Source organism: Metallosphaera yellowstonensis MK1 (genome assembly GCF_000243315.1).
In the GTDB taxonomy this organism is placed as follows: domain Archaea; phylum Thermoproteota; class Thermoprotei_A; order Sulfolobales; family Sulfolobaceae; genus Metallosphaera; species Metallosphaera yellowstonensis.
In genome coordinates this window covers 473,152-528,262 of the sequence record NZ_JH597768.1, presented here as the reverse complement: position 1 = coordinate 528,262, position 55,111 = coordinate 473,152, and the positions used below count along the sequence as shown (strand labels likewise).

Sequence of the window (55,111 nt, the reverse complement as noted above, 5' to 3'; positions counted from 1 at the left end):
GTGATGCAGGCTAGAGGAGAGCTCTTTGGTGACAGAATAGTCATCCTTGACTACAGGGAAGGAAGGAGGATCTACGAGGAGGGATTTTACGGGAAACCCTTGGGAGTATCTAAGCCCAAGTCCACAGAGGAGATCAAGACTCCATTAGAGCTCTCCTTGATTGAGGGGTTGTATCTACTACGTAAGGGCAAAATAGCGGTGAGATATAAGGGAAATGACGTGGACGAGAGAGAACTAGAGGACTACGCCGTGAAGCGAATCCCTCGCTTCAGGGATCTATACAGGGTGTACGAGGACTTGAAGAGGAGAGGCTTTGTGGTCAGGTCTGGAATAAAGTTCGGTGCAGACTTCGCGGTGTATACCTTGGGCCCCGGGGTAGAACACGCCCCTTTCGTCGTTTCAGTGGTGAACGCTGATGAGGAGATGAACGCTACTGAATTGATGAGTTATGGGAGGGTCTCCCACAGTACTAGGAAAAAACTTATTCTTGCTATTATAAACTCGTCAAGTAATGAGATCAAGTACATAATGTTTAAATGGGTGAAGATGTGAAATTAAATATGTAATCCAAGGATCGGAGGTTTGCTGACTTTGAGGGAAGACTTCGGTCAAAGGAGAGGATTCGGCAGAGAAAGGGAAGAGAGGGCGCATGTGGGGGATGGGGAACCTAAGCCCCTTCCGCTTGGGAATAAATGTAACTACCTCTGTCCGTACTTCAGGTGCAACAAGAGGGCGTTAATGATACAGACGAAATACATGAAGGGAAATCCACAGAAGGTTGGGTTCTGCAGATGGGTAGGTGACACGTGTATAACTGGAGAGTGTCAATACGCCTATTGTGAGAAGAGAGCCCTACTCCCAGGTAACAAGTGCGCTTTCGCCATAAACAGGAATAACGGTTCTGAAGACGTTGAGAAGGAGCTCAGACAAGAGGATCTATATGAGGATGATAAGGTAAAGGAGATCATCTCCAAGAAGTTCGGAAAGAGGGATCTAGACCTCATTTAGTCCATCTAGGATACAGGTCATGTTGTATTTCCAAGGCATCTAATGTTTTTCCTACCACGAAACTTATAATGTCGTCGATGGTCTTCGGTTTGGTATAGAAACCTGGGGACGCTGGAAGAATTATGGCTCCGGCAGTGGCAACTTTCAATGCGTTTCTTAGTTCAATCACACCCAATGGAGTCTCACGTATGACCAGGACGACCCTTTTCCTCAATCTGAGGTGATTTATCACGGCCCTGGTAACCAAGTTAGACGCTATACCTGACGCCACTTCAGCCAAAGTCCTTATACTGCACGGAACCACTGCAATTCCTAAGCTTCCCGCCAGAGTGCTCGAGCTGGATGCAGGGGCGTCTATCTCATCTTCCATGTAAACTCTTTCTACCAATCCTTCCAAGAGTTTACGGAGATCCTCCCCCAATTCCTCTGCTGACACCTTGATTGCTGCTTCTGTGAGTATGACTTCAGGATGATATCCCAGATCTAATAGTGCCTTCACCGTCCTCAGACCGTATACGGTCCCGCTAGCTCCGGTTATCCCTACAACGACTTTGCCTTTCCTTTGGTCTGCTCCTGTTTCTTTAGCCACTCTCTCATCCATGTGGAGTAGCACCTATTACTACAGAAGGTCCACGGCCTATTATTACAACAGGTCTTGATTACGATTGGCTTGGTCCTTATGATGGTTCCACATACATCACATCTCAGGGCCTTGCTTCCCGTCTGAAGTTCTAAGGGCATTGATACCCTGTGGTCTTGGAGCAAATTAACTATTTCCCATGGTTGGATTATATAATCTAGTTTATAAGCCACTAATATTACGATGTAACTATGGAGATCAGACAGGTAGATGAAGTAAAAATCACGAAGTATATCCTGAAGGCGACATTTGAAGATTGGATGGACATAGCAGAAAACGACGTGGTGATTGTGGGAGCCGGTCCCTCAGGGCTGAGCGCTGCGTATTACCTTGCTAAGAAGGGGCTAAAGACTACAGTCTTTGAGAGGAGGTTAAGTTTCGGCGGAGGCATAGGAGGAGGGGCCATGCTCTTCCATAAAATAGTGATAGAGAGTCCCGCAGACCAAGTACTCAGGGAGATGAACATAAGGCTACAGCGAGTAGAGGAGGGAGTTTACATTGTGGACAGCTCAGAATTCATGGCTAAACTAGCGTCGTCCGCCATAGACGCGGGCGCAAAAATAGTCCACGGTGTAACTGTAGACGACGTCATCTTCCGTGAGAACCCACTGAGGGTGACCGGGGTGGCAGTAGAGTGGACAGCTACACAGATGGCCAGCCTTCACGTAGATCCCCTCTTCATCCACGCCAAGGCGGTAGTGGACGCTACTGGGCACGACGCTGAAGTAATCTCCGTGGCAGCCAGGAAGATACCGGAACTAGGAATAGCGATACCCGGGGAGAAATCTGCCTATAGCGAGGTAGCCGAGAAGCTCACTGTTGACAATACGGGAGAGGTGGCCCCTGGACTCTACGCCGCCGGGATGGCCGTAACTGAGGTGAAGGGGTTACCGAGGATGGGGCCCATATTTGGGGCCATGGTTCTGTCAGGCAAGAAGGTGGCTGAGGACATAGCCTCGACCCTCCTGATGAAAGCCCGTAACACTTAAAACTACTGCGTGGTAGTTACTGGAGATGTCTCAGACTCACCAGATAAAGGTCTCAGATAAAGCTCAGGCGATAATTGAGAGACAGATTGATAATAACGTGACTGGCAGGAAAGAGATAACTTTGAAGATATTTCACATAGGTAGCCCTACTCCCTCTAGGGAGGAACTCAAGAAGGCTCTGGCATCCTATTTAGGTCAGAAGGAGGATCTCCTGGTCATCAGGAAAATAACTACCGGGTACGGGGCTGGAATAAGTCAGGCTAGAATTCACGTCTATACTGACCCTAAAAACTTGGAGAAATATGAACCTAAGCATCTCCTCGTGAGAGGAACGAAGCAGAACAAGGGAGGTGAATCCAATGGCTAAAGGGGAAGAAAAGGCATCTGCTAGGTTATATTACGAGATTGTGGATGGAAAGGTGAGGCTGAAAAATAAGAAGTGTCCAAGGTGCGGTAGTGTCATGGCCCATCACATGAAACCTAAAGAGAGGTGGACGTGTGGTAAGTGTAATTACACAGAGTTCGTTGTAGGTAAATCGAGGTCATGATTGTTTTAGGCATAGAATCTACAGCCCACACCTTTGGTGTGGGAGTGGTAAGAGATACTCCCCCATTTGTTCTGTCCAACGTTAGGGACACTTATGTTCCCGCCTCAGGGGGCATGAAGCCGGGGGACGCGGCCAGACACCATGCCACGGTAGCTCCCAAGATCGTCAGGGAGGCCTTGGAGAAAGCCGACGTGGGCATGAGAGACGTGGACGCAGTTGCAGTGGCATTAGGTCCAGGTATGGGACCGGCGTTGAGGGTGGGTGCAGTGATCTCTAGAGCGTTGGCAATCAAGTATAACAAGAGATTGGTTCCAGTGAATCACGGTGTGGGACATATAGAGATAGGTTACCTAACCACGGGAGCGACGGATCCTCTCATCCTTTACCTCTCTGGGGGGAACACCATCATAACTACGGCATACAGGGGTAGGTTCAGGATCTTCGGTGAGACCTTGGATATTGCACTAGGGAACCTCATGGACACGTTCGTGAGGGAAGCCGGTTTAGCTCCTCCATACGTCGTCAAGGGAAGACACGCCATAGACATCTGTGCTGAAAAATCAGAGAACTTAGTGGAACTGCCGTATGTAGTTAAGGGCGAGGATATGTCCTATTCAGGTCTGTTGACCGCAGCTCTGAGGGCCCTTCGCAGGTATCCCTTGGAGGATGTATGTTATAGCCTGAGAGAGATTGCCTTCGACATGCTTCTGGAGGCCTCAGAGAGGGCCCTGGCCTTGACTGAGAAGAAGGAGTTGATGGTGGTAGGTGGAGTCGCCGCCAGCGTCAGTTTAAGGGAAAAATTAGAGAGGCTGTCAAGGGACTGGAACGTCAGTCTCCTTATCGTTCCACAGGAATACTCTGGGGACAACGGGGCCATGATAGCGTACGCTGGAATGCTGGCGGCGAAACACGGAAAGTACATCGATGTTGAGGCGTCCAAGGTTAGACCCAGATGGCGCATAGATGAGGTGGAACTGCCCTGGAGAAGCTAGTCCTTCTTAAACGTGGGGCGGAATCGTTAATTTACCTGGGGGAGTTCCTGGGTATCAAGTCCGTCTTCAAGGTTAGGGTAAGCAAGGGTTATAGAAACCCCAAGCTGGATGCCCAAATCAACGCGTCCAGAACAATAAGTGAAGCCAAATTAATGTATTCGGCCCTCAAGGCCGGTGTAAATACGCCAGCCCTACTCATGGTATCTCCTGAGACTTTCACGATCGTGATGGAGTATATAGAAGGAACAATGCTGAAAGATGCAAGCCATAGAACTACCCTCTTTAGGGACGCTGGGGTGATTGCAGGGAGGCTTCACCTCAACGGCATCATTCACGGTGACTTAACTACCAATAATATCATAGTGAAAGATGGCGAGCTGTTCCTCATAGATTTCGGACTGGCTAAGAGGTCGGTGGACGTTGAGGATATGGCCACAGACGTCCACGTGTTCCTCAGGTCTATAGAGAGTGTACATCCAGACGTCAAGGATAAAGCGTTCTCTGAATTCATGGAGGGTTACGACTCTGTCACCCGTAGAGGGCAAGATATACTAAAGAAGGTAAATGAGATAAGGATGAGAGGTAGATATGTCGAGGAGAGGAGAACTAAAGGTAGTCACGGGTAACTCTCATAAGTTTCAGGAGTTCCAGGTCATTGCTGGAGATAAATTAAAGCTCAGCATGATCAACTATCCTAAACTCGAGATTCAGGCAGACTCTTTGGAGGAGATAGTGAGATTCTCAGCGGTCTCCCTCTACTCCGTCTTCAGGGAACCGATGATATTGGAGGACAGCGGGCTCTTCATAGAAGCTCTCCACGATTTTCCTGGTCCTTACACCAATTACGTTAAGAGAACACTGGACTGCGAGGGGGTGCTAAAGCTCATGGAAGGAGTGAAGGACAGGAAAGCCACCTTTAGATCGGTAATAGCTTACGTGGACGATGGAGAGATGAGGCTCTTTAAGGGAGAAGTTGAGGGATCGATCTCCTTGAGCAGGAGGGGTAACGCGGGGTTCGGCTTCGACCCAATATTCATCCCCGCGGGAAGTTCCAGAACTTTCGCTGAGATGAGCGTGGAGGAGAAGAGCCGGATTTCCCACAGGGCCATGGCCATGAAGAGGTTTTTAGACTTCTACCTGACCTCCCTCCAGCCCTGAGGGGACCCCTGAGTTCTCGAGGGCATACAGCCCTTATGCTACTAGACCGCGTTCGACGATGAGCGTTAGGTTTACTCACCGCTGAGGGACGCGTTCATGGTCTCCTTAAGGATACTTAGAGCCCGTTTAAACGTCTGGTCACTTATAGGCCTTAGTCTCCTCTATGCTCTCCAGGTTGAGTCCCCTGTATCTTCTCTCGTAATAGTCCTCTAGATAACTCAAGACCTCCTTTGAGAGTGAGAGTTCTGAGGCTCTGACGAAGTTCAGGAGCTCGCTCTTGGACGTTATGTTTGGTGTGACAGTTGAGACGTTATTGAAACTGAGAACGTAGGCAATGGCCAGTTGGTTCAATTTAATTCCGAGGGAATCTGCGTACTTCTTCAGATCTAACGTTGCCTCATAGGCCCTTTTGATCCACCCGAAATCCTTGAAGTGACGATGTAGTCTGGGATCCTCCACAAGAGGCCATTTATCTTCGTTAAGGACGTCAGAAGCGTGGGGAACCCTTATCACGTGTCCCAAGTCTCTCTGAATGAGTTTCTTTCCAGGGTACTCTTCTATCAAGTTGAAGATGTGCTCCAGTACTTCATAACCCATTTGGATGGCCCTCATTCCCTCTTCCTCCCAACCTAGGGTAGGACCTAAGGCAACGCCGACGGATCTGGCAATACCATCAGATTTCAGGGACTTCATGAACTCCAGTAAGCCCTCGTTAGAGATGTCCTTCATCTTCGGGTTGTGGATCATGAGCACGTCAACGTAGTCTGTGTTGAGTCTCTTTAACGACTGGTTAACTGCAAACCTGAGGTAGTCTAGATCGAACCTATGTTTAGGTCTCTTGGAGTCTGTGTAGAAATCGTATCCGACCTTAGTGAGGATGACTACGTCCCCTCTCTTGGGGGTGACGACTCTTCCGAGAATCTCTTCAGACCTTCCGTTTCCGTACATGTCTGCCGTATCGAAGAAGTTGACGCCCACATCCAACGCGGTCCTTATTATCTCTTCAGCCCTCTCTGGATTTCCCCACCAGTCCGTAACGATGCTCCACGTCCCTACCCCGATTTCTGAAACCCTTATGCCGGTATGACCTAAGTCCCTTAATCTCATGTCATACTACCAGTTATATAATAATTATTTATCATTTATAAGGGGAGGTTTTACTCGATGTTAATCCGGATGACGGAGAGGCAGTTCGACCAGATACTCACTAGGCTAAAATCATTCGTTTATGAATATAATTCAAGGATCACTAGATACGACGTTTATCTGAAACCCTTTCACATAGTTTACAAGAAAGGGAAGAAATATATTTATATTGGTAAATATTGGTACAAACTGGAGAAAATGAATGGTAAGCTCAAGTGGATATATCTTGGGAAGGAGAAACCCATTCCGGAACTCCCTGATCCGCCGAGAGTGCCCGAAATAACGATAATAAAGGAGGATTCAGAATACGTCTTCGACGATTCTTTACTAAAGCAGCTCAAATGAAAGGGACTGCTTTAGTCTGTCCAGCGGAACTCTTAGCTTCAGCCCGTTAATCATTCTTATCACGTCCTCGGTGTCCAATTTGATTAGCTCCGCTGCTCCCATCGCCACTACGGGATTGAACGGGGATCCCATAAAGATGCTGACCGCACCTGTCCTGGCCCTATTGATGGCTAGCCTATAGAGTGATGTTAAAGCTGTGTACATGTTGGTGAAGTCGATGCTCTTGGAGTAGACAGTTCGCCTCAACACGTTAATCACGTCCTCCTGGCTTCTACTGTTCGCCATATCCCTTATGTCGTCCTCACTTACGTTACACCTCACGTCCATTGAGATCTTCTGTCTGGCGGCGAGACTTAAGGAATAATAGTCTTTGTAGCCACATAGGATGTTGTTGGCAGCAGCCTTCCAATCCCCCTTTAACCCCTCAACGATGTTCGAGAGGAAATGAATATAATAATACTCAAGGAGCGAATTCAACTGCGATAGGTCCTTTGGGGATTTAGATGAGGCGAACGATAATGCATCTCCGTAAATGGTTCCCTTGAGCATAGATTGAAGTTCCTCCATGGACGCTGGCATCTGGTCTATGTGACTACGTAAAGTTGTCAGAAGGTTCACATCTCCCTGTAGTTTGTTCCACACGATAGACGTGAGATATGTTAGCTCGTCTAAGGTTACCCTATAGACGTATGCAGACACGATGTCCTTAGCCAACTTCACGGATACTGAGAGGTCGCGCAATTGTTCCAGGAGGCTTAAGGCCCTCTTCTTCAACATGAGCTCCGCAACGGTTATGCTATCTGGTACCTCACTGACGAACCCCCTCTCCTTCAATACGCTCATAAATTCCTTCCAATCCTTTGAAGATAGAAGCTCATTAACTAGTCCCCTGGATAACGTCTTGGCTTTAAAGAGCCTAGATACCGAGGAGATATAGGCAGCGGCAGAGCTCACTTATAAGCACCTTCAAGGGCCCTAAGGACCTCAGCTGCCGCTAAATCCAGATTGCTCTCAGCCTTCCTTCTTATTTGCGAGATTTCATTCTCTCTCTCCTCATTGAATTTCTTTCTAATGGAGTCTATGAGGGCCTGCTTCTCGCTGTTAATTGTCTTCTCCGACTCCGCAATCACTGATTCGGCAACGAGCTTTAACTGTTCTGAGATGGCCTGGGCTCTGAGGATGAGCCTCTTGGCGTCGTCGGAGGTAGCATGCTTAGCTTTCTTTACGTTGTCCTCGAACTCTACAATCAACCGAGAGACCACACTTAGCTGTGCTTCGCTCATTATAATTCGATCAATAGTGTGACTAACTCCCTTTTATTGATTTCCTACCGCTAACTATATACCCTGTGTGTGTGACCCCAATAGTTCTGGGTCTAGTCGCGTTTTCCTTAACTTGAAACTCCCTCATTATGATTTCAACTGCCTTGACATCCACAAAATTATTTTGGATCATTGTTAGAAATACCCTTTCCAGTTGGTTAGTGGTAGGGATGAAGACCTCCAGGGTACCTGATGGTCTCAGCGAACTCCAAGCGTGTTGGACTACTAACCAAGGGTCTGGCATATCGAGAAATACAGCGTCAACGTCCTTTTCCTCTATTCCCTGCCTCACGTCTCCCAGCTTAAAGGTGACCCTATCCTCCAGACCCAGGAGCCTAGCGTTCTTCCTTGCCCTGTTTTGCATGTCCTCCCTCACGTCATAAGTCACCACTCTTCCTTCATTACCAACGAAGTTAGCCAAGGATATGGTGAGGAACCCAGAACCAGTTCCAGCTTCAACCACAGTGCTACCTGGTTTTATACCGGACACGTATATCATGTAACCTATGTCTTTAGGGTAGAGGACCTGAGAGGGCCTGTGAAGACCTTCATAAATGTAATCCAACGTAGGGTAAAGGAGGTGGGCCTTTCCCCTCTGTATCGCTAGAGATTCCCCATATTCCTTACCAATAATATCTTCATGTAATAGCGATCCCTTATCAGTGTCCAGTCTCTTCCCTCTCTCCAACTTGACCAGGTACACTCTCCTGGGATCTATCCACACCACAACTAAGTCTCCTTCCGCCAAGGGCACGGTTCATGATGATATAGTCCCATAAAAAATCTTGTCTTATCAGTATTGGTGTCTCAATTCATCAATCCTTAATACCAGCCCTCATCACTACTCTTTTATCCAGAGCTCCTTCCTGATAAAGTCTCCTATGGCAGCTCTTATGACTTCACTCCTGGTTTCATACCTCCCCGTATTCACAAGTTCATCCATGGCTTCTAGATATTGCTCTGGAAGTTTCACGGTTATTATCTTCATGTTAACCTCGAAAGAGATACTACTCTGACCTAAACTTTTAAGGATTTGTGCTAAGGTTTGCTAGCTTGTTCCCATAAATGATCGAAGTACACCACCGCTATATCCACAAGGTACCTGTGGTTGGATATTATCCCCGTCAACCTATCGTTGGACTTTATGATCAACAGAACAGAAGAAGAGGTCACTATTCCACTACCGAACATATTGTCCAAATGCCTCTGCTCTATTCCTCCCTCCTCGACTCGTATATCTCTCTGAGCTATCAGCTTCACTTCAGCTACGTAGGATTTAGCTTTTATTAGTTGAATTAATTCTTGATCCATCAGTTCCTTAAACGAGATTGCCACCAGGTACTTTTTACTGGGCTCGCCTAGGAGATTGACGATGGTTCTCTTGAGGTCGTGCTGGGGGATCATCATCACGGTGTAAGCTGCTGTTGAGCCCATGAGCGAGGATAGAGGCTCTATGAATTCCTTTTCAAACTGATCTACCTTGAACTCCAACATCTTCTTTATGTTGGACCACAAGTCCCTGAGAGATACGGCCTCGTAGACAACTGGCTTCTTCCCTAACTTTCTTATCCAACCTCTCTCCTCCAGCTTATTGAGTATGGAGTATATCTTCGTATATGAAATGTTGAGCTCGTCTGACAACTTTCTGGCGTTGCTCTGGCCGTTCAACAACAGTGCCGAATAAACCTTGAGTTCTGCCCTCGATATACCTAAGACTGAGGCAAACTTGCTGACCCTCGCTAACAACTCGTCTAGGATGTCCTGACTCATTAAATATTATTAATCTCTTCACCTCATTAAAGCGTAGATGGTGATCAAATGGGAGGAGCCTCCAAGAAACCCATAAGTAATGTAGAGAAAAGGATGAAGAAGGAAGCGGAAGCTCAGCAGAAGAAAGAGAAGAAGAAGGTCAGTAAGACTGGGAACGAAGTCATCTCTAAGAACATCGTCATCAGTGACGAGATGGTGAAGAGAGTTCAGGAAGAGATTAAAAAGGAGAAGATCATCACCCCTTACAACCTAGCCACTAAGGCCAGCATAACCCTGAGCGTAGCGAAAAGGATACTTAAGGACCTCAACCAACAGGGAGTAATAAAGGAAGTCTATAGGAATAGAAGGACTGCTATTTACGTTGCGTCGTGACCTCTTACCACCTGACCGTTACTACCCCTCACTTTTTTGACGCTCTTACAGAGTCCCGTAATTATTGACTCTAAACCGTTGGCCTTTGCCATGAGGTTATCGTGAGGAGATGCGATCATCGAACTCTCCACGAGGACTATGGTGTCCTCTTCCTCTGCCTCCTTATAGACCATTGAATCCGGAGTCGTGATGAAAGTAGGAGAGTAGCCCACTATTTCGCCCTCTTCGTTCTCAATCACCTCTCCGTTAACCAGGTAGGACATTTCGTTCTCTATCGTTCTCGCTACCGCTATGTGCTTTATCGCCTCCTGTCTTTTATTCAGGGCCTTCATGGTTCCTATCACCGCCTGAGATCCTCCAAAGTAAAGTAACCTACTGATCTCTGGGGACATTAAGTCGTCCTCAGCTATGAGCCCATATTTTCTGTCCAGCACCACGTGGATAGGTTCCTTGCCGTTGGATATACCCAGCCTTACATCTTTCTCAGAGGACGTAATCTTCCTGTACTTGCCTATTATCTCGCCGTCAGGAGATATCACCAATGTTGTCAGGAATATTTTAGGCCCTGCCTGTTCCAAGAGTGGGCCAACTATGAGATGGACTTCTCCCTCCATGGCTAACTTTATGGCTATCTCGGTTGTGTTACCGGGGATCTTCTCGGCCAGATTCTTCACTACGCTTCTCATCTTCTTTTCATTGTTGTAGATCTCGAAGCCGTTTCCTACAGGGAAGAGAGACGGCAACACCACGAGTTTAGCTCCTCGATCCTTGGCTGTCTTAATGAGCTTTTTCGCTTTCTCGACGTTGTGCTTCCTGGCCATCTCCTTTAGTTTCAGATGCGTGAGCGAAATCAACATTATAATTTCACCTTATGTATTGTATTTCGTCGTACAATTGCTTTAATACTTGTCTATAATCTTCTTTATTCTCTTCAATAAGATCCATTCGTTCCAATAGGTATCTTGTCCTCTGTTCAGATACGAAGTTAGAGTACTTGCTGTTCAGAAATTCGTACACATGAGTCCCGAGCTTAGAGGGTATGAGTCTTTTAACTCGGCTTGTTTCGAACACGTATCCCCTCTTTAATATCGTAGATATAATGAAAGCGTAAGTGCTAGGTCTGCCTATACGCTTATTCTTCATTTCAGAGATTAGATCGCCTTCCGTGTAGAGAGTGACGTCGCTCTTCATAAAAGAGCCTATAACTGTGGCTTCAACCTCAATGGGGAGAGCGTCACGTGAATTCTTAGAAATGGAATCCATGGTTCCTCTGAATGGAATGTAGAGCTTCTCCATGGGGACGTCTACGGGTTCAGAGAGTCTGACCTTTATCACGTTCTCCAGTTGTGGGGTCTCCAGCGTGAGCTCCTTGTCACCCCTCTTAGCCTTGAGTGATAGTACTTCGACCTCGACGATGAGCGGAACAACCTGGCTCGATATGAACCTCCTGAAGATCATGTCGTAAAGTCTGTAATGATTAAACGTCAATTTCCTGGGTAGCTCCAGCTCGCCCTCCTCTATCATGGCTCTCAATTGCTCCACATCCAGAGGCTTGGTCGGCCTTATGGCCTCGTGGGCTCCACCCTCTCCCCAGCTCCTGGGTTTAAATATAGTCTTATACTTCTCGCCCAGGAGGTTCCTTAGATAGGATTCGGCCACACCAATACCTGTGGAGGATATCCTTATACTATCAGTCCTGTGATAAGTTATGAGACCCATCTCGAACAGATCTTGGGCTATCCTCATGGCCTCAGGAGCGGACACCGAGAAGAACGAGGAGGCATCGGACAGGAACGTGTCTGTAGTATACGCAGGGAATGGACCCAACGTATCTTCCTTCTTTTGGATCGAGGTGATAACCACATTGATCTTTACGTTCTTCCTAACTCCCTCCTGCTTGGGTAGGAGTACGGTGAACTTATCCAGGAGTCTGGCCACGTAAACTGTTCTTTTAGTTCTTAGGTAATCCTGGTACCTCGAAATTATCCACCCTAGGACCGGTGTCTGTACCCTCCCTGCACTGAGGTTTCTGTTCTCTCCACAACTGTTCTCCTTAAGCACGTTCTGACAATACTCTTTCCAAAACTCGCTTTGCAATTTCTTAGAGAGCTTGAAACCTATCCACCTGTCCTCTATCCTCCTCACGATCTGTGACTGCAACATACTAACCGAAAACCTCCTTGGAGAATTGAGGGACTCCATTATGGCCTTTCTGGTAACCTCGTGGAACTCGGCTCGGTATATATTGGAATTGAATGGACGTAGACTGAAGAACAGGTCCCAAGCTATCTTTTCTCCTTCAACGTCTGGATCAGTACCTATGAGCACTTCGTCTGCCTCCATGACCAGTCTCCTCAGAGCGTCTATGGTGGTAACCTTATCCCTGATCTTAGGGGAGGAACAGATGGGGCATGTATTTCCCTCCCCGTATTCCGTGAACTGGTGACCCTTGTCGCATCTCTTAATGGTGTTATAGAAGGGAATTGCCTCAACTCCCCCGTCAGTCCTCACCTCGACTCCAAATATTCCTATATCCTTTGTGGTGAGATCGTAGATATGCCCTCCACTAGCCGTTACCATGAGTATCTTATCTCCAATCACCGTCTCGTAGACCCTGAGACCGTCGAAGTCCCTCGTGCTGGGTCTTGAGAAGAAACTGGAGATAGTCTTGGCCTTGTTTGGCGACTCCACTATGAATAGAGTGGTTTTGATTTTACCTAGTGGGGGAGAAACGATCGATCTCTTCCTTTCAGTTATTTCTTCCCTCTCCTCGTTTATCTTCCTCATGAGATCATCGACCCTGGTTTCACCTATCCTCCACTGAACTAAATCCAATGGATGCCATCTTATTTCGTCCAAGACCAAACTCAGTTTCTTCTTTAACTGCTCAAAGAGGGTCTCGTCGTCAACAATAACTATTGAGAGACCTGTAGTCAGTCGACTCCCATATAGCCTGGAAGTCCTCCCGCTGGCCTGAACGTAAGTCAGATAATCGGGTATAGATATAGTGCCATCGGAAATTGATAGATCCCCAAGTTGGGCTATCTTATTTAGAATGCTTATATCCTGAAGGTATTTGTTTACTATCTCATAGGCCTTAATGAAATATTGGTCACTGATCGTGCCTTCCCTGATGGATTTAGCTAACATCACTAACGCTGCTGGACTCGTCCTCCTCAACCTGGCTCTCACTATCCTCAAAACCCTGGATACCTCCTGATCCTTAAGTACCAGTGAGAGGAGGGTGAGGACTCTCAACATGGCCAGGGGATGCATCACCTCCCCGAGCCTGAACCTAAATTTTGGAATTCCAGCGAAGATGGCGTATCTCACTCTCCAAGGTATATCTATCCCCCTCACGAGGAGTCCGTAGTGAGTAGCCACACCTACCAAGACGTCTATTTGACCCGACTCGAACTCCTCCAGTTTCCTACTATTGCTAGACGTTATCGCAGAGGCCTTCATCCACTTGTTGAGCTCCGAAGCCAATTCCTGAGCGTATTGTGTCCCTTTGTCCACAGGCACAAAGACTAGTCCTCCTGGGCCTAACCTTTTCACTAGTTCAACGGATGGAGTGAAGGTATCCTTAGAAATTAGGTAGGAATCAACTACGTTTCTGAGATAAATCAGAGTGCTACCTGGCCTGAAACCCATGAGGGATGTGAAGACCGGATTACTCCTGGTTATTGTGGCAGAAGAAAATATGGCAACTCTGTCCTTCAACGAGTTCTCCCTGATTTTTTTGATCTCATCGAAAACCGAGGTATCTCCTTCCCTCGCGCTCTTAAGTAACTCCTTCGTCCTATCGATGTCTTGAGGAGAAAACCCCATGAGTTTAAGAATGGTGACGGAGCTTTTACCAGACTTGAGGACGGCGTCTACGTCGTCTACGAACAGGTAGTTGTATTCCAGCCTAGATAATTCGTCGATGTGGTCTATGACATATCTCGACGTAGAAACAAATATGTCAAAGTCTCCGGATGAGAGAGTCTTGTCCATCTCGTCCCTTTTGGACTGGTTCATCCCACTGAGGTAGTAGGACAGCAAAGGCGGTCTCTCCATATTCTTACTCATTTCTTGAATCTTCTGGACAACCTGACCCACAAGTGTTTTCGTCGGAAAGATCATGAGCGATTTCTTGGAGATTGACGAGAAATACAGCGACATTATTATTCCGAATGTGGTCTTTCCTAGGCCCGGTGGGGCTATGATGGCGAAGCTCTCTCCCCTGAGGGCTCTGACTATCCAAGACCTTTGAGGCCCCATGGGCTCAGAACCCACGGCCGTCCTAAAGATATCACTCACGGCCTTGAATTCGGCCAAGAGTCTTTCAACACTCGAGAGATGTTTCAGTGTCCCCCTCTCTTTGAGACTTCGAACCAGCTCCTCTAATCCATTAACCCTTACGTCTTCAGGGAGGCATCTCTCGCACGCGAGACCTGACATTAACCTCAATGATGAAATGTTAGAACCACAATTCGGACATAAGCTCATGTAAATTACTGGAGGTACTCCTTCATTACCCATTATTTCCCTCTTGTCAAAAAGGCTTATTTAAAAGGATAGGTAAGATTCAATCATGTCGTCAAGCGTGAAACTCAGAGTACTAGAGGCCAAACAGAAGGACGTTGGCAGAAAGATAGCTAGAATGACCGAACATACCATGAGGAGGTTGGGCATAGAGACTGGGGATTACATAGAGGTCACAGGTCCTAACGGAAATGCACTGCTTCAGGCCATGCCAGCTTACGATATGAGTGACGGTGAGATCAGAGTTGACGGCTACGTAAGAAAATCCATAGGGGTCTCAATAGGAGATGAGGTGGCTGTAAAGAAGGCTAAGGTAGATCCAGCCGTAAAGGTAACCTTAGCACCGACTCAGCCTATTAGATTTGATCAGACGTTTGTGGACTACGTCAAGGAATATCTAATGTACAAACCCCTCAACAAAGGCGAGACCATTCCCATCCCTATCTATACAGGTACCATAGATCTAGTAGTCTCGAACACTCAACCGTCGAGTTACGTCTTCGTCACTGGAAACACTGAGATCACAATCAAGGAGGAGCCCATCAGGGAGTCTCAGGTCTTTCCGAGAGTTACCTGGGAGGACATAGGAGATCTGGACGAAGTGAAAGAAAAGCTCAGAGAGATGATAGAGTTGCCCATGAAGCACCCAGAGCTCTTCCAGCACTTAGGTATTGAACCACCTAAAGGGGTTCTGCTCTATGGACCTCCTGGAGTGGGCAAGACACTACTAGCTAGGGCACTCGCCAACGAAATCGGTGCGTACTTCGTTACGATCAACGGACCTGAAATCATGAGTAAGTTCTACGGCGAGAGTGAGCAGAGGCTGAGGGAGATATTCGATGATGCAGACAAAAACGCTCCCTCCATCATATTCATTGACGAGATAGATGCGATCGCTCCCAAAAGGGAGGAAGTAACTGGAGAAGTGGAGAAGAGGGTGGTCTCGCAACTCCTCACTCTAATGGACGGCATAAAGGGTAGAGGAAGAATAGTGGTAATAGGAGCAACCAACAGACCCGATGCGGTAGATCCAGCACTGAGAAGACCTGGGAGATTCGATAGGGAGATAGAGATAAGGCCTCCCGACACTAAGGCCAGGAAGGAGATTCTCCAAGTCCACACCAGAAACATGCCAGTAGCTGAAGACGTTAACCTTGATGTCATTGCTGAGATGACCAACGGATATACTGGTGCCGACATAGCCGCGTTGGCCAAGGAAGCTGCGATGCACGCCCTAAGGAGGTTCATTAACACCGGTGACAGAAAGAAGTTACTGGAGCAGGAGAAACTTTCTCCAGAGGTCCTTAAGGAACTTAAGGTGACCATGGAGGATTTCATGAACGCAATGAAGTTCGTTCAGCCCACGTTACTGAGGGAGGTTTACGTTGAGGTTCCCAGAGTCAGGTGGAGTGAGATAGGTGGGCTCGACAACGTTAAGCAGCAGCTCAGGGAGGCTGTAGAGTGGCCCATGAGGTTCCCAGAACTCTTCGCCAAATCTGGAATAAGGCCACCGAAGGGAGTTCTACTCTTCGGTCCCCCAGGCACTGGCAAGACCATGCTGGCTAAGGCAGTGGCGACAGAGAGCGGGGCAAACTTCATAGCTGTCAGGGGACCTGAGGTTCTCTCTAAGTGGGTCGGAGAGAGTGAGAAGGCCATAAGGGAGATATTCAAGAGGGCGAGGCAGACTGCCCCCACAGTGATCTTCTTTGATGAGATAGACTCCATAGCCCCCATGAGGGGGATGGCCCACGACAGCGGAGTGACTGAGAGGATGGTAAATCAGCTTCTCTCAGAGATGGATGGTATAGTTCCACTGAGCAAAGTGGTTGTTATAGCTGCTACCAACAGGCCTGACATACTGGATCCTGCGCTGTTGAGACCAGGGAGATTTGATAGACTCATTTACGTACCGCCTCCAGATAAGAAGGCCAGATTAGAGATTCTTAAAGTGCATACGGCATCTGTTCCTCTATCTTCAGACGTTAATTTGGAAGTGCTTGCAGAGAAGACGGAGGGTTATACCGGTGCTGACTTAGAGGCTCTGGTCAGGGAGGCCACAATGATAGCCCTAAGGGACGTTTATGCAAAGTGTGGCACTGAGGCCAACAACAAGTGTTCTGGCCTGAAGGTCGACGCACAGACTGAATGCTATAACAGAACTGTGAGGGAATGCGTTGAAGGAAACATGCCTAAGGTGACAATGAGTTACTTCGAGGAGGCCATGAAGGTCGTCACGCCCAGTCTCACCAAGGTTCAAATAGATAGGTACGAGAGGATGGCCAAGGAACTGAAAAGGAGTGCCCTAGGATGAAGAGGTACAAGATACTTCTATTGGTAGCAGATGGATTGGGAGACCGACCTATACGATTCCTGAACGGAAGGACACCCCTAGAGGCTGCAGACAAGCCCAACCTCAATTCAATTCTTCGTTCGTCTTTAGCCGGATTAATGGATCCCATAGAACCCGGTATAGTACCAGGTAGCGACACGTCTCATTTGGCAATTTTTGGCCTGAATCCTAGGGTGTACTATAAGGGGAGGGGCAGCTTCGAGGCACTGGGTGCCGGTGCTGAGTTGAGAGAAGGAGACATAGCATTTAGAGGAAACTTTGCCACAATAGATGAGAACTTTGTGGTCATAGACAGGAGAGCTGGGAGGAGGCTCGACGAGGCCGAGCAATTAGTGGCCCTATTAAATAGAGAGATCCAGGAAGTTGATGGAGTGAGGGTGAGGTTCTACAGAGGGACGGAACACAGAGTCTCTGTTGTATTGTCTGGTGAGAAACTCAGCGACAAGGTCAGCGATACTGACCCCCACGAAGTTCACAAGAAGATATTGAGGGCAGAGGCTAGGGAGTATACAGAGGAGGCCAAGAGGACAGCAGAAGTAGTCAATAAGCTGACTGACCGAATAATAAGCGTACTCTCAGCTTCACATATTAACAAGGAGCGGATTGAGAGGGGCTTGCCTCCAGCCAACATAGTTCTCCTGAGAGGGGCATCTACACATACTGAACTTCCCAAGCTTAAGGACTACACCAGTTTACGTGGAGCTGCAGTGTCGGCTACGGCCTTGATAAAGGGAGTCTGTAGGTCACTGGGTATGCATGTGGTAACTCCTCCTAGGGCTACGGGGGGAGTGGACACTGACTACCTCTCCAAGGCCGCTCACACAGTCAAGCTCCTTAAAGAGGATTATGATTTGGTGTTTCTTCACATAAAGGCCACCGATGCTGCATCCCATGACGGAAACGCTCCAGAGAAGGTTAAGGCGATAGAGATGATAGACAAGGTCGTTGGGAGAATATTAGATGGAGTTGGCTCCGAGATAGTAATTCTCTTCACTGGAGACCACGCGACTCCTGTTGAGGTAAAGGAACACACTGGAGATCCTGTTCCAGTGATGTTATACACGCCTGATAGTATAGTGCCCGACTATCTCTCAGACTTTAATGAAAGAGAAGCCAGGAAGGGTAGCCTAAAGATAGTAGGTTTAAATATAATGCATCTTCTATTAAACTATTCTAACAGGGCATCTAAGTACGGTGCCTAGAGCTGATGAGGCTCGAAAGGTCTGAATGGTGAAGAGCTCGCGCAGGTCTGACACAACGAGAGTGGCTCTACCTCAGGGTGGGAAGGAGGTCAGCAAAGCTTTACGAGAAACTTGGACAAGATGTCTTGCACTCTCCACCTGCTTCCCTCCCAGTTCTCTAGTCCCACGGCTCCAGCTTTCGGTTGTCCGTATACTACTAAATCATCATTGTGCCCAAAGAGTATGGCTGGAATGACGAACATGTCGTCCTCACCTTCAACGAAAACGGAAACTGGAGACCTTCCTTGCAGTACATCTCTTATGACCATCATTGAACTGAGCCTTAGGAGCCCTGGTTCATTCCTTACCTTAAGGTTATACCTACTCTCATTCATGACTACGCTTCTTCTTGTTTTACCATCAATGACGGAAAGGAATGGAACCACTCCCCCCTCTAACAGGGAACGAGTTACCACGTCGCCCACCGTAATAACCCTAGAGAAACCCCTAGCGTAGTCAATAAGTTTATGTACATCCTTAAACAGTATCCCGTAAGGTCTAGAGAGTTCTTTCCTAACGTTCTCGCTAGGGACAAAACATATGTCTACTTTATGTTTATTGCGTACCTCCAAGGTTTCTTTGCACCCATGGCTTCATAGAGCTCTGATGTTTCATTGAGTAGGATTACCATCCCCTCCCATTCGTCAGTGAAGGAATTCCCGCCACAGACTGGGCAGGTCACTTGTTCTCTGTTAACTAGAGCCTTACAGTTCTTACAAGCCTTAAATATTTTAGCCGAAATGGCCTATCACCCTCTCTTCTCTATCTTACCTAGACCTGGTTGTTTCATCGTAAGGCCTATTCGGGGCAATCTGTTCGAGGCCGCTGTGGATATGGTCATTATCCTAGCCCTAACGAAGTCTCCCTTCTGAAAGACCTTCTTTGATCTCTCGCCCACTAAAGTCCCCCTTATCTGATCGAACCTATAGTTGTCATCCCCTATCTGTGACACGTGCACTAGACCGTCCATGGGACCCATATTAACGTAAACGCCGTAATTATCCACCTGTGTTATGTCCCCCTCTATGACCTCTTGAATGATTGGGGAGAACGTCAAAAGCTCAAACTCGACCTCGTGGTAAGTCGCACCGTCCCCGAAGACTATCATTCCTTCCTCACTCACCTTAGCCTTAGTGACCGTGAGAACCAAGCCCAGATCCTTGAATAATCTCTCCTGATACTCATTCTTCAGTATATCTAACGCGATGACGTCCAAGGGCCCTCCAAATTGATCTGGGGGAATCCTGACCACCCCCCTAGCTCTGACGAGCTTAAACATGATGAGTCGAACCTAAATAGTATATACTGATTTTATAATTTTACCCCATCTACTCATGAAAATTATTCCTATGCTGTTTTTTAATGCGAGTTTCTTCAGAGCTATGTCATTGGTAAATATGACGAGCCCGAGTTCCACCGCCGTCCGCAGGAGGGCCTCGTCGGGAGGGAGTTCCTGGAAGAGGTCCACAGTCTCCCACCATCCTCCGTAGGTTCGTAGGTATTCCCTAGCTAATCTGATCCTTGAGAGCATCTTGGTGGACCTGGCGTATTTTCCTTCCAGTGTAGATAATTCATTTAGCACCACTGTGTGAATGTAAAACCTTGGCTTAAAATCCAGGAACTCCAGCACCTTACTAAAGGGATCAACCCCGTCATAAACGTAGAGGAGGATATTGGTGTCCACCAACACTCCTAGACGTCTATTTGACCCCATCCCACTAATCTCCATCTACCACCTATCTGTCTACTGATGACCAGCCTAGCTTTCTTGTCCCATACTGCCAGGGGTCTCTTTAACTCCATTTCTATCTCGTCGGACTTAGCCCTAGTCACAACTCCTAGGCTGGTCGCAGAACCTAGAGTGATAAGCAGAGTCTCCTTAGGCCTGATTGGATCAACCTTTATCATCTCCTTGCTTCCCACAACCCTTTCCAATAAATTATAGGTACTGGTTATTTTCCACAATACTGGAACCTCGACCTTCGCGTCAGTTACTACATTTCCTATCAAGTTATCGGCCTTGGTCAGGGAGGGATCTAAATAGGTGCCCATAGCTACAAGACCACCAGGTTTAGCCTCATTGAACTCAGTTTGGCCGAACCGCAATGAAGAGATCCTGGTATATAGAGGTTGATAAGAGACCTTTCCCTTCTCCTCTACACGCATGCCCGGAAGGATTTTGATCTCCTGACCTACCTTAAAAACTCCCTGAACTATACTGCCTCCAACTACCCCTCCCCTAAGTTCTGAAAGAGGAGTTCCTGGTTTATTCACATCAAAACTTCTTATTACCAACATAAAAGGATCGAGATTAGGATCCCTCTTGGGAGTTGGTATGTGGTGTTCCAATGACTCTATCAGTGCGTCGATATTTATCTTATGAAGGGCACTAACTGGGACTACATCTGCACCTTCGGCCCAAGTCCCTTTCAAGAAGGCCTCTATCTGAGAATATTGAGACATTGCTTCCTCCCTAGTTACGACGTCAACCTTGTTTTGAACAACAACGACGTTCTTTATCCCTGCTATGCCCAAAGCCACAAAGTGCTCCCTCGTCTGGGGTTGAGGGAAAGGTTCATTTGCTGCTACAACCAATATGGCGCCGTCCAGGATGGCTGTACCAGATAACATGGTCGCCATCAATACCTCGTGGCCAGGTGCATCTAGGAATGACACTCTCCTCAAAAACTCTGGCTCCTCGTCGCTCCCGCAAGAGTTACACGAGGGCTCGTTAACGTAAGCCTCGGGTTTCCTGCACGATTTACATAACCCAAAGTTAGCCTCGGCGTATCCCAGCCGTATTGTCATGCCCCTCTTGAGCTCTTCTGAGTGTCTCGACGTCCACACTCCAGTGAGGGCCTGAACCAGAGTCGTCTTCCCGTGATCTACGTGTCCGACTACACCTATATTGACCTCTGGTTGAGTTACTGGCCAGGGCAAAAAATCACCTTACCACGATACAATTTATTTGGACCAACTCCGTACTAACTACGTTTCCCCTCACTATTTTCCTTCTCTTTTCACCGTCCTCCCTTGGAACGAACCCTGGAGGGGAGGAGAGGAGTAATTTACGTTTAGCTGCACCTTGAACGTCAGGCCTCATTGAAAACCCAGTGTTATCGGAGCCACCAGTTATTTTGAGTTTCAGAGGGACATTCCTCACGACCAGATCGAATGTGTCACCGATCTTGTAGCCCATGATGTTGAGTTTACCTTGATCCACTGCTATTTGGAAGGCCTTGGTCCTATACGCTAAGGCCTCCACTTCTTCGCCTCCCAATTTCTCCGCGACGTGCTTACCCACGTGTACTTCCCCCTCAGGTACATCCTGAGATTCCTCGATCACACAATGAATTTTAACCTTGACTCGCTTGTCTCCCTCCTGTTTTGTGATTTCGATAGTGAGGAACTTGTCGGCCCCCAATCTCTCCTTGGTCTTCTGGTTGATGCGACACAAGGGGAGGACTCTATTATCCTTCTCCTCAGTATCCTGTTGAATGCTGTCTACAGCCTTAACCTTTACCTTCAAAGGTTCTGCGTTCTTGGTACCTGGGTCTGATATGACTAATTTATAGTCTGGCAAGTACCTATCCCCTTTCACAATCGTATAATGACACGAGTATATAAACTCAGGGTTGTGGTATAGAATATGAAAACAGGTGTTCTTCTCGTTCTACATGGTAGTAGGGTTAATGAATGGAAGGACGTGGCGATAAAGTATAAGGACCTCTTGAAGCGACATTTTGAGCTAGTGGAATACGGTTTCATAGAGTTCAATCAACCTAGCCTGAAGGAGGCGACAGACCTACTTATCACCCAAGGAGCTGAGGAAATAGTAGCAGTGCCGTTACTATTTGCTGCTGGGGCACATTTCTATAGGGACATACCCAGATTGATAGGGATAGATGAGAGAGGTGAGATAGTAATGAACGGGAAAAAAGTGAAGGTCAGGATAGCGAAACCAATAGGGGTAGACGAAAGGGTCGCTGAGATTCTCAAAGAAAGGGTGTTTGAAGAGATGGATGGTCCTGAACCCCTAGAGGACAACAGGGAAGAGGCAAAAATCAAGCATGATAGTTAATTAAAATAATAACAACAATAAATATACTTATAGAAGACTAAGTGCTGGCACTGACGAGGAGCTCAGCCTTAGCCGGGTCATAGACCCAATCCTTAGGTAACCTGTTCACCTTCCTATAATAGCTAGCTACTCTCCTTATTTTAGATTCTATTTCCTCTAACCCTTTCTTCGCCGTCTTATCGCCTGGATACTCCGTTAAGTGCCTCCTCACATTAACTGCCCTCCTTATCAAGTTGAACAGATCTTCTGGAATGGGCGACGCCAGTCCTCTCTCCTGTAGAAACTTTGAGACCTTCTTCCCTATGATCTGTTTAGCCAGAGGAACTCCGTATTGATCCCTGAGCACTATGCCTATCATGGAGGGCGTGTAACCCTTCTTAGCAAGTTCCTCTATAAGCATCTCTACCTCTTCCTTAGTGAACCTAACCCATTTGGGCGAACCAGCCCTAGCTGGCCTGGTTGAATGGGAACTACCCTTAGCTCTCCTCTTGTTCACTTCAGCTCACTCTTTACTAGCTCTTATTTCCTGTTCTCTCCTTTTTTAAGTTCTTCCCTAGCAAGCCTGGTTCCGTTAACCATGGAGACCATTTTTTCGAAGGCTATTTTCCTAGGTTGAAGTTTAAGACCACAATCCGGATTGACCCATACCTTCTCTGGAGGGAAGTACCTTAGGATGGTCATCAGGTCCTTCTGAACTTCCTCTGGAGACTCTACCCTCTTGTTATGCACGTCTATAACACCGGCTCCAAGCTCCTTCTCGAATCCCACTTCCTTCAGAAGCTTCAATGGCTTGTAATCATATATCTTCAAAGCGAAGTTTATCTGATCTACCTTGAGGTCGTTGAGATAAGGCGCGACGAGCTTGTAGTCTCCGTAACATATGTGTACCATCAGCTTAGCGTTAATCCCCTTAATTGACTCATTGACGGCCTCAATAGCCCATGGAACTTCGTCCTTAGTTGAGTGAATCGCTGGCTCATCTACCTGGATTATCTTAGCTCCAGCATCCACCAGACTCCGTATTTCTGAGTTTATGGCCTTAGCCAGGTCAAAGACCATATCCCTTCTGCTCTTGTAGTACTCGTTGTAAGACCAATAACCCATAGTGTAAGGTCCTGTAATGGTGACTTTGAAGTTGGGTGTATAGGAAATGCTTTTGGTGAACTCGACCTCATCTAGGAGCATAGGTCTAACGTATTCTATCTTGTCAACCACTGACGGTTTCCTGTAGTATGCTGTTCCCCAAACCCTCACAGGCCCGTAGAACTTGAACCCCTTGAGTCTCTCTGCAAAGAATTCAACCATCTCGTCTCTCTTCACCTCTCCATCCGTGGGAACATCTATTCCAGCTATCAAGTGATCCCTCATAACAGTTACCGCAGCGTCGTTGAAAGCCTCCTTTAGGTCATCCTCCGAGATCCTTCCAGCCTTCCTTAGTGCTATTACTTCCCTTAGCCACTTAGGTCTCGGATAACTACCTATAACTGTGGTTGGTAACAGCGGTAGTTCCATTAAGCACCACCAATCTTCTTCAATAACTTCAGTTTCTTAATAACTACCGCTTCCGGTATGAAATCCATGGGGGCAGCGTTTCCTATTAAAACTTCTGATGCCCCCTTTTCTCTAGCTTTCTCCACTACCCTCCTTATGGTGCTAACTCTCTCGATCTTGGTGTTCCTAGTGTCGAGGACTCCCAGGAAAACCCTCCTCTCCTTGACTTTCCTATATAATACGCCTAGGATGTTCATATTCTCTATGATATCAAAGCCGTAGACGTCTACAGGTAAAGAGAGGAGTAGATCTATCCTCGATGAGTTTATATAAAAGTAGGTTATCAGGTGCTTCTCCACTTGCACTCCTGAAAGGAGTGTTTGGTAAGCGTCCTTAAGTCTGTCCAATAAGGACGTCTTGACGCCCTTAGCGAAAATGGACGGCTCATGGATCTCGACGGCATTTATTCCTCTAGGTAAATTTTTTAGGACTGAGTTAACTTCTGCACTATAGCTCATTATTAGTTCCTCAACAGTTTCATAGTATTGGTTATCGGATAAGAGGGAGTAAGTTAGGGGCCCAACAATTACAGCCTTGAGAGTTCCTGTATATCCTACCTGCTTTGCCAGCTCAATATCCCCTTGGAGATAACTCAGGTACTCCTCTAATCTAGCCCTTAGCCTATCCTTAATGACAGGCTTCCTGTAATAGAAGTTATTATCGAAGAACCTCATAAGCTCTCCTTTTTCTTGGCCAGACAAATAGGAAAAAGTGACGTCGAGAAGGTCGTCCCACCTTAGCAGACCGTCGGTACTGTAATGTGCACCTATGTCCTTAACTAAACTTAAGAAAGTGCTCTCTCTTCTCATTACCTCCTTTTCAAGGATGTCCTTACTTACCTTTCCAGCCCTGAACCTCGAAAAAACTTTGCCCAGCGATGGAGACCGTGGGTAACTTCCTATTATGCTTATCCTAAATTTTATCACCCCGCCTGAGGAGCCAGCAGATACACTACACTACCCCCGTTATCCATATTAAACTCTAACTGTAACGGCTTCTGCTCCGAGTAAAGGATCTTAGTGAAGCCTGAAAGCTTAGTTAAGACGAGCACGTCGTTCAGATATTCCGCGGAATAGGTAGAGGAGACCGGCTTCTCAATGGATATTTCCTGAAGTCCTCCCATATCCTTAGTGAACTCCACCTCTATCTCAGATTCGCCCGCAGACTTGAGGAGAAGAGAACTTTCAGTTGCATTAAACTGAACCGAGTCACTTACTGTGTATATCTCGTTTATGGCCCTCTTGAATCCGCTTGAGACGACCTTGGCCTTAACGTCGAATTGAAAATTTATCTCGGGTATTTCGGACGCAGAGATCTCTATGTTCCTCACTACGAAATCTCTGACCATGGAACCTATTATCTTGAGGTTGATCTGAGAAGGGTCTTGAGACTCCATCTCCAACTGCTCCTTCTTCTTCGCGCTCCTTAGGACCTTTAACATGTACTGTGTATTGAAGCCTAACCTGAACTCCTCTGTGATATCGTACTCCTTAAAGGCTTCCTTAGGGAACCTGAGCTTGATCAGTGATATGTGTGCTCTATCTATTGCGGTCAATTCCATGGCATCACTGTTGAACGTCAGGGAGGCCTCATCCACCATCTTGGCTAAGGCCTCAATAATCGCCTTAAAGTCCATAGCGTTATCGTAAACGACTCTCATAGTTTATCAATAACTCTAGTTGCTTTAACTCTGTCGCCTGATCCTGTGGTATAACTACTTCCAACTCTCACCCGATGCACTTTCCGTTCTCCCTACTCTTGCTTTCGCAACGTTTAGGCTCAGGGGTTCGGGCTTCATTGAATTTTCATGAATTTGTATCCAATCCTCAGCCCTTGAGCTTCACAGGAGTCGCGGGGAAACCCGTTACTCCCCCGCCCCCTTAACGGGGTAACCCCGACCCACCTACTCCCACTGGGAGTGAGAAAGAGGTGGGAAAACCCGCACATCTTGAGGAAGATGTTGAGAGAGGCGTTGAGTTGCCTGTCCAGGGTGAAACCACACCTCTCACAACGAAAAGTCCTACCTTTCGGGAAACCCGTCCACATCTGGGGCAGGACTTGGAGGTGAGGTGAGGGTTCACCTCCTTAACTAGGGAGCCGTATAGTGGGGCCTTGTACTTCAACACACGGTGGATCGACCTCCATACAGTCCTTGAAATCTTCTTAGACAACTTGTCGTCGGCATCTTGGAACATTGACTGTTTGTTCAGTTTCTCAACAGCAATCGTAGTGAGTGGGTACATCTCCAACAGTTTGTTCACGAACTTGTGAACGTAATCTAGGACGTGGTTCCTTTCACGGTGAGAGTACTTCCTCATCAGCTTCCCCCCTTTCCTACCGTGCTTTGAAGCGAAGGACTGTATTTCACCCCTCTTCAACTCCATGCCGTACGCGTCTAGAGTATAGAGGTTACTGTCGATTGAGAGGAAGTCCAGGGGAGTAAACCAGGGTAATTTATAACGGAATGGTAGGTGAACCTTATCCTCCTTTATCACGGGCTCACCCAGTTCAAGCCCTTTGACTCTCCCTGAGAACCAGGTGCGGGACCAGGAGAAGGTCTTCATCACGCGTTAAGCTCTTTCAGTACCGTTAGAAGAAACTCTATTAGCACATTGTTTTAATAACATCTTTGCAGAGTTTATACATATGAAGACTGGATTGGTTAAGAAGGATGACAAAAGTTACGCTTATATTGAGTTTGAGAACGGGGAGGAGATAGACAAGTTCTTTGATGAGGTTGAAAAGAAAGCTAATCTCTCCCATAAGCCTTCTTATGAGACCCAATCTTCCAAATGAGCGCTATACAGTTTTTTTGAGTCCATACTGTAAAGGATTCTTATATCCTTCGTAACTTCTATAGAGAACATTGATTCCCGAAAATATCCATACCTAATTTTTCTCTAGCATTGGCTAAAGGATCCTTGATGAGAAGTTTCAAGGCTTCCCTAATACTTTTTCTAACCTTAGGGTTAGGAAACTCTTTAGCTATATAATTCTGAAAATCCTCTATACTCATTTCCTTGCTGGAACTTCTCATAATCCTTAACTTCCATTCTCTACAAATCACGATAAAAGATATAGAAAGCTAATTTAAAAATCTTTCTATTCGTTTATTATCTCATTAGGAATTAATCCCAGAGATTATTGTAACTTCAAGGAAGTCGTTCAAGATACAGCAGTTATGGGATTTTAACGTGACTTAAAGATTTTCATCAGCCCCGACGGTCCGCTTAAACGACGCTCGAGAACCTGAGGAACGCCTCCACGCTCCTCAGGTTCAGCTCCCCTACCAGCTCCCTGACGACGTTGCTGATGGTGAAGATCGTGAGGTACCCCTGAAGCCTGTCCCTCCTCCAGAATGAGGAGTCCCAGGGCCTCGACGTCCTTTGGAGCTCCTCGATCTCCGGCCAGGCAGGCCTCCTCCCCGCTGAGTGAGAGGTCGGTCGTGTAGATGTACCTGACGTGTGTCCCGGAGTCGTGTTCCTGCGAGCGACTTCACCGTGACCACTCGGCCTCCCAGGGTCAGGAAGGTGGAGTAGACTCCGGGGGTATCCCACCGGGAGGTGCCCCTCCTCGAGGGTCCCCCGGGCCGACCCTGAGCTCGGTTGGACTTGAGCCTTGACACCACTTTGTTCGTCACGGGCTTCTCGGATAGTACTGGGATCGAAGACGACCCTGGCTACCGGAAGCGCCCCTTGAGCACGTCCAACATCTGGCCACCTCGATCTCGGTCTTGAACTCGTTGACCCTCACAAATCCCACATCTTCCTCACGGTGTAGGGGAAACCGTGAACGTCCTGCCCGAGGTCCACTATGGCGACCGTGAGGAGCTTGGCCCTCTCGAACCTCCCGTGGGTGTGGCAGTAGGTCCAGTAGTTCCCGGGGGCTCACGTCCTCCCGGAGCGTCGTGGTCCACGGTGTCGTCCACGATGACGACCTGACCCTTCACCAGCCTGACAGGACCTCCACGCGTCGTCAAGTTCTCCCAACGCCCCATCAATTCACGTTCCAACCCGAACGTCTCGGCCCTGTTCCTCACGCTGGCCCTCCCACCTACCAGGACCATGAGGACTAGTGCCAGTTAACCTTCCTGCTCCTCCCCTTCCCCCTCACCACGCCCAGCCTGTTGATCTCCCTGACTGCCTCTCCCTAGCCAACTCGATCTGTCCCTTTCCGCACCTTTTCAGCGGGACGACGTCGAAAAACTTCTCACCAACACCGACTTCCTCGTATTACCTCCCTAAGATTCCCATAACTGCTGTACGTAACTACTCGTTATTTTTAATTACTTCTAAATATCGTTTTGACGTTGGTTATGTTTAACTACTGATCTATACCAGAACTTTTTGCCATAAGATTAGGTGAGATGAGGCCTATATTTAAATCCCTAGGCGGGCTCGCTTTGGTCTTCTTCATGGGGAACTTGGGCTCAATCACTCTCTCATGACCAGGTTACTGCGAAGGTTGTAACGCTCCATGAACTTGTAAAAGAATGGCGCCGCAGCCGGGATTTGAACCCGGGTCAAGGGCTCGACAGGCCCTCATCCTGAACCGGGCTAGACTACTGCGGCACTAAGAGAAATCCTACGCATCTAATCTTTAAAACTATCTCTATCCCATGAGAAGCACTGATAGAAAGACGCCGGGGGCGGGATTTGAACCCGCGCAGGGTGATACCCTACTGGCTTTCCCAGCAGGCTCTCAAGGCCAGCCCCTTGGTCCGCTCGGGCACCCCGGCATGACTTATTCTCAAATTGCCCTTTAATCATTTACTACTAAAACTAGTGAGTAGCCTTTAACCTTCTTAACAGTCTCTACTCTAGAGAAATACTTAGTAAATATTTTCAAAGCATTGGTTTCTCCCCTGTATAACACGAGTTGTATCCAACCCTCCTTGTCCAACTTGGAAGCTGCCTGCTCTGCCAGCCTCTCTAGGATTTCGACTCCCTTGGAGAGGGGAGGATTGGAATAAATGGCCCTAACTTTACCCTCTAACTTCTCCAACAGATCACTCTTCATCACCTTAACCCTACCTTGAAGGCCGTACCTCTCTACGTTCATCTGAGAGGCCTTAACGGCCAACGGGTTCACATCCAACATGTAGACGTTGAGCCTAGGATTCCTCACGGCAACGTAAATTCCAACAGGTCCGTAACCGCACCCCACGTCAGCTACAGTCCCTTCCTCAGGAATCACTAGGTTCTCCAAGAGTATCCTAGTTCCCAGGTCTAGTCTCTTCTTAGAGAAGAGACCTGGAAAGCTAACCAAGGATAGTGGGATTCCCTCCACTACGTCCACGACTACCATCATTTCTTCCAAGCCTTCGGGTACACGTCCTTGTCCATAAGTACTCTGTCAGGTTTGGCTACCTCGCCCTTCTTTCCAATCTTGTCGGAGTCCGTTAACGCTTTCCCTATAGCTATCCCCTCCCCCTTCCAGGTGATAAGGGCAACAGTGTCGCCCCTCCTGAACTCCTGGTGTGCTACTATCCCGGGAGCCATGAGCTGCGCCCCATAGGCTATCGAGTTAACTGCTTCATCGTCCACTATAATCTTTGGAATGCCGCAGAATGCCACTTCCATGGGATAAAGTATCTTTCTGAGCTCTGTATCGTCTTTGCATTCCCTGTACAAGTAGAGAGCTTCGGAAAGTCTGTGGAGAGTCACTGAATCTCTCTCCACAAAGACTCCGGATCTAGTCCTCCTAAGTTCCCTCATGTGTGCCCCGCATCCCAGGACAACTCCGATATCGTGACACAACTTCCTCATGTAAGTCCCGGGCTCTGAAGAGATCCTCAACAGAACCCTCCTTCCTTCTATTTCGAGCACCTCAAGCTCGTCTACCTTCCTCTTTCTGACTCTCCTCTTCACGGAGGACCTGACGGGTGGTTTCTGATATATAACGCCCTTGAACTGGCTCACGACATCCTTCAACTCGCTTTCCTTGAAGTCACAGTGGATCTCCATAAGACACACGTACTCCTTCCCTGATTTGGTCACAAGGTTCATTAATCGTGTGGCCTTGCCTAAGCCTATGGGAAGGACTCCAGTCACTTTGGGATTACCCCGCCCCTTAGGGCTCTAGGGTCCCTCCATGACCTACTCTATCCAACTTGAACATGGTCTTTACCCAATACGCCACCTCGTGACTGGTGGGTCCTGGGGGTTTATCTATATTTAGAATGGATGAGTTGATCAGACTCTGAATAGGTCTATTGTCAGCGTAATTCCCGTAATTTCCTGCAGGTTGATACTCCTTCCTGAAGATCCAGCGTTTAGTGTAGCCACAAAATTCATCTATTTTCAACACGAATGGATAAAAATCCATTTAGACCACGGGTATCTTTGGTTTCACCTTCTCCTTCATGAACTCTATCAAGTTCTGCTCCTTCAGTTTAGCCTCTACGTCCTGGTCGGAAGCCCCTTTACTTATTTCGACCTTTTTGTCGGTAGGTTCCAAGTGCATGATATTAGCCCTCCTCCTCTTAACTCCAGACACGTTCTTAGGTCCGGTAACCAAGACGAAGTTATTGTCTATAATATCAACAACTACACATTTACTTCCTGCCTCTCTTCCCGTTAATTTGACACAAATTCTTCCCACCTCTATCAAAGCCATATAACTACACCACTCGAATGTCAAAGCTCACGTTTACATTAAAAACTTACTGCCAGAACTTCCTATATCTCAAGAACTTCTTCTCTTCCTCCATTAATTCCCTATAAAATACATCCTCTCCTTGACTTAAAAACGACAGCAGTCTCCCCAAGTTAGACGGTCCCACACCTCTGACCACAAATGCCACTAGAGCTGTCCTCCCATAGTTAGAGAAGAGAGAGGCAACTCTCTTCAATTCACTCAATCTCTTGGCCTCATTTCTCCTCAACTTCTCCCCAGAGATGTTCTTTCGGATAACCTGTAACGCTTCCTTGTCCTCAGGGTAAGTGGCCGTAAGGAAAATCGAACCGCATTTAGGACACCTCTGAGGCGTATCTTCCACTTTGAGTCTTTGATTCCAACCGCAGATAAGACACGCCAGTAAGATCTCCTTAGACAGCATCCTCCTCTTGAAGACTTCAAGAATTAATGGTTTATCCTCAGAGGTTGAGGAGACCATGAGTTTGTCCAGGAACTCCTGGGCTAAAGGAGAAGGTGAGGGTACCCTAACTACCTCCCAGTCCATTTGTCTCAACGCCTCTAGGACAGAGAGGTCGTGGTGTTTAGACAGAAGTTCCTTTACTGCCTCCTTCCCTACCACAGTGTCTGAGAAGGTCCTAAGTACATGCTGGGTGAGCTTTATGTCTGCTCCCTTCTCCACCGCACCGAAGCGTTGGGCCTCCGTGAACAATGCCCACTTGAATTGAGGTGTCTCCTTTAGGGTTTCGCTTAAGACGGAAGTGGCGTATCTTTCATCCATTTCCCTGAGCGATTTAATGGCGAATTCAATATCTTCCAATGAGAGGGAGGAGACCGAGGCTATGACTACGTGATACGGATCGCTACGGAAGGTGGGTCTAAGCCCTTTTCCCGACCCCAAAACTGCACTAAGGAGAGTTCCCAAGGTATTGTTACCCCTACTTCCAAACGGAGAGTGGACGACCACGAGGTCTGAGCCGACAAGCTCTACAACGATCTTATTAGGACCTAGCTTAGGATAATTCCTTCTAACATGTTCCTTAATTTTCTCCGACACCTCCTGTACCCCTTCCCTCTTTCCATCCATCATCTCAGAAAGATAGCTGTATACCATCATGGATATCTCTTTCTCCACAGGGATGGACTCACCGAACCATGAGGGTAGAATGCCCTTCTTAGGTTCTGCCCTACTCACAAAGACCTTGCCTTCCTCTATAGATATGACCTTCCAGAGCCTGCCTCCTAACACAAATATGCTGTCTTCCTCTAGGCCGGTAACGAATTGGTTGTCTAGGTTCCCCAACTTCATGCCGGTCTCGACTTCAACGACTATGTAACTCCTGTTGGAGTCTGGTATCATGTTTGTGGTGAAATAATACCTCCAGCTTCTCCTACCCAACCTCAGTTTGCCCTCCTTTGCCACTAATATTTTCTCGGCCTCCAACTGTTCCACAACTTCTTTCAAATCTTCAAGAGATAGAGATCTAAAGAAGGGAGACTTCCTAAATATATCCAAGATCTCGTCTAGGGAAGTTATTCCCTCGAGTACCATACCCACGACCTCGTGAGCCACTACGTCAAGGGGGTTCATCTCATAGATAACTGGCTCTATATATCCCCTCTTAGAGGCCTCGTATATGGCCTGACACTCCAGGACATCAAAGAGGCTGTTCCCGGGTAGGATTATTCCCCTAGATGTCTTCTCAATGGAGTGCCCACTCCTTCCTACTCTCTGAAGGAGTCTAAGGACTTGCCTCGGTGACATGTATTGAACCACTAGGTTTATACTTCCAATATCTATCCCCAACTCGAGACTTGAGGTAGCTACCAGGGCGTCTAGCTTAGCTTCTTTGAACTCCCTCTCTATCTTGACCCTCACTTCCCTAGATAGGGAGCCGTGATGGGAGGCCACTTTAAGTCCGTAAAGAGTAGTGAGCTCGCTTGCCAGGAACTCAGCTGTCTCTCTAGTGTTGGTGAATATGAGGACTGGCCTATTCTCCTCAATTATCTCCTTCAATCTCTTCAATCTGGACATCAAACTAGGATCTAGTCTGTGCTTCACCGCTTCGTTCACTAGCTCTTCATTATAACTGGGTATTTCGATGATGATCTGGGAACTCTTTATGCCCTCAATCTTGACTACTTCCACTTCACCTTCAGTACTGAGGAAGGTCTTGGCTAGTTCCACGTCTCCCAATGTCGCAGAGAGCCCTATCATTTGTGGATTCCTCGCTATAAGCCTTAGTCTCTGGAGCATTACCGATAGTTCGTACCCCCTCTTCTCATCAAGCATCTCCTGGACTTCATCTATGACGACCCACCTGACACCGGTCAGGAGTTCCCTCACCCTTTTGTCAACCAACAAGTAAAGTAGTGTCTCTGGAGTGGAGATCAATAGATCTGGTGGATCTTGTAATAGGTCTCTCCTTTCCTTTCTTGTGGAATCCCCATGTCTTGTGGATACCTTAATCTGGAAGGACTGACCTAATTTATCTAATCGGTACTGTATATCTCTATTTAAAGCTCGCAGAGGTGTTAGATAGAGAGCTGAGATTTTTTTAGGTCTCTTCATGTAGATATTATACATGATGGGGATTATCGCTGCCTCAGTTTTACCGTGGCCTGTTGGCGCTATAATGAGCAGGTGAGTCCCAGAGAGGACTTTAGGGATGGCTAACCTCTGTATGGGGGTAAGGTTGACATAACCTGACTCCCTGAGCTTCCTTATGAAGTCTTGAGACGTGGTAGACATGAAGTGTATTTTTAGGTTTGCGTGGTGGGGTTTAAAGTATATTATGTGGGAGCTAAGGTTCGTAGTATTACAATCGCTGATGATCTGCTCCGCACTGGTGCTAAAGTACTCACAGATTATCATCCCGGGCTACTATTCAATTCCTCTTCTAATCTTCTTAGCTTTCGCCTCATCTTATGGGTTATTAACCCTTCTCCTGACCCGTTCTCTTCTCCTCTCAGTTTTGAATATTGCCTCTCTATACTCAGTTTTATTTCTACTAAGTATTCCCATGGATCCTTTAATATTTTCTCTATATGTGGGAGGAACGTTTTTGGGCTCGTCCATCTGGTACGTCGTGCATAGGACGATTCCTGAGAGAATAGACTTCAAGCGGTATATAATCACCAAACCTAGAGTTGGGTTAATACCAATAGGTTTGGCCTTTGCGGTAACAGGGTATATACTCAGTGGCTCTATCTACCTATTCTTAGGATCTGTCTTGGACTCACTAATCGCTGCCTGGATAGGGAGAGTTTACTTAGCCCCCATCTCTTCACTCTCCTGGATAAGTCTACCCTACCTACTCTCCCAAAACCCCATCAGGAAAGGTCGAGGGGTTTGTGTGGGAAATATCCGGAGAGTGCTTAAGAGAAGGAGAACCTCTCTGCCGAACACTTATAGATACGAATGGATTGAGGGAGAGGGCAACCTTTGTATCGACCTAGCCGAGAGAAAGAACTACAACTCTGTTGTTCTAGGATCCAGTGGTACTGGGAAATCAACCTTAGTAAAGAAACTGATGACGTCTCTTGGATTACCATTTATCATCTTCGATCTTCACGGGGAGTACTCAATTCCCTCCGCAAATACCATCAACCTTTCTGAGACTGGTGTTAACCCCCTCTCGCTCTTTGGCTTCTCCCCCAGGGACAGGGCCCTTGAGGTCGCCATTGCTTTAAAGTCGGTATTTAACCTCGGCCACCTTCAGACTATGGACTTCTTCAGCTTACTGTTAGAGGCTTACCAGGATAAGGGGATTTATGAGGAGGATCAGAGGACGTGGAGCTTACCCCCTCCTACCTTTAAGGACGTGATCTCCCTGCTCCAAAAAAAGAAGAAGCTCTCGATTCGTAGCGAGGAAATGTCGAGGTTGGAAGGTTTAGAGACGTACCTCAGGTTCCTGGACTCTAGCGTCTTTATGAGAGGTGAAGTTGACATGGACGTACTCATAAAGGGCTCAGTGATCCTGGACTTCTCGGGCCTGCCCTCCAATGAAATAAAGTATATTATAATGATAACACTCCTAAACGGTATTATGCATAATATGTACAAGCTCGGCGGTTCTGGGCTGAGGAGAATGATAGTAATAGATGAGGCCCCTTTCCTGGTCTCAAGGGAGGCTGGGGAGCGTATCGCTGAAAGGTTCTTTGCGGAAGGTAGGAAGTTCGGTTACGGAGTAGTCTTAGTTTCACAGACCAAAGATGGCATAGAGAAGGCAATAAATAACTCAGATTCGCTCTTCATTTTTAATATGAGGGATCCGAGGGAACTGGAATACGTTTCAAAATTATTGGGGGGTTCTCATCCGGAAGCGTTCAAGGCTATATATGAAATGCTAATGCAACTGAATAGGGGGGAATTAATAACAAGAGATTCCGATACAGATGAATTATTAATGGTCAGCCTAAACTGATAAGTGGTGAGCCATTTGTCTGAGGATTTTGACGAAGGGGAGGACGTTCCCAATAGTGGAGCCGAAGAGATAAGGGGAGAAGATGAGGAAGAAGGAGTCCCAGCTATGTCTTTGCAAGACATAGAGTTACTCTCTAAGAATACGGAGGTGTGGTACAAGTTAATATCTGGCAAGATTGGCATAGAGGAGGCTAAACGACTCTTCGAGGAAAACTCGTCTACTACTCAGACGAAATCTGAGAAGTCTAAAGCGTCAAAGAAGAAAAGCCCTAAAAAGAGTAAGAGCACGAAGAAGAGTAAGGGAGAATAATGTTTAGGCTCATTTATGGGAGTTCTAAGGACTTCTACTATATCATTTCTTCCATGTCTAAGATTACAGAGAAGATTATCCTTAATTTTACAGATGAAGGAATAAACAGTAAACATTTGACAGAAGATAAGGTTATGATGGGTGTGATAAGCGTCCCTAGGGATGCTCTAGATGAGTATTCACTCGATAAGCCTTTGTCAATAGAGCTGGATTTGGGAGAGATAAAGAAGATCTTTGCCAAGGCTAAGTCGAGTAGGTCTAGTATGGAGATATCCGAAACGGAAAGCGGTATAAGGATTACGGTGAGAGATGAGAAGACCGGTACTAGGACTAACCTTTACCTGAAAGGAGCTAAAGCAGAACCACAGGTTCTGAAGGAGCCTAATGTCACTCCCTCGACGATCCTCGTCATGAAAGGAGAGACTCTGAAGATGCTAGTGGATGAGGGCCTTGAAGTTGGGGAGGAGATAACGTTGAGATCAGAAGCCGAGGAAGTGATAGCCGAGGTTGAGGAACTAGGGAAGAGATACGTAGCGCATCTGAGAAACTCGAAACCCCTATCTAAGCTTGAAATTGAAAGTCCTGGAAGTGCAAGGTACAGTTTGCCAGTCCTGGAGAAACTGGCGTCTACCCTTAACTTTTCAGACGAACTGGAAGTTGGGTTCGGTTCGGGTATACCCCTCAGGACTCAGGTGATCCTGGATAGAGGTGCCCTGATAAAGTTCTGGGTTGCCCCTAGATTATGAGAGAAGTAAATTACTAATCTGCTCGTATTTTAGAAATATTCTTTTTTATATTTCTTTAGGAAGAAAGATAGAATTATTGATACGACCATGAGCCCAAAGAGGTATACCAAGTAACCTGTGCCCTGGTTTAATTGCGTTCTATCCTGGCCTAACGTTAAACTGCCCTCCTCAATCCTCTCAACCGATATGATGACTTCAAATTGATCATATTTGGTCTCTATAACTGCGTGGTACGTTGAATTGGGCTTAAACTGAAATAAAGGGAAAAATAGTGAAGTAGAATTTAACACTTCGTATTCCAAACCTGTAGTGACGTTCTTGAGGGTATTCTGAAAATTTATGGCTATTCCATCAGATAAATTATAGACAGATACATTAACTGAAGGCTCAATGGTAACCTTCAGGCAAACATCCTCGTTGAGGGAATTGAGATGGTAATGGAATGTATACGAGGCTCCTCCCAGGAGCATCGTGGTGATCAACAGGAGTGTCACATAGAGATCCCTCATTGTTATATAACTATATAAGGTAGCTCGATATATAGCATTCAGTATGTCATCGACGACTCCCAATCCTTATAATTGGAAATTTGCTGCAATAAGCCAAGGATATCTCATTGTGATTTCCATTATCCTAGGCTTCTACCCCAAGTACTTCTTGGAGGCGTTTATCTCATATTTCATCATAATTATGGCGATAACTTTCTCCATGACTTACAAGTCCAATCCGATGTTGAGGGATAGGAAGTTGATGCTTGAGGTGGCCAACTCTGGCACACTATATGAGGAAAAGAACGCCAATGAGCTCATAACAAAGGATCAAGATTACCAGAGAGAGTACATGCAGTTTGCAAAGAAGAACATGATGATGTTATTCTCATATTTAATATATATTGTCGTTTTGTTTTTCGTCTATAATTACGTTTCCAAACTAGCAACAGCACAAACTGATCCCTACTACAGACTTGGAGTATATTTGGCTTACTTCGAAGTGATATATCTGTTCGGCTTCTTCGTTTACAGGAGACTATTTAGACCCTCAATGATGTCTACTATGGCACCGTTAAGTTATAAGGTGACCGAAAAGGGGATAATAGGCTCTGGCGGAATGTCGGTTTTCCTTCACGCTAAGCATCTCCTTAATTCGAACATGGTATTAAATAGGGAGAAAAAATACGTTGAAATCGACTCTACTTCAGCCAAGTATCCCTACAAGATAAGACTTTACGCTAAAGACGTGGACAAGCTAGTGGAAATGTTGGAGAGGGTGAAGAGGCTTGAGCTCAAAAGACAGTCCTCTTCTTGATGTTTGAGAAGTGAAGATGAGTGTAGAGAGCGATAGCGTTATTTGTGATGGCTCCATCTAAACCGTCCTTGATACCTTTCCCACTACTTGTTTTGAAAGCGAACCTACTCTCATTGACGTATTCGGGAGCGGAGTAATGAAATTCGTGACCCCTTATGCTGTCTCCCTCATCGGCCAACATGTTTGGACTTATGGACTTGAGACTTCTATAGCCTAAGGTGAGCTTCCCAGGCATGAAAATTCCTATGTCGTAAAGTCCTACCATATCACGTTTAGTCTGATCCTGTCCCTTAATATACCTAGAAAGGTACATTAGTCCCCCGCATTCAGCCAGAATGGGTACTCCAGAACTTGCTGAGTCTAATATCCACTTCTTTGTCAAGTGTGCCGAACTCAGCTCAGAGGTGAAGAGCTCTGGGTACCCACCTCCTATGTATATGAAATCAGCGTCCTCTACCCTCTCATTTTCTAGAGGACTAAAGAACCTTAGCTCATACCTCTCCCTTAACCTGTCTAAATTCTCTTCATAGTAAAAACTAAACGCCTGATCGTAGGCTACTGCTGCAACTCCATGAGTCTTCGTTTCAGGGCTCTCATGACTCTCTGGCTCTAGTTCTAATTTGCCTGCCGATTCTGCTACCTCCATCACTGAATCCAAATCAACGTAGCTCTCTACTAGACTGGCTACCTCCTTCACTATCCTCTCTGCGTCCCTAAGAGTTTCTGTAGTGAATAGGCCCAGGTGCCTAGAGGGGATCTTAATATCCTTTACAAAGGGAATATAACCTAGAATCTTTACATCCTTTACTCCGCTTGCACAGTAGTTGAAATGTCCCTCAGAACTTATCCTGTTAAATATCACTCCCTTAACGTCAGCCCCTGCATAGCTCTTCAACCCATAGACTATTGCGCCTACCGTGCTACCCATAGCACTACAATCCACGACTAGGACGATGGGTGTCTTCAACGTTTTAGAAAGTTGGAAGGTACTATAACTCATGCCATGACCGTCGTATAATCCCATGACCCCCTCAATTACAGCCAAATCGAATCCTCTGGAGTACTTTACTAAGCTCCTCCTCACGCCCTCCTCCCCCATCATGAAGAGGTCCAAGTTGATTGAGGGCCTTCCTGTGGCCAGCCTATGGTAACCCCCGTCTATGAAATCGGGTCCGGCCTTGTAACCTCTAACCTTAAGCCTTTTTGCCAACGCCGCCATTATCCCTGAAGAAATGAGTGTCTTCCCTGAACCGCTCCTGTCGGAACTTACTATAAGTCGAGGGAGATGCAAGATATTCGCGGTAAGTTTAGTATCTCTGGGCCTTAAGAACTCTTTTGTTAACACTGTTTCAGGGTTTACTGTAGAGTTCGGATAATATTAGAGAAAGAGGAGAAACCTATAGGAGCGACCCCGACCACACCTGCTGAATTCCACGAGCGTAGGGAAACCAGCATATCTTGAGACTACTACCTACCTTTGGGCTGAATCCTTTTTCACATTAATAGAAATCTTTTTATATTGTTTATAATATTTTTGTTGATAAAGGATGATCTCTCACGCCGATGTGGGCTCTGCCCAAAAGGGTGGGAGTGATCTGGGATGTGAGCCCCGTGCCGTTGGGCTCAAAGGAGTCCCATGACCCACCTACCGTTAAGGCTGGTGGGTGGTTGAGGGCTAAGTCCCTACACTTCATCATGATTGAACATAAGATGAGTGAAATGAAAGTGTAGGGACAAGCGGAAAATCCATCCACATCTAGTATGGTTACAATTGATTTTAGCTTCAAGGGGTTCGGGCTTCATTGAATTTTCATGAATTTGTATCCAATCCTCAGCCCTTGAGCTTCACAGGGGTCGCGGGGAAACCCGTTACTCCTCCGCCCCCTTAACGGGGTAACCTAAACCCACCTACTCCCAGAGGGAGTGAGAAAGAGTTGGGGAAACCCGCACATCTTGAGGAAGATGTTGAGGGATGCGTTCAGTTGCCTGTCCAAGGTGAAACCACACCTCTCACAACGAAAAGTCCTACCTTTCGGGAAACCCGTCCACATCTGGGGCAGGACTTGGAAGTTAAATGCGGGTTCACCTCCTTAACTAGGGAGCCGTATAGTGGGGCCTTGTACTTCAACACACGGTGGATCGACCTCCATACAGTCCTTGAAATCTTCTTAGAAAACCTGTCGTTAGCGTCTTGGAACATCTCTTGTTTGTTCAGTTTCTCTATAGCGAACGTAGTCACGGGATACATCTCCAGCAACTTGTTCACGAACTTGTGAACGTAATCTAGGACGCTGTCCCTTTCACGGTGTGAGTACTTCTCCATCAACACTTTCCCTTTCCTACCGTGCTTTGAAGCGAAGGACTTGATTCTACCCCTCTTCAACTCCATCCCAAACTTAAGGCTGTACAACTCCCTCAAGGAGAAAGTGACGAACTTCTCGCCGTCGTAAGCGTCCAGCGTGTAGAGGTTACTGTCAACTGCCAGGAAGTCTAGGGGAGTAAACCAGGGTAATCTGTAACGGAATGGTAGGTGAACCTTGTCCTCCTTTATCACGGGCTCACCCAGTTCTAACCCTTTGACCCTCCCTGAAAACCAGGTGTGGGATCATGAGAAGGTAATGTACTCATACGGTCTTACAGTAATCCTCACACTCTCACCCTCAACCTTCCTCAGAGTAGACTTAACCCTTACGTAAACTCTCTTCAGTTTAGGTTTCCTCAGTGAAGCTCGCCCCTTCTCGGCCCTCCTCCTCCAGCTCCTCAACACGGAGTAAGCGTCGCTTATTGCCTTATCCACGTAGTGGGAAGCTAGGACGTTGACCTTTTCCAGTTCATCCCTCAACGTCTTGTACACTCCCTTCTTCTCTGGGAGGGTTATCTTGACCTTCGTGAGGACTTTCTTATCCCTCCTGATCTCTCTCCTCTCAACCTTGATCCTCTCCCATAACCAGTCTAAAGCCCTCTGCAGTAGTTTTTTGTAGTTCTCCAGCAGTACCCTGCTCTCTCCCCCTTATCATTCTTCAGGGAGTAAGTTAGGTAGACGTATTCCTCCTCTGGTTGAAACGATTTAGGCCTTAATTTCCTCGATGCACTTCTTCACCTTCTCATACTTGTGACTCCCCATACCATACAACTTTCCGCTAAAGGAGACTAGTATAGAGATTAAGTCTTCGACCAGTTCCTGCTCTGGTGTTTTGTCCTCCCTGTTCAACACCACGAGCTCGCAGTTGTGCGCTTTGCACACTTCCTCAAGTATCTCGAAGCCGAACCTAACAAGTCTGTCTGGGTAGGCTATGATTACTTTTGATACTTCGTTATTCAGTATCATACTTAACAACTTGACGAATCCTCTCCTCTTCATGTTTAATGAAGATCCCACGTCTGTTATCACCTGGTCGTATTCCTTAACGTTCTCTTCTAGGTATTTAACTTGGTTTACTAAATCATCTTTTTGTGTATTTGATGATACCCTAGCGTAAAGTATCACTTTTCTCTTTCTAATAATTCCCATCAATCTTTCGACATCCTCTTCCCTGAACCTCCACTTCCCGCTCTGTAGTACTATTGGTTTTATGTACCCTTTCTTAACGTAGCTCTGCAACGTGCGGTAGGATATTCCCAGTTTTTGGCACACTTCCTTAGGTTTCAGCATTATAATTAAACTCACATACAAAGTATATAAACTTCACGGCTTATCGGAAACTGTTGACTATGGCGCCGGGGGCGGGATTTGAACCCGCGCAGGGTTGGCCCCCACTGGCTGTCCGTGCATAACTCCAGGCCAGCCCCTTGGTCCGCTCGGGCACCCCGGCACTATGTCACACAAAAAACCATTACCTACATGGACTATATAAGCTGAATCTCTATGTATACGTCCTCTGGGACCTTTACCCTCATCAGTTGCCTCATAACTCTCTCGTCAGCAGCTATATCAATGACCCTTTTGTGTAGAGACATTTCCCACTTCTCCCACTTCTTCCTGCCTTCTCCGTGGGGGAGTTTGAGCACTGGAACCTCCATTCTCCTGGTAGGTAATGGGATGGGTCCCTTCATGTTTACACCGGTCTTCTCTACTATCGCCCTTATCTGGTTAACAACGTAATTGAGATCATTAACATTGGTGCTCCAAAGTCTGATTCTGGCCTTATTGGGCATAAAACCAACACCGTATTAAGGGAAAAATCACTTTATCTCTATCTTACTGGGCTTGACGTCGTTTATTACTCCGACGCCCACCGTTTTTCCCATATCCCTCATTGCGAACCTGCCCAAGGCTGGAAACTCACTGAACTTCTCTACACACAGGGGCTTGATAGGTTTGAACTTCACTATAGCAGACTCCCCTTGCTTAATGAACTGTGGGTTCTTCTCTGCCTCCTTGCCTGTCTTTGGATCCAACCTGGACACTATCTCAGAAACCCTGCATGCTATGCTTGCGGTGTGAACGTGGACTACTGGAGTGTATCCCACTGCTAAAGCTGTAGGATGCCAGACCACTATTACCCTCGCAGTGAATTCCTCAGCGACTGTTGGCGGATTAGTTGTATGACCCACTACGTCGCCTCTCTTTATATCCTTCTTGTCGATACCCCTGACGTTGAATCCTATATTATCACCAGGCTCCGCCTTCTCCAACTTGGTGTGATGGGTCTCGATAGATCTTACCTCAGCGGACTTACCTGCTGGCATGAACACGACTTTGTCTCCGACCTTCAAAACTCCGCTCTCAACCCTGCCCACTGGTACCGTACCGACACCGGAGATTGAATAGACCTCCTGAATGGGTAACCTGAGTGGCTTATCCACTGGTTTAGGAGGTATCTCAAGTACGTCCAAGGCCTCCTCTAGAGTTGGTCCGTTATACCATTTCATATTCTCTGATCTCTTAGTGACGTTCTCCCCAGTTATTGCCACTACCGGAATGAATTTAACCTTGCTCATGTCGAATCCGAAGGACTTCATGAACTTCTCCACGGTGTCTTTTATTTCGTTAAACCTCTTCTGATCATAGGGAGGTTCGGTGGCATCCATCTTAGTAACAGCCACGATCACTTGGTTTAGACCCATAGTCTTCGCGAGAATTATGTGTTCCCTGGTCTGGCCCTCAACGCTCATTCCTGATTCAAACTCCCCCTTCCTGGCTGAGACTGCCAATATTGCTGCGTCAGCCTGACTGGCCCCTGTAATCATGTTCTTGACGAAGTCTCTGTGACCAGGTGCATCGATAATTGTGAAGAAGTACTTCTTAGTCTCGAACTTCATGAAGGTTAAGTTAATGGTTACGCCTCTTTCTCTCTCCTCTTTCAGCCTATCCAAGAGGAACGCATACTTCTCCGACTCCTTGCCTAGCTTCTTGGCTGCCTCTTCTGCCTCCTTAATCGTCTTTTCGTCCAAGAAACCCCTTTCCATCAAAAGCCTTCCTACTAAAGTACTCTTACCGTGATCCACGTGGCCTATTACTATCAGATTCAAGTGCGGTTTTTGAGACATGTAGCTTCAACTCCCTACCGCAATCTTCCATCCAGTTAATAAAAGTTTAGCTATTTATCTGGAGCTTAGGGCTATTCTTTCCATCTCTTCCTTCTTCCTTATTGCATAACTCTTTGGGTCTCCCGTAGCAGCCGAAATTATTTCGTCCGCTAAGGCCTCCTCGATGGGTTTGGGATTGTTGAACGACACTTCTCTAGCTCCCTCCACAAGGTGCCTTAACGCTATGTCAACCCTACGTTGAGGGGCAACGTCTACTGCTACATAATAAACTATTCCACCATACATTATCCTTGTAACTTCCTCCCTCGGAGCAGAGTTCTCTATGGCTCTCACTAGAATTTGTATCGGATTTTGTCCTGTCCTAGTACCTATCAACTCGAAAGTCGCCTTCACGATGTTGTACGCTAAGACTTTCTTTCCTTTGTTCTTACCAGGTCTCATTAATTCATTTATCAATCTTTCAGTGATTGAAACCTTAGCTTTTCCAAACCTTCTATGCTCATGCCTGCCTCCTGAATGGGGAAGGTAGACTGGCATTAACGAAATATACTTCTTTAGACTGGGATCCCTTATCTCAACATTGGTGTCCCACTTCCCAAAGACCCTTATGTCCAGCTCAGAGAGTTGGTAACTATCCATTTTCTTCCCTCTTAGTGACGTCCGACAAGTTAAAATAACTATTCATAAAGGGTTTAATAGCCTTCTTGGGTAACATTAGAATTAATGGTTGCACAGGAACAGGAGTACATCAAGGTCAGTAAGGTAGATGCGTTCATATCGCCAATGAATGGGGTACCAGTAATAGTGTGCTATTTGGAGGACGGAAGGGAGTTTAATCTGTTCTACGTACCCGCAGATATAGTTCAGGCTATAAATAAGCTCCTAAGACCAGACCAGGTAGAGACTACCTACACATCAGAACTTGCTAAGCGTGAGACTGTTTATGATATAATTTCATTCATCCCGGAGATAACGGAGCAGTTAAGCAAGAGGGTAACGTATATAGCCATAGATGGAATCCTGGATGATATATACCTGGCTACCTTGGAGCTCAATTTCGGGGGACTGGTTATTCAGAAGAGAATGATACCGAGCCACGCCATATATCTAGCTCTCTTAACTGGTAAGCCCATATTGGTCAAAAAGGAATTGGTCGACAGATCCCAGGAGAGGGGTTTTAGGAAATAGAGATTTACCTGACCGGCTTCTGCTTTTTACCCTTATATAACGAGTCCAGAGAGACACCGTTGACCATTATCACCTTATATCTTACTCCCGGCAGGTCTCCCATAGATCTCCCCAAAGTACCTCCGATACCAGCTATTATGACCTCGTCGTGTTCATCAATGAAGTTAACTCCTCCGTCACCTGGGACGAACGCAGTGACTACTCTACCGTTCTTGACCAGCTGAACCCTAACGCATTTGCGTACAGCAGAATTTGGCTGCCTAGACTCTATACCCACTTTCTCAAGAACTATACCCCTAGCCATCGGAGCTCCTTGAAGTGGATCAAATCTCTTCTTCAATTGAAGGACTCTAGTCTTGAACTTCCTCTGACTCCATCTAAACTTCAATCTCTTGAGCCTCAGTTTCCTTGCCGCGAATATACCCTTAGGAGATTTTCCTACCAAAAGGACACCTCTAGTTTATTATCACGGAGTCTATGTCCATATATCTTTTTAAAATTATTTTGGCCCTCATTACATTTTTCCCTCCCTTCCCTATGGCTATGGCTTTATCCTGGGGATCCACGGTCACATGAACGGTTTTCTTGGAGTTGCTATCGATCAGCTTAACGTTTCTGACTCTAGCAGGAGACATAAGATTCCTTATTATATCTTCCAAGTTTTCACTGTAGGCAACAACTTCTATGTCTTTTCCTATAATTTTTTTGAGCTTCCTGATGTTTGAACCTCCCTTCCCTATGGCCATACCCATGTTCTCTGGGTCTACCAAAAATATTATCCTGTTCCCCTCCTCGTCAATTACGCAGTCCCTAACTGTAACCCTTGTAACGTCCTGAAAAAGTGACATGTAACGCATTTCTTCTGGAGTTAACTTGATATCAGGCAATCCCGTATCACCTTGTCTGCGATAGTTCTAGGATCTTTGACTCCCCAGGATCCTCTACACCTATAGTTGATATAAGGAAAGGCCTACCGGCTAACGTACCTAACTCCCATCCACTTCCCCTATACTCCACCACTGGAATTCCAGCTAAAGCCGCATACCTCTTCACATCCTCTCTTATGTCACTCCTTACTGTGGAAGCTAAGATTATTCCTCTCAGCTTACCAGCCTTCAAGGCCTTGACAGATCTCTTGCTACCGAGGATCACCCTTCCGGTCTTCAAGAGGACCTTTATCTCTGACTCGAAAGTTATAGACTGAGACATAACTTTTCACCTAACCGCCAAGCCTCATTAAAAGCTCTACCATTCCTGTACCCAATTTTATTGGTTGGCCGATTATAATGTTTTCTACTACGCCCTTAAATTCTTCCATGTCTCCTCTGGCCGCGGCGTCGAGGAGATGTTTCACCGTAACTTCGAATGCTGCTCTCGCCAGGACACTGGTCTTCTCACCTGTCACTCCGTGACGTCCTATTTGTCTCACTTCACCTGTCCTCGTCATTATATCGGATACCAACTCTATATGCCTTATATCCACATCCAGGCCTTGTTCGTCCAGAACCCTCTTTATCTCCTTCATTATCAACTCCCTTACAGCCTCTATCCCTAACACGTTCTCCACTTCGTGTAGGTTGTTGGTTTCTATTCTCCTTATATCAATACCTTTAACTCCGAGAACTCCCTCCAGGTTTGAACCATCTGTGATTATGACGTACTCCTCCCCTCTCTTCTGCACTATGGCCCTCTTTATCCCCTTAACTCCTTTGATCTTAGTTGAGAGAATCTTTTCCCTTACTTTAAACAGTGCCGTTATACTGTCCATGGACTCGAATGATATCTGTATGGTACGCTCATCAGGCCTCTCGATCTCATACTTACCTAGCTTCAGTTTCTTTATGGCTTTCTCTACATCCTCTACTGTAAGACCCTTGTCTTCCAGTAACGTGGGATCGAGATGTAGAGATATTGACATAGAGGCCACATCAAGGCTCACTGTCTCAACCACGTTTTCTATCCTCGTATATTCTATTTTTCTCGCTACCTCAAGGGCCTTTTCCCTATCGTTAGCATACTCCTTTTCCAGGTAGATAGTCATCATGGGAGTTGAGGGAACCTTTCGAGCGTCCACTATCTCGATCAGTCTAGGCAGGCCTAAAGTTACGTTGAGTTCCCTTACTCCTGCAAAGTGAAATGTCCTCAAAGTCATCTGCGTACCCGGTTCTCCTATCGATTGTGCAGCAACTACGCCTATTGCCTCACCAGGGTGTACTAGAGAGCCCAGATAATCCTTAACTGCCTCATCGATTATCTTTTTTATTTCGTCCCTTTCTATGGGTATTTGGCTGTTGAGTATTGCCTCCCTTAATTTCGCTACCACATTTTTAGGTAAAGTGTTACTGATCAGCTGAAGCTCTTCTTCCAGGAATTTCATGTCCGACTCCGATATCAACTCTTTCACCTCCTCCATCCAACTACTCTCTCTATTATTCTATCAACATCCACTGTTTTACCATGCGCACTTCTCATGGGATGAACGCCGTCTCCACCATATATGGTTTGGATAACCTCTCCGTATAACGTTCTAACCGTTCCATCATATTCCATCCTTAAGTCAGAAAGAGCATTAATTAGCCTTCTCTGCATGTATCCGCTTTGAGATGTTCTGACTGCCGTGTCCACTAGACCTTCCCTTCCGCCTGCTGCGTGGAAGAACATCTCTACCGGATTAAGACCGCTCCTGAACGAAGAATAGATGAAGCCTCTAGCTTCTGGCGAGATGTCCCCCCTTCTAAAGTGGGGGAGCGTCCTATCACTGTAGCCCCTCTTTATCCTCTCTCCCCTCACCGACTGTTGTCCCAGCATTGCGGCCATCTGAGTTATGTTAAGCACGCTTCCCCTAGCTCCTGTCCTGGCCATTATATAGGCGTTGTTGAAGGGATCCAAATAGGCAGTGGCGATCTCTCCTGCCTCATTTCTAAGCTTGTCTAGGGTATCAAGGATGTAACTCTCCAGAGTCTCTTCCATAGTTCTTCCAGGGATGGGTTCCAGCTTCCCTTGCTTGTACAGTTCGATCAGCTCTAATACCTTCTTCCTGGCATCCTTAGCTCTCTCGGCTATCTTTTCAGATGCCTCAGGGGGTATTGTAACGTCACTCAAAGTCATTGTGAGACCGTGAAGCTCAACGAACCTTAGGAAAACCTTGAACAGGTTATCCATGAGCCAAAGGACATAATCCTCGCTATACTCTCGTACTAACCAATGTAAGACACTCTCAGGTTGCTGATTTCCTAGTGCCTTCTTATCTAGTACACCCATAAGTAACTTACCTTGTTTTATTACCAAGAAGGAGTCGTGGGCACAATCCTCGTCTTTACATGATCTAACCCCGCTAGATATGTTGGCTGGACCGTGGAAGTTAAAGTCTTCAGGTAGGAAATAGCTGAGGATCTGTTTCCCTGTGTAGAGTCTCTTAGGAGCAAGGATCGCAGGTTCTCCTAATGCCTTGGAGATATCGGCAACTCCAAGTATAGTCTGAACCTCGGATTCGGTCAAGAGAGTAGTCTTAACTGTAAGTAGATATGCTCCGCTAATGTAATCCTGGGCGGAACCTATGATGGGGCCCCCGTACCTAGGGGTTAAGATATTCCTGTGAACCGTCATTAACTCCCTCGTCTCTGCTATGGCCTCTTCTGACTGGGGTACGTGGAGGTTCATCTCATCTCCGTCAAAATCAGCATTATATGGAGGACAGACCAATAGGTTTAGTCTAAACGTGCGGCCAGGAAGAACTCTGACTCTGTGGCCCATCATGGATATCCTGTGAAGAGATGGTTGTCTATTGAATATCACTACATCCCCATTTATTAAATGCCTTTCTACCACAAAGTTGGGAGCTAACGTAGATGCGAGTTCCTTCCTATCCTTAACGTATCTTAGGTCTATTCTCCTACCATCGGGCCTCACTACATAATTGGCACCTGGCCACTTTTCAGGACCATTGATCACGTATTCCCTCAGTCTGTCAAGATTCCATTTGGTGACCTTTTCAGGTACTGTGAGTATCTGTGCGATATCGTAAGGTACTCCCACCTCATCTATGCTTATGTTGGGATCTGGAGATATCACTGTTCTAGCTGAGAAGTCCACCCTCTTACCGGAAAGATTGCCTCTAAATCTACCTTCCTTTCCCTTCAGTCTCTGGGCTAAAGTGCGTAAGGGTCTCCCTGACCTATGCTTTGAGGTAGGTAGCCCTGGAATTTCGTTATCGAAATAGGTCGCCACGTGGTATTGGAGGAGATCCCAAAGGTCCTCCACTATAAGTTGAGGGGCTCCAGCATCTATGCTCTCCTTTAGCCTTTCGTTTATCCTGACTATATCCACGAGCTTATGGGTTAGGTCATCTTCCGCTCTAATTCCGCTCTCTATCATTATGGAAGGTCTGATAGTTATTGGAGGTACTGGCAATACCGTAAGTATAATCCATTCTGGTCTGCTACTCTTGGGATCGTAACCTAGCAATTCCACGTCAGAGTCTGGAATCTTCTCTAGCCTCTCCCTAATGTCTAATGGGGTTAGCCTTACCATACCTTCCTTTCTCTCTTCATAGAAATTATATGGTTTCTCTAGCTTAATTTTGAGCTGTTTCTCCCCACAGTGAGGACATGTGGGGGCTTTCATCGAACTCTTCTTCACGTAATCTATTAGTCTCTTAGCAGCAGAGGGCCACCTCCTCTTTATAGCCTCGTGGATCTTCTTGTACTTCTGGATTTCGTCTTCATGTAACTTAACTCGACCGCAACGTCTGCAAGTAGATCTCAGGAGATCATAGACGTGCTTGACAAAGCCAACGTGAATTACGGGCCTTATCAGCTCGATATGCCCAAAGTGTCCAGGGCAGTTACCTATCACGTTACCGCATACTGGGCACTTTTGACCTGGCTCTATGACTCCCAGTCTAGGATCCATCACGCTCCCTTCTATCGGGGTACCGTCTTCATCATAAACCTCAGCAGTGATTATGGCAGTGACGGACATCTTCCTTATCTCATCTGGTGAAAGAATCCCAAACCTTATACCCTTCACTATCTTTTCGTTAAGCTGTATCCTCTCACTCATTGGAATTTCCACCTCCTATTGATACTTTATCGCCAAGAACTAACCTGGGTGCAATTACCATACTCATAAGCTCCTGCAACAATAGCTTAAATGCGTAGGAAATTGTTACTGGAGATAACGTGGTCTTATCTCCATGTATAGGGCAAACATATTTGTTCTTGGCCCTATCGTACCATCCAACGTAGCCGCACTGATCACATACGTACACTACCGCCCTGTCTGAGTTATCCAGAAGTCTATCTTTAATCAACATTGCCGCTCCATATCCTATCAGACAGTCCCTCTCCATCTCTCCAAACCTAAGTCCACCTTCCCTAGCCCTACCCTCTGTGGGCTGCCTGGTCAATATCTGGACTGGACCCCTTCCCCTACCATGCATCTTGTCTGCCACCATATGATGCAACTTCTGATAATACACTATGCCAAACAATATTCTCGATTTTATTTTCTCACCTGTTCTTCCGTCATACACCACTTCTGTTCCGTCGCTAAGATATCCTAGCTCCGAAAGCTTCTTCTGGATTTCTTCGATGGGTAAATTGTAGAACGGCGTGGCATCTATAGGATGACCAGAAGCAGCGACATATTTGCCCGCTATGGCCTCCATGATCTGTCCTACCGTCATCCTAGAGGGAAGAGCGTGGGGATTGAGGATAATGTCAGGCACGAGACCCCTTACCGTATAGGGCATATCTACTTGAGGTATTAGCATTCCTATCACTCCCTTTTGACCGTGTCTAGTGGCAAACTTGTCACCGATCTCCGGTATCCTCAAGTCCCTCACCCTCACTTTAACCAATTTATTACCATCAGATGTCTCTGTGACCAATACTAGGTCTACCGTACCTCTCTCACCGTGCCTGGTTATGATTGATGTATCTCTCTTGGATTGATCTGGTGATAATTCCTTAAACTCTTGGAGGAATCTAGGAGGGCTTACCTTCCCTATTAACACGTCTCCACCCTTGACCTCTACCTCAGGCGAAACGATACCGTTTGACTCCAAGAGTCTATAATACTCTTTTCCCTTATATCCTCTAACTCCAGCCTCTGGAAGGAGTATCTGATCTTCTTGACCTCCGGGATATTTTATCTCTTCAGCAGAGTAAAGTCTGAAGAACGTTGACCTGAACATCCCCCTGTCCACGGAGGACTTGTTCATGATCACCGCATCCTCCATGTTATACCCTGTATAGGACATCAACGCGAAGATTGCGTTATTCCCTGCAGGCCTCTCTGTGTAACCTATCGCTTCTAATGCCCTAGTTTGGACTATGGGTTTCTGAGGATAATGAAGAAGGTGAGCTCTCGTATCAGTACGTATTTGATAGTTGGCAGCATATAGTCCCAAAGCCTGTTTGGCCATAGCTGACTGGTATGTATTCCTAGGTGATTGGTTGTGTTCTGGATAAGGAATTATTGAGGCAGTTATGCCTAGAACGGCAGGGGCCCATATCTCCAAGTGCGTATGATCCTTTGTTACGTCCTTAGGCTCCATGGCAATTAAAGCGTTCTCCTCCTCTTCGGCATCTAGGAATTCGATCTTGCCTTCCCTCACCAAGGTGTCGAAAGTGATCTTGCCCTTCTTCAGATTCTCGATGTCTTCCTTCGCGACCAAAGGCTTGCCATTCCTGACCACTACGAGTGGCCTTCTGACCCTCCCGCCATCACAATTTATGTATACCTCATCGAAGCTCTCCGTGACCATGTGACTTACATTGACTTCATCGCTCAACTCTCCTTCTCTTCTCCTATCCCTGATCTTTTGAGCTAGCTCCTCTCCATCAGGATAATAGCCCACTAACTTACCGTTTAATATTACCCTACTCCAACCCTGATATTCCGAAACGTCCTCCCCAGCCTCCACCTTCCTTATGATCTCGTCCACTGGGGTTACGCCTAGATTGTATAAGGTCTTCTCAACGTTCCTCTCGTTTATACCCACTGAAATCTGAGCTAGTAGGGCTATGTTTTTGACCAGTCCACTGTTGGGACCCTCTGGAGTTTCAAAGGGACACATCCTACCCCATTGCGTACCGTGCAAATCCCTCGCTTCGAAGTTTGGTTGGCCCCTGGCCAAGGACGATACGACCCTCCTTAGGTGGCTGAGCATGGATAGCCAGTTAGTCCTGTCTAAGAGCTGACTTACTCCTGTTCTACCGCCAACCCAATTCCCAGTAGCTAAAGCATGCCTTATCCTCTCTGAGATGATATCGGGCCTCACTAGAGCGTTCAGGGCTAACCTTCTACCTCTCACCTTAGACTTTTCGAGCTGATACACTAGATCCTTCACAAATGCCTTGAACGCGACCCTGAAGAGACTGGCGAAGAGGTCTCCCGCCAGTTTGAGCCTCTTGTTGGCATAGTGATCCTTATCGTCGGGCTCCCTTCTACCTAGATAAAGCTCTATCAGTTTAGATACGGCAAAAGCCAGATAGTACGCCTTAGCCATTCTGTCTGATGGAGACGTACCTAAGTGGGGGAGGAAGTACTTATCTAGGATCTGTTCTGCCTTTTGTATTCTCATCTCTCTCTTCTGGCCTATAGCTACCCTATTTCCTATGAAGTCCAGCGCGTCCTCTTTAGTTGCTATCGAGCTTGCCTGTTCAATGGAGGGAAGTAACTCGTTTTGGATTTCTGGATCCAAAGAGACGGCATAAGTGACGTCTCTATCTGTTGATATCCCCAAGGCCCTCATTAGAATTACAAAAGGTATTCTACCAGGCATTGCGGGAAAAGAAACGTGAATTGTGGAGTCTTTAAGTCTCTCTATAGTTATGGGCACCCTATAGCCTGCCGTGCTCGAAATTATCTTTGCAGTATGAGTTATGTTGGAGCCGGATTTCCCAACGTCCACCAGGACCCTATTTGTGGCTAAGTCCTCCTGGGTGACTATGACGCGTTCACTGCCATTAATGATGAAATAACCGCCTGGGTCCTTTGGGTCCTCTCCTATTTCTACTAATTTTTCAGGGCTGAGCTCTGAGGTGGGATCAGCAGAGGATTTTAACATGATCGGGATGTCACCTATGTGAACTTCTATCGGCTCTCCCTCTATGTTGTTCTCGATGGGAATCATGGTAAGGTAGATTGGGGCAGAGTAGGTTAGGTTCCTCAGCCTAGCTTCCATTGGAGTTATCTCCCTATCTCCCTTGTCTGCCTCCCTCACCCTAGGCTTTCCCACCCTTATTTTGCCCAATTTGATCTTCAGTCCTGGTATTTCCGTTGTTATCTCTCCTTGTTCATCAATTATCTCTTGGAGCTTATTCCTTACGAAATCATTGAAGGAGTCCAGGTGCTGTCTCACCAGCCCCCTTGACTTGAAGTAGGCCTCTACAATTATCCATCTATCGTCTATGGAGAGCATATCTTATCCACTCACCACGTACCTGTATACCACTAACTCCCCTACAACGGGGCTATGTCTGGTTATCTTAACTATATCTCCAGGTTTTGCCCCTATTACCTTCGCTACAGGATCGGACGCTTTAAGCCAAGGTAACTGTTCTGGACCTACACCTAACTCCTTGAGAATCTTATAGGCCTCCTCAACAGGTAACACCTCATGTTTGGGGACGAGAACATGATCTCTAGGATCCACCTTTTTAGAAGTTGAACGCATAACTTACACCTTCAGTGTACTGAGCGAAAGTTCATTCTGTCTGTGCTTATAAAAATTTAAGCTATGCTGGACATATGATTACGCGCATTCTCGATTATTTTCCTCGCGTTCTCATAAAGCTCATCATAACTCAAGGAACGCCTAGCTACTCCCTGTTTTAATGCTTTCATTGCCACAGCAGCAGCTACTCTGGGATATATTTCCCACTCAGTCATCTTGGGTATTATGTAATCGAGTGAAGGTCCTCTCTCCCTAACGTGGCTGGCCAATTCCCTAGATGCCTCAATGACCATCTCGTCGGTGATGGTTCTTGCCCTCACATCTAGAGCTCCTCGGAACACTCCTGGAAATATCAGAGAATTGTTGACCTGATTAGGGAAGTCTCCCCTTCCTGTAGCGACTATTTTAGCCCCCGCCTCCTTTGCCTCTGAAGGCCATATCTCTGGGACTGGATTAGCCAATGCGAACACTATGGGATCATCCGCCATTGATCTTATCCACTCTTTCTTTATCACATTGGGACCTTGTCTCGACGCCGCTATTACGACATCCGCTCCCCTAAACGCTTCCTCCACTGTAGTCACTCCCTCGCCGTTAGTCTCCTTGAGTAACTCATATTTCCACGGATTTTCGGTCTTTAACTTATCCTCGTCTTTCCTGCCCTTGTAAAGGACTCCCGCGGAATCTATAAGGTACATGTTTTTGTACGGTACACCATATTTATTTAGGAGATGTGCGGTAGCTATGTTAGCTGCTCCAGTCCCATAAAGTACTATCTTGACCTCAGAGGACTTCTTTCCACTAAGCTCAAGGGCTATTATTAGCCCCGCCAACGTTGCTCCTGCAGTCCCTTGCTGGTCGTCGTGCCACACTGGTATGTTGAGGAGAGACCTTAATTTTTCTAGAATATAGAAGCACTTCGGGGACTCTATATCCTCGAGATTTATCCCTCCAAATGCAGGTTCTAGAATCTTGACTGTTTCTACTAGCTTGTCTCCATCAGATGTACCTAAGGGAAGGGGTACAGCATCCACGCCCCCTAGGAATTTGAATATCAAGGCCTTCCCTTCCATCACTGGCATCGCTGCCTCTGGACCTATGTTGCCCAGCCCTAAAACCCTGGAACCATCTGTAACTATGGCTACAGCGTTCCACCTGTATGTGTAACGAAAGGAGAGATCTTTGTCCTTCGTTATCTCTTGGGAAACCGCGGCCACTCCAGGCGTGTAAAGAACCGAGAAGTCATCCAGAGACCTCACTGGAGCCTTTGGTGTTATCTGAATCTTTCCCTTATACTTGGCAGATATCTCTAGAGCCAGTTTACCGAAGTCTTCCAACTTCCTTCCCACTCTAGGGAATCCAACTTAGCTTATAAAATATATAAGGATTAACTTCAATGAAATAAACAATCGGTCAATAATTCTGGGTGTTCTGGCTTGGTTCAATCCACATTGAAACTGAGGCAACCAATAGTGGTAGTCTTGGGTCACGTAGATCACGGAAAGACTACTTTATTGGACAAAATTCGAGGAACTGCTATTGTGAAGAAGGAGCCAGGAGAAATGACTCAAGAGGTAGGTGCGAGTTTCGTTCCAAGTTCTGTTATAGAGAAGTTAGCTGAACCGCTTAAAAACGTCATTCCAGTCAAATTAGAGATACCTGGTCTGTTGTTCATAGATACCCCTGGTCACGAACTCTTTTCTAACCTCAGAAAGAGGGGGGGAAGTGTTGCGGATATCGCCATACTCGTAGTGGACATTACTGAGGGTATACAGAAACAAACTATAGAGTCAATACAGATATTGAAAGAAAAGAAGGTTCCGTTCATAGTGGCAGCAAACAAGATAGACAAGATACCTGGGTGGAAACCTTACGAGAACGAGCCTTTCACTTATTCACTTAAGAAACAGGCAGCTGCAACTCAAAAAAGTATTGACAATTACGTTTACAAACTAGTTCTTCAGCTTGCTGAGTTAGGCTTTAATTCAGAAAGATTCGATCGAGTGAGAGACTTCACTAAATACGTTACGATTGTACCAGTGTCTGGAAAAACAGGAGAAGGAATCCCTGAACTCCTGGCACTTTTGGCTGGACTCACCCAACACTACATGAAGACCAGGCTTAGAGTGGCAGAAGGACCTGCCAAAGGAGTAGTTCTTGAGGTAAAAGAAGAACAGGGCTTAGGTCACACTATTGATGTGATCATCTATGATGGTATCTTGAAGAGAAATGATACCATACTCCTGGGGGGAATTAATGGTGTTATTACAACTAAGGTCAGAAA

The 55,111-nt window shown here is 46.6% G+C and carries 62 protein-coding genes, 3 tRNA genes and 4 pseudogenes (2 of these 69 running past the window's edge); 22 read left to right on the top strand and 47 right to left on the bottom strand.

What is annotated here, in order from left to right:
- The 3 genes in view from METMK1DRAFT_RS10485 to METMK1DRAFT_RS10475 are tightly spaced (at most 39 nt apart) and all read left to right on the top strand, a layout consistent with a single transcriptional unit that may run on beyond the window.
- Positions 1–4, top strand: partial view of a phosphate transport regulator gene (locus tag METMK1DRAFT_RS10485; RefSeq protein WP_155812401.1) — the 3' end only. Its footprint begins 638 nt before the window's first position; only the last 4 of its 642 coding nucleotides appear in the window; its start codon lies off the left edge, out of view; its stop codon occupies positions 2–4.
- Positions 4–552: a tRNA-intron lyase gene (gene endA / locus METMK1DRAFT_RS10480; protein ID WP_009073813.1), complete on the top strand. Its 549-nt coding sequence runs from the start codon at positions 4–6 to the stop codon at positions 550–552. Before METMK1DRAFT_RS10485 ends, endA begins: the two co-directional genes overlap by 1 nt.
- A 39-nt stretch (positions 553–591) precedes the next feature.
- Entirely contained in the window at positions 592–1,008 is a 417-nt protein-coding gene (locus METMK1DRAFT_RS10475; RefSeq protein WP_048087956.1) for a hypothetical protein, read from the top strand.
- Here METMK1DRAFT_RS10475 and METMK1DRAFT_RS10470 read toward each other — a convergent pair.
- The gene (locus METMK1DRAFT_RS10470; protein WP_009073810.1) at positions 1,001–1,609 is read right to left on the bottom strand and encodes a UbiX family flavin prenyltransferase; all 609 of its coding nucleotides are present in this window, start codon (positions 1,607–1,609) and stop codon (positions 1,001–1,003) included. The two genes, METMK1DRAFT_RS10475 and METMK1DRAFT_RS10470, sit on opposite strands and share 8 nt — an antisense overlap.
- 230 nt (positions 1,610–1,839) lie before the next feature.
- On the opposite strand from METMK1DRAFT_RS10470, the gene METMK1DRAFT_RS10465 reads away from it, so the two are divergent.
- From METMK1DRAFT_RS10465 to METMK1DRAFT_RS10440, 6 genes are read left to right on the top strand one after another with little or no spacing between them, the layout of a single operon-like run.
- Entirely contained in the window at positions 1,840–2,637 is a 798-nt protein-coding gene (locus METMK1DRAFT_RS10465; protein ID WP_009073806.1) for a sulfide-dependent adenosine diphosphate thiazole synthase, read from the top strand.
- Positions 2,638–2,662: 25 nt separating this feature from the next.
- Positions 2,663–3,004, top strand: a complete 342-nt coding sequence (locus METMK1DRAFT_RS10460) for a 30S ribosomal protein S24e (protein WP_009073804.1) — start codon at positions 2,663–2,665, stop codon at positions 3,002–3,004.
- Positions 2,997–3,185, top strand: a complete 189-nt coding sequence (locus METMK1DRAFT_RS10455; RefSeq protein ID WP_009073802.1) for a 30S ribosomal protein S27ae — start codon at positions 2,997–2,999, stop codon at positions 3,183–3,185. The genes METMK1DRAFT_RS10460 and METMK1DRAFT_RS10455 overlap by 8 nt, the downstream gene beginning before the upstream one ends.
- Positions 3,182–4,177 carry a KEOPS complex N(6)-L-threonylcarbamoyladenine synthase Kae1 gene (gene kae1 / locus METMK1DRAFT_RS10450; RefSeq protein ID WP_009073800.1) on the top strand — a complete coding sequence of 332 codons (996 nt, stop codon included), beginning with the start codon at positions 3,182–3,184 and terminating at the stop codon, positions 4,175–4,177. Before METMK1DRAFT_RS10455 ends, kae1 begins: the two co-directional genes overlap by 4 nt.
- Positions 4,165–4,803 (top strand): Kae1-associated kinase Bud32, encoded by a 639-nt coding sequence (locus METMK1DRAFT_RS10445; protein ID WP_048087837.1) that lies wholly within the window; start codon positions 4,165–4,167, stop codon positions 4,801–4,803. Before kae1 ends, METMK1DRAFT_RS10445 begins: the two co-directional genes overlap by 13 nt.
- Positions 4,766–5,335: an XTP/dITP diphosphatase gene (locus METMK1DRAFT_RS10440; RefSeq protein ID WP_009073796.1), complete on the top strand. Its 570-nt coding sequence runs from the start codon at positions 4,766–4,768 to the stop codon at positions 5,333–5,335. Before METMK1DRAFT_RS10445 ends, METMK1DRAFT_RS10440 begins: the two co-directional genes overlap by 38 nt.
- Positions 5,336–5,473: 138 nt before the next feature.
- Here METMK1DRAFT_RS10440 and METMK1DRAFT_RS10435 read toward each other — a convergent pair whose 3' ends face one another.
- Entirely contained in the window at positions 5,474–6,442 is a 969-nt protein-coding gene (locus tag METMK1DRAFT_RS10435) for an aldo/keto reductase (RefSeq protein WP_009073794.1), read from the bottom strand.
- A 57-nt stretch (positions 6,443–6,499) separates the two neighbouring features.
- On the opposite strand from METMK1DRAFT_RS10435, the gene ubp reads away from it, so the two are divergent.
- Entirely contained in the window at positions 6,500–6,826 is a 327-nt protein-coding gene (gene ubp, locus METMK1DRAFT_RS10430) for a UBP family nucleoid-associated protein (RefSeq protein ID WP_009073792.1), read from the top strand.
- Here ubp and METMK1DRAFT_RS10425 read toward each other — a convergent pair.
- The 5 genes from METMK1DRAFT_RS10425 to METMK1DRAFT_RS10405 form a co-directional block, all read right to left on the bottom strand.
- Positions 6,809–7,780 carry a V0D/AC39 family V-type ATPase subunit gene (locus METMK1DRAFT_RS10425; protein ID WP_009073790.1) on the bottom strand — a complete coding sequence of 324 codons (972 nt, stop codon included), beginning with the start codon at positions 7,778–7,780 and terminating at the stop codon, positions 6,809–6,811. The genes ubp and METMK1DRAFT_RS10425 overlap by 18 nt on opposite strands.
- Positions 7,777–8,109 carry a hypothetical protein gene (locus METMK1DRAFT_RS10420; protein ID WP_009073788.1) on the bottom strand — a complete coding sequence of 111 codons (333 nt, stop codon included), beginning with the start codon at positions 8,107–8,109 and terminating at the stop codon, positions 7,777–7,779. Before METMK1DRAFT_RS10420 ends, METMK1DRAFT_RS10425 begins: the two co-directional genes overlap by 4 nt.
- A gap of 22 nt (positions 8,110–8,131) precedes the next feature.
- Positions 8,132–8,902 (bottom strand): tRNA (adenine-N1)-methyltransferase, encoded by a 771-nt coding sequence (locus METMK1DRAFT_RS10415; protein WP_048087835.1) that lies wholly within the window; start codon positions 8,900–8,902, stop codon positions 8,132–8,134.
- A gap of 87 nt (positions 8,903–8,989) precedes the next feature.
- Positions 8,990–9,136 carry a ribbon-helix-helix domain-containing protein gene (locus tag METMK1DRAFT_RS10410; RefSeq protein WP_009073784.1) on the bottom strand — a complete coding sequence of 49 codons (147 nt, stop codon included), beginning with the start codon at positions 9,134–9,136 and terminating at the stop codon, positions 8,990–8,992.
- Between the two features lie 50 nt (positions 9,137–9,186).
- Complete coding sequence (locus METMK1DRAFT_RS10405; protein ID WP_009073782.1) at positions 9,187–9,918, bottom strand: TrmB family transcriptional regulator; 732 nt, start codon at positions 9,916–9,918, stop codon at positions 9,187–9,189.
- A 48-nt stretch (positions 9,919–9,966) separates the two neighbouring features.
- Here METMK1DRAFT_RS10405 and METMK1DRAFT_RS10400 point away from each other — a divergent pair, with 48 nt between their 5' ends.
- Positions 9,967–10,290, top strand: a complete 324-nt coding sequence (locus tag METMK1DRAFT_RS10400) for a 30S ribosomal protein S25e (RefSeq protein WP_009073780.1) — start codon at positions 9,967–9,969, stop codon at positions 10,288–10,290.
- On the opposite strand, the gene METMK1DRAFT_RS10395 is transcribed toward METMK1DRAFT_RS10400, so the two are convergent.
- Complete coding sequence (locus tag METMK1DRAFT_RS10395; protein ID WP_009073778.1) at positions 10,275–11,147, bottom strand: carbon-nitrogen hydrolase family protein; 873 nt, start codon at positions 11,145–11,147, stop codon at positions 10,275–10,277. The genes METMK1DRAFT_RS10400 and METMK1DRAFT_RS10395 overlap by 16 nt on opposite strands.
- Before the next feature lie 7 nt (positions 11,148–11,154).
- Positions 11,155–14,817: a reverse gyrase gene (rgy, locus tag METMK1DRAFT_RS10390; RefSeq protein WP_009073776.1), complete on the bottom strand. Its 3,663-nt coding sequence runs from the start codon at positions 14,815–14,817 to the stop codon at positions 11,155–11,157.
- 52 nt (positions 14,818–14,869) lie between these two features.
- Here rgy and METMK1DRAFT_RS10385 point away from each other — a divergent pair, with 52 nt between their 5' ends.
- Together METMK1DRAFT_RS10385 and METMK1DRAFT_RS10380 are read left to right on the top strand one after the other, a co-directional pair.
- Positions 14,870–17,131 carry a CDC48 family AAA ATPase gene (locus METMK1DRAFT_RS10385; RefSeq protein ID WP_009073775.1) on the top strand — a complete coding sequence of 754 codons (2,262 nt, stop codon included), beginning with the start codon at positions 14,870–14,872 and terminating at the stop codon, positions 17,129–17,131.
- On the top strand, positions 17,128–18,372 hold the full coding sequence (locus METMK1DRAFT_RS10380) for a 2,3-bisphosphoglycerate-independent phosphoglycerate mutase (RefSeq protein ID WP_009073774.1): 1,245 nt from the start codon (positions 17,128–17,130) through the stop codon (positions 18,370–18,372). Before METMK1DRAFT_RS10385 ends, METMK1DRAFT_RS10380 begins: the two co-directional genes overlap by 4 nt.
- Positions 18,373–18,461: 89 nt before the next feature.
- Here METMK1DRAFT_RS10380 and METMK1DRAFT_RS10375 read toward each other — a convergent pair whose 3' ends face one another.
- From METMK1DRAFT_RS10375 to METMK1DRAFT_RS10355, 6 genes are all read right to left on the bottom strand, one after another.
- Positions 18,462–18,983 (bottom strand): GTP-dependent dephospho-CoA kinase family protein, encoded by a 522-nt coding sequence (locus METMK1DRAFT_RS10375; protein WP_009073772.1) that lies wholly within the window; start codon positions 18,981–18,983, stop codon positions 18,462–18,464.
- On the bottom strand, positions 18,956–19,093 hold the full coding sequence (gene spt4 / locus METMK1DRAFT_RS16635; RefSeq protein WP_245544622.1) for a transcription elongation factor subunit Spt4: 138 nt from the start codon (positions 19,091–19,093) through the stop codon (positions 18,956–18,958). Before spt4 ends, METMK1DRAFT_RS10375 begins: the two co-directional genes overlap by 28 nt.
- Positions 19,094–19,159: 66 nt before the next feature.
- Entirely contained in the window at positions 19,160–19,690 is a 531-nt protein-coding gene (locus METMK1DRAFT_RS10370; RefSeq protein WP_009073771.1) for a DNA-directed RNA polymerase, read from the bottom strand.
- A gap of 12 nt (positions 19,691–19,702) precedes the next feature.
- On the bottom strand, positions 19,703–20,125 hold the full coding sequence (locus tag METMK1DRAFT_RS10365) for a type II toxin-antitoxin system VapC family toxin (RefSeq protein ID WP_048087833.1): 423 nt from the start codon (positions 20,123–20,125) through the stop codon (positions 19,703–19,705).
- A complete protein-coding gene (locus METMK1DRAFT_RS10360; RefSeq protein ID WP_009073769.1) occupies positions 20,104–21,351 on the bottom strand; it encodes a translation initiation factor IF-2 subunit gamma in 1,248 nt (415 codons plus the stop codon). The genes METMK1DRAFT_RS10365 and METMK1DRAFT_RS10360 overlap by 22 nt, the downstream gene beginning before the upstream one ends.
- Before the next feature lie 4 nt (positions 21,352–21,355).
- A complete protein-coding gene (locus tag METMK1DRAFT_RS10355; RefSeq protein ID WP_048087954.1) occupies positions 21,356–21,994 on the bottom strand; it encodes a 30S ribosomal protein S6e in 639 nt (212 codons plus the stop codon).
- 66 nt (positions 21,995–22,060) lie between these two features.
- Here METMK1DRAFT_RS10355 and METMK1DRAFT_RS10350 point away from each other — a divergent pair, with 66 nt between their 5' ends.
- Complete coding sequence (locus METMK1DRAFT_RS10350) at positions 22,061–22,492, top strand: CbiX/SirB N-terminal domain-containing protein (RefSeq protein WP_009073765.1); 432 nt, start codon at positions 22,061–22,063, stop codon at positions 22,490–22,492.
- A 37-nt stretch (positions 22,493–22,529) separates the two neighbouring features.
- Here METMK1DRAFT_RS10350 and METMK1DRAFT_RS10345 read toward each other — a convergent pair whose 3' ends face one another.
- The 5 genes and pseudogenes from METMK1DRAFT_RS10345 to METMK1DRAFT_RS10325 all read right to left on the bottom strand — a co-directional run.
- Entirely contained in the window at positions 22,530–22,988 is a 459-nt protein-coding gene (locus METMK1DRAFT_RS10345) for a 30S ribosomal protein S15 (RefSeq protein WP_009073763.1), read from the bottom strand.
- A gap of 23 nt (positions 22,989–23,011) precedes the next feature.
- Positions 23,012–24,004: a methionine synthase gene (locus METMK1DRAFT_RS10340; RefSeq protein ID WP_009073761.1), complete on the bottom strand. Its 993-nt coding sequence runs from the start codon at positions 24,002–24,004 to the stop codon at positions 23,012–23,014.
- Positions 24,004–24,969, bottom strand: a complete 966-nt coding sequence (locus METMK1DRAFT_RS10335) for a uroporphyrinogen decarboxylase/cobalamine-independent methonine synthase family protein (protein WP_009073759.1) — start codon at positions 24,967–24,969, stop codon at positions 24,004–24,006. Before METMK1DRAFT_RS10335 ends, METMK1DRAFT_RS10340 begins: the two co-directional genes overlap by 1 nt.
- A complete protein-coding gene (gene pcn / locus METMK1DRAFT_RS10330; RefSeq protein ID WP_009073757.1) occupies positions 24,966–25,703 on the bottom strand; it encodes a proliferating cell nuclear antigen (pcna) in 738 nt (245 codons plus the stop codon). The genes METMK1DRAFT_RS10335 and pcn overlap by 4 nt, the downstream gene beginning before the upstream one ends.
- Before the next feature lie 134 nt (positions 25,704–25,837).
- Positions 25,838–26,601, bottom strand: a pseudogene (locus METMK1DRAFT_RS10325) (RNA-guided endonuclease InsQ/TnpB family protein); the annotation flags it as partial.
- Positions 26,602–26,689: 88 nt separating this feature from the next.
- Here METMK1DRAFT_RS10325 and METMK1DRAFT_RS18255 point away from each other — a divergent pair.
- Complete coding sequence (locus METMK1DRAFT_RS18255) at positions 26,690–26,839, top strand: hypothetical protein (protein WP_009073753.1); 150 nt, start codon at positions 26,690–26,692, stop codon at positions 26,837–26,839.
- Here METMK1DRAFT_RS18255 and METMK1DRAFT_RS10320 read toward each other — a convergent pair.
- The 11 genes and pseudogenes from METMK1DRAFT_RS10320 to METMK1DRAFT_RS10280 form a co-directional block, all read right to left on the bottom strand.
- Positions 26,793–27,080, bottom strand: a pseudogene (locus METMK1DRAFT_RS10320) (type II toxin-antitoxin system RelE family toxin). The gene METMK1DRAFT_RS18255 and the pseudogene METMK1DRAFT_RS10320 overlap by 47 nt on opposite strands.
- A gap of 193 nt (positions 27,081–27,273) precedes the next feature.
- Positions 27,274–27,600, bottom strand: coding sequence for a hypothetical protein (locus METMK1DRAFT_RS19185; RefSeq protein ID WP_052300219.1), 327 nt, complete (start codon positions 27,598–27,600; stop codon positions 27,274–27,276).
- Positions 27,601–27,792: 192 nt separating this feature from the next.
- Positions 27,793–27,864: pseudogene (locus tag METMK1DRAFT_RS19180) on the bottom strand (hypothetical protein); the annotation flags it as partial.
- Positions 27,855–28,109, bottom strand: a complete 255-nt coding sequence (locus tag METMK1DRAFT_RS19175; protein WP_009073750.1) for a hypothetical protein — start codon at positions 28,107–28,109, stop codon at positions 27,855–27,857. The gene METMK1DRAFT_RS19175 and the pseudogene METMK1DRAFT_RS19180, both read right to left, overlap by 10 nt.
- 427 nt (positions 28,110–28,536) lie before the next feature.
- Positions 28,537–28,614, bottom strand: a tRNA-Asp gene (locus METMK1DRAFT_RS10310).
- A 69-nt stretch (positions 28,615–28,683) separates the two neighbouring features.
- Positions 28,684–28,781 (bottom strand) — tRNA-Ser (locus tag METMK1DRAFT_RS10305).
- 23 nt (positions 28,782–28,804) lie between these two features.
- Entirely contained in the window at positions 28,805–29,362 is a 558-nt protein-coding gene (locus METMK1DRAFT_RS10300) for a class I SAM-dependent methyltransferase (RefSeq protein ID WP_425357382.1), read from the bottom strand.
- Positions 29,350–30,051 (bottom strand): RNA-guided pseudouridylation complex pseudouridine synthase subunit Cbf5, encoded by a 702-nt coding sequence (locus METMK1DRAFT_RS10295; protein WP_009073746.1) that lies wholly within the window; start codon positions 30,049–30,051, stop codon positions 29,350–29,352. Before METMK1DRAFT_RS10295 ends, METMK1DRAFT_RS10300 begins: the two co-directional genes overlap by 13 nt.
- Before the next feature lie 64 nt (positions 30,052–30,115).
- The gene (locus METMK1DRAFT_RS10290) at positions 30,116–30,370 is read right to left on the bottom strand and encodes a tRNA pseudouridine synthase A (protein ID WP_009073744.1); all 255 of its coding nucleotides are present in this window, start codon (positions 30,368–30,370) and stop codon (positions 30,116–30,118) included.
- Positions 30,371–30,661 (bottom strand): 50S ribosomal protein L14e, encoded by a 291-nt coding sequence (locus METMK1DRAFT_RS10285; RefSeq protein WP_009073742.1) that lies wholly within the window; start codon positions 30,659–30,661, stop codon positions 30,371–30,373.
- 46 nt (positions 30,662–30,707) lie between these two features.
- Positions 30,708–33,431, bottom strand: coding sequence for a DEAD/DEAH box helicase (locus METMK1DRAFT_RS10280; protein ID WP_048087829.1), 2,724 nt, complete (start codon positions 33,429–33,431; stop codon positions 30,708–30,710).
- Between the two features lie 313 nt (positions 33,432–33,744).
- On the opposite strand from METMK1DRAFT_RS10280, the gene METMK1DRAFT_RS10275 reads away from it, so the two are divergent.
- Genes METMK1DRAFT_RS10275 through METMK1DRAFT_RS10265 form a run of 3 tightly spaced genes read left to right on the top strand, consistent with a single transcriptional unit; the run spans position 33,745 to position 36,161 of the window.
- Positions 33,745–35,106, top strand: coding sequence for an ATP-binding protein (locus tag METMK1DRAFT_RS10275; protein WP_172634131.1), 1,362 nt, complete (start codon positions 33,745–33,747; stop codon positions 35,104–35,106).
- A gap of 6 nt (positions 35,107–35,112) precedes the next feature.
- Positions 35,113–35,415: an RNA polymerase subunit Rpo13 gene (locus tag METMK1DRAFT_RS10270; RefSeq protein WP_245544620.1), complete on the top strand. Its 303-nt coding sequence runs from the start codon at positions 35,113–35,115 to the stop codon at positions 35,413–35,415.
- Entirely contained in the window at positions 35,415–36,161 is a 747-nt protein-coding gene (locus tag METMK1DRAFT_RS10265) for a beta clamp domain-containing protein (RefSeq protein WP_009073733.1), read from the top strand. The genes METMK1DRAFT_RS10270 and METMK1DRAFT_RS10265 overlap by 1 nt, the downstream gene beginning before the upstream one ends.
- Before the next feature lie 29 nt (positions 36,162–36,190).
- Here the strand turns inward: METMK1DRAFT_RS10265 and METMK1DRAFT_RS10260 are convergent, their stop codons facing one another.
- Positions 36,191–36,631, bottom strand: a complete 441-nt coding sequence (locus METMK1DRAFT_RS10260; protein WP_155812400.1) for a hypothetical protein — start codon at positions 36,629–36,631, stop codon at positions 36,191–36,193.
- 82 nt (positions 36,632–36,713) lie between these two features.
- Between METMK1DRAFT_RS10260 and METMK1DRAFT_RS10255 the strand changes: the two genes are divergently transcribed.
- Positions 36,714–37,466, top strand: a complete 753-nt coding sequence (locus METMK1DRAFT_RS10255) for a DUF2208 domain-containing protein (RefSeq protein ID WP_009073729.1) — start codon at positions 36,714–36,716, stop codon at positions 37,464–37,466.
- On the opposite strand, the gene METMK1DRAFT_RS10250 is transcribed toward METMK1DRAFT_RS10255, so the two are convergent.
- On the bottom strand, positions 37,444–38,757 hold the full coding sequence (locus METMK1DRAFT_RS10250) for a cobyrinic acid a,c-diamide synthase CobB (RefSeq protein ID WP_048087822.1): 1,314 nt from the start codon (positions 38,755–38,757) through the stop codon (positions 37,444–37,446). The two genes, METMK1DRAFT_RS10255 and METMK1DRAFT_RS10250, sit on opposite strands and share 23 nt — an antisense overlap.
- Positions 38,758–39,029: 272 nt before the next feature.
- Between METMK1DRAFT_RS10250 and METMK1DRAFT_RS18250 the strand changes: the two genes are divergently transcribed.
- Positions 39,030–39,197: a hypothetical protein gene (locus METMK1DRAFT_RS18250; RefSeq protein ID WP_009073726.1), complete on the top strand. Its 168-nt coding sequence runs from the start codon at positions 39,030–39,032 to the stop codon at positions 39,195–39,197.
- Positions 39,198–39,265: 68 nt separating this feature from the next.
- On the opposite strand, the pseudogene METMK1DRAFT_RS10240 reads toward METMK1DRAFT_RS18250, so the two are convergent.
- The 6 genes and pseudogenes from METMK1DRAFT_RS10240 to METMK1DRAFT_RS10215 all read right to left on the bottom strand — a co-directional run.
- Positions 39,266–40,550, bottom strand: a pseudogene (locus METMK1DRAFT_RS10240) (RNA-guided endonuclease InsQ/TnpB family protein); the annotation flags it as partial.
- Positions 40,534–41,118: an IS607 family transposase gene (locus METMK1DRAFT_RS10235; RefSeq protein ID WP_009073718.1), complete on the bottom strand. Its 585-nt coding sequence runs from the start codon at positions 41,116–41,118 to the stop codon at positions 40,534–40,536. The gene METMK1DRAFT_RS10235 and the pseudogene METMK1DRAFT_RS10240, both read right to left, overlap by 17 nt.
- A gap of 60 nt (positions 41,119–41,178) precedes the next feature.
- A tRNA-Ser gene (locus tag METMK1DRAFT_RS10230) sits at positions 41,179–41,278 on the bottom strand.
- A gap of 34 nt (positions 41,279–41,312) precedes the next feature.
- On the bottom strand, positions 41,313–41,621 hold the full coding sequence (gene rpsJ, locus METMK1DRAFT_RS10225) for a 30S ribosomal protein S10 (RefSeq protein WP_009073716.1): 309 nt from the start codon (positions 41,619–41,621) through the stop codon (positions 41,313–41,315).
- 27 nt (positions 41,622–41,648) lie between these two features.
- On the bottom strand, positions 41,649–42,956 hold the full coding sequence (tuf, locus tag METMK1DRAFT_RS10220) for a translation elongation factor EF-1 subunit alpha (RefSeq protein WP_009073714.1): 1,308 nt from the start codon (positions 42,954–42,956) through the stop codon (positions 41,649–41,651).
- Positions 42,957–43,010: 54 nt separating this feature from the next.
- Complete coding sequence (locus tag METMK1DRAFT_RS10215; protein WP_009073712.1) at positions 43,011–43,595, bottom strand: 30S ribosomal protein S7; 585 nt, start codon at positions 43,593–43,595, stop codon at positions 43,011–43,013.
- An 84-nt stretch (positions 43,596–43,679) separates the two neighbouring features.
- Between METMK1DRAFT_RS10215 and METMK1DRAFT_RS10210 the strand changes: the two genes are divergently transcribed.
- Positions 43,680–44,144 carry a bifunctional nuclease family protein gene (locus METMK1DRAFT_RS10210; RefSeq protein WP_009073710.1) on the top strand — a complete coding sequence of 155 codons (465 nt, stop codon included), beginning with the start codon at positions 43,680–43,682 and terminating at the stop codon, positions 44,142–44,144.
- 4 nt (positions 44,145–44,148) lie between these two features.
- On the opposite strand, the gene METMK1DRAFT_RS10205 is transcribed toward METMK1DRAFT_RS10210, so the two are convergent.
- Genes METMK1DRAFT_RS10205 through METMK1DRAFT_RS10170 form a run of 8 tightly spaced genes read right to left on the bottom strand, consistent with a single transcriptional unit; the run spans position 44,149 to position 54,176 of the window.
- Entirely contained in the window at positions 44,149–44,589 is a 441-nt protein-coding gene (locus tag METMK1DRAFT_RS10205; RefSeq protein ID WP_009073708.1) for a 30S ribosomal protein S12, read from the bottom strand.
- A 10-nt stretch (positions 44,590–44,599) separates the two neighbouring features.
- A complete protein-coding gene (locus tag METMK1DRAFT_RS10200; protein WP_009073705.1) occupies positions 44,600–45,031 on the bottom strand; it encodes a NusA-like transcription termination signal-binding factor in 432 nt (143 codons plus the stop codon).
- Between the two features lie 7 nt (positions 45,032–45,038).
- Positions 45,039–45,353: a 50S ribosomal protein L30e gene (locus METMK1DRAFT_RS10195; protein WP_009073703.1), complete on the bottom strand. Its 315-nt coding sequence runs from the start codon at positions 45,351–45,353 to the stop codon at positions 45,039–45,041.
- 10 nt (positions 45,354–45,363) lie between these two features.
- Positions 45,364–46,539: a DNA-directed RNA polymerase subunit A'' gene (gene rpoA2 / locus METMK1DRAFT_RS10190; protein WP_048087947.1), complete on the bottom strand. Its 1,176-nt coding sequence runs from the start codon at positions 46,537–46,539 to the stop codon at positions 45,364–45,366.
- Positions 46,540–46,544: 5 nt separating this feature from the next.
- On the bottom strand, positions 46,545–49,205 hold the full coding sequence (rpoA1, locus tag METMK1DRAFT_RS10185; protein WP_009073698.1) for a DNA-directed RNA polymerase subunit A': 2,661 nt from the start codon (positions 49,203–49,205) through the stop codon (positions 46,545–46,547).
- On the bottom strand, positions 49,198–52,572 hold the full coding sequence (locus METMK1DRAFT_RS10180) for a DNA-directed RNA polymerase subunit B (RefSeq protein ID WP_009073696.1): 3,375 nt from the start codon (positions 52,570–52,572) through the stop codon (positions 49,198–49,200). The genes rpoA1 and METMK1DRAFT_RS10180 overlap by 8 nt, the downstream gene beginning before the upstream one ends.
- Before the next feature lie 3 nt (positions 52,573–52,575).
- Positions 52,576–52,827, bottom strand: coding sequence for a DNA-directed RNA polymerase subunit H (locus tag METMK1DRAFT_RS10175; protein ID WP_009073694.1), 252 nt, complete (start codon positions 52,825–52,827; stop codon positions 52,576–52,578).
- 56 nt (positions 52,828–52,883) lie between these two features.
- Positions 52,884–54,176, bottom strand: coding sequence for an NAD(P)-dependent malic enzyme (locus tag METMK1DRAFT_RS10170; protein WP_245544619.1), 1,293 nt, complete (start codon positions 54,174–54,176; stop codon positions 52,884–52,886).
- A gap of 87 nt (positions 54,177–54,263) precedes the next feature.
- Here METMK1DRAFT_RS10170 and infB point away from each other — a divergent pair, with 87 nt between their 5' ends.
- On the top strand, positions 54,264–55,111 hold the start of the coding sequence (infB, locus tag METMK1DRAFT_RS10165; RefSeq protein WP_009073689.1) for a translation initiation factor IF-2. It continues 949 nt past the right edge of the window; the window shows 848 of its 1,797 coding nt (coding positions 1–848); it begins with the start codon at positions 54,264–54,266; its stop codon lies off the right edge, out of view.

Bases quoted from the DNA above. Each gene is read 5' to 3' on its own strand.
- METMK1DRAFT_RS10340 (WP_009073761.1), bottom strand. From the start codon at position 24,004: ATGGAACTACCGCTGTTACCAACCACAGTTATAGGTAGTTATCCGAGA.
- METMK1DRAFT_RS10350 (WP_009073765.1), top strand. From the start codon at position 22,061: ATGAAAACAGGTGTTCTTCTCGTTCTACATGGTAGTAGGGTTAATGAA.
- ubp (WP_009073792.1), top strand. From the start codon at position 6,500: ATGTTAATCCGGATGACGGAGAGGCAGTTCGACCAGATACTCACTAGG.
- METMK1DRAFT_RS10395 (WP_009073778.1), bottom strand. From the start codon at position 11,147: ATGTTGATTTCGCTCACGCATCTGAAACTAAAGGAGATGGCCAGGAAG.
- METMK1DRAFT_RS10365 (WP_048087833.1), bottom strand. From the start codon at position 20,125: ATGGGGTCAAATAGACGTCTAGGAGTGTTGGTGGACACCAATATCCTC.
- METMK1DRAFT_RS10255 (WP_009073729.1), top strand. From the start codon at position 36,714: ATGTCATCGACGACTCCCAATCCTTATAATTGGAAATTTGCTGCAATA.
- METMK1DRAFT_RS19175 (WP_009073750.1), bottom strand. From the start codon at position 28,109: ATGGTCCTGGTAGGTGGGAGGGCCAGCGTGAGGAACAGGGCCGAGACG.
- METMK1DRAFT_RS10440 (WP_009073796.1), top strand. From the start codon at position 4,766: ATGTCGAGGAGAGGAGAACTAAAGGTAGTCACGGGTAACTCTCATAAG.
- METMK1DRAFT_RS10210 (WP_009073710.1), top strand. From the start codon at position 43,680: ATGGTTGCACAGGAACAGGAGTACATCAAGGTCAGTAAGGTAGATGCG.
- METMK1DRAFT_RS10420 (WP_009073788.1), bottom strand. From the start codon at position 8,109: ATGAGCGAAGCACAGCTAAGTGTGGTCTCTCGGTTGATTGTAGAGTTC.
- rgy (WP_009073776.1), bottom strand. From the start codon at position 14,817: ATGGGTAATGAAGGAGTACCTCCAGTAATTTACATGAGCTTATGTCCG.
- METMK1DRAFT_RS10295 (WP_009073746.1), bottom strand. From the start codon at position 30,051: ATGAACCTTGTGACCAAATCAGGGAAGGAGTACGTGTGTCTTATGGAG.
- rpoA1 (WP_009073698.1), bottom strand. From the start codon at position 49,205: ATGAGTGAGAGGATACAGCTTAACGAAAAGATAGTGAAGGGTATAAGG.
- METMK1DRAFT_RS18255 (WP_009073753.1), top strand. From the start codon at position 26,690: ATGAAGACTGGATTGGTTAAGAAGGATGACAAAAGTTACGCTTATATT.
- METMK1DRAFT_RS10470 (WP_009073810.1), bottom strand. From the start codon at position 1,609: ATGGATGAGAGAGTGGCTAAAGAAACAGGAGCAGACCAAAGGAAAGGC.
- METMK1DRAFT_RS10280 (WP_048087829.1), bottom strand. From the start codon at position 33,431: ATGTCTACCACGTCTCAAGACTTCATAAGGAAGCTCAGGGAGTCAGGT.
- METMK1DRAFT_RS10370 (WP_009073771.1), bottom strand. From the start codon at position 19,690: ATGTTTAAGCTCGTCAGAGCTAGGGGGGTGGTCAGGATTCCCCCAGAT.
- METMK1DRAFT_RS10265 (WP_009073733.1), top strand. From the start codon at position 35,415: ATGTTTAGGCTCATTTATGGGAGTTCTAAGGACTTCTACTATATCATT.
- endA (WP_009073813.1), top strand. From the start codon at position 4: ATGCAGGCTAGAGGAGAGCTCTTTGGTGACAGAATAGTCATCCTTGAC.
- METMK1DRAFT_RS10195 (WP_009073703.1), bottom strand. From the start codon at position 45,353: ATGTCTCAGTCTATAACTTTCGAGTCAGAGATAAAGGTCCTCTTGAAG.
- METMK1DRAFT_RS10235 (WP_009073718.1), bottom strand. From the start codon at position 41,118: ATGCTGAAACCTAAGGAAGTGTGCCAAAAACTGGGAATATCCTACCGC.
- METMK1DRAFT_RS10385 (WP_009073775.1), top strand. From the start codon at position 14,870: ATGTCGTCAAGCGTGAAACTCAGAGTACTAGAGGCCAAACAGAAGGAC.
- METMK1DRAFT_RS10455 (WP_009073802.1), top strand. From the start codon at position 2,997: ATGGCTAAAGGGGAAGAAAAGGCATCTGCTAGGTTATATTACGAGATT.
- pcn (WP_009073757.1), bottom strand. From the start codon at position 25,703: ATGAGAGTCGTTTACGATAACGCTATGGACTTTAAGGCGATTATTGAG.
- tuf (WP_009073714.1), bottom strand. From the start codon at position 42,956: ATGTCTCAAAAACCGCACTTGAATCTGATAGTAATAGGCCACGTGGAT.
- METMK1DRAFT_RS10290 (WP_009073744.1), bottom strand. From the start codon at position 30,370: ATGGATTTTTATCCATTCGTGTTGAAAATAGATGAATTTTGTGGCTAC.
- METMK1DRAFT_RS10465 (WP_009073806.1), top strand. From the start codon at position 1,840: ATGGAGATCAGACAGGTAGATGAAGTAAAAATCACGAAGTATATCCTG.
- rpsJ (WP_009073716.1), bottom strand. From the start codon at position 41,621: ATGCCCAATAAGGCCAGAATCAGACTTTGGAGCACCAATGTTAATGAT.
- METMK1DRAFT_RS18250 (WP_009073726.1), top strand. From the start codon at position 39,030: ATGTGGGCTCTGCCCAAAAGGGTGGGAGTGATCTGGGATGTGAGCCCC.
- METMK1DRAFT_RS10285 (WP_009073742.1), bottom strand. From the start codon at position 30,661: ATGGCTTTGATAGAGGTGGGAAGAATTTGTGTCAAATTAACGGGAAGA.
- METMK1DRAFT_RS10175 (WP_009073694.1), bottom strand. From the start codon at position 52,827: ATGCGTTCAACTTCTAAAAAGGTGGATCCTAGAGATCATGTTCTCGTC.
- METMK1DRAFT_RS10380 (WP_009073774.1), top strand. From the start codon at position 17,128: ATGAAGAGGTACAAGATACTTCTATTGGTAGCAGATGGATTGGGAGAC.
- METMK1DRAFT_RS10405 (WP_009073782.1), bottom strand. From the start codon at position 9,918: ATGAGTCAGGACATCCTAGACGAGTTGTTAGCGAGGGTCAGCAAGTTT.
- METMK1DRAFT_RS10260 (WP_155812400.1), bottom strand. From the start codon at position 36,631: ATGCTCCTGGGAGGAGCCTCGTATACATTCCATTACCATCTCAATTCC.
- METMK1DRAFT_RS10400 (WP_009073780.1), top strand. From the start codon at position 9,967: ATGGGAGGAGCCTCCAAGAAACCCATAAGTAATGTAGAGAAAAGGATG.
- METMK1DRAFT_RS10180 (WP_009073696.1), bottom strand. From the start codon at position 52,572: ATGCTCTCCATAGACGATAGATGGATAATTGTAGAGGCCTACTTCAAG.
- METMK1DRAFT_RS10435 (WP_009073794.1), bottom strand. From the start codon at position 6,442: ATGAGATTAAGGGACTTAGGTCATACCGGCATAAGGGTTTCAGAAATC.
- METMK1DRAFT_RS10215 (WP_009073712.1), bottom strand. From the start codon at position 43,595: ATGGATAGTTACCAACTCTCTGAGCTGGACATAAGGGTCTTTGGGAAG.
- kae1 (WP_009073800.1), top strand. From the start codon at position 3,182: ATGATTGTTTTAGGCATAGAATCTACAGCCCACACCTTTGGTGTGGGA.
- METMK1DRAFT_RS10460 (WP_009073804.1), top strand. From the start codon at position 2,663: ATGTCTCAGACTCACCAGATAAAGGTCTCAGATAAAGCTCAGGCGATA.
- METMK1DRAFT_RS10410 (WP_009073784.1), bottom strand. From the start codon at position 9,136: ATGAAGATAATAACCGTGAAACTTCCAGAGCAATATCTAGAAGCCATG.